This is a genomic window from Roseicyclus persicicus (genome assembly GCF_012395815.1).
GTDB classification, from domain to species: domain Bacteria; phylum Pseudomonadota; class Alphaproteobacteria; order Rhodobacterales; family Rhodobacteraceae; genus Roseicyclus; species Roseicyclus persicicus.
On record NZ_JAAZQQ010000006.1, the window covers coordinates 273,950 to 316,749 of the forward strand.

Genomic DNA, 42,800 nt, shown 5'->3' on the forward strand with positions numbered 1-42,800 from the left:
GCCGCCCCATCGCCGACCTGATCACCTACCTGATGGAGATCCAGCGCTGACAGGAAAACGGGGGCCGCGCGCGGCCCCCGCTCCCGTTGCCCGTGCGGGCCGTCAGTTGAACCAGTAGTTGAAGCCCACGGTCAGGGTCTGCACCGTGGCCTCCTGCTGCGTCCAGATCGCGGCCCCCGGCCCGGTGATGTCGGTGCGGAAATCGCCGAAATCCATGTGGCTCAGGTCGATCCGCCAGGTCATGTTGTCGGCCAGCCGCCCCTCGGCGCCCAAGCCCACCAGCCAGCCGGTCCGCGTCTCGGTCTCGCTGATCCAGGTGCCGTTCTGGTCGTGCCCCGAGGTGAAGCGCCCCACCGCGGCGCCGGTGCGGCCGTACACCAGGGCATTGCCCACCGGCACGCCAAGCCGCCCCGCCACCGTCAGCAGACCGTCGAGATCGCGGCTGAACACCGGCACCGAGCCGATGGTCGACTGGGTCGATTCCTCGTGCACGCCGCCCGCCGACAGGCCCGCCTCGACGCCCAGAACGTAGGACCCCATGTCCCAGGACCGGCCGGCGTGCAGGCCGCCGATCATGCCGTTGCCGTCCATGTCCGACAGCCCGAACCCGGCATAGCCGTTCCGCGGCGTGAAGGCGCCGAAATCGCCCGACAGGGCCACGCCGCCCAGATGGCCGCCGACATAGAACCCGTCCCACTCCTGCGCCGACGCCGCCCCGGCCAGCGTCGTGGCCGCGGCCATGCAACCGGCAATCACCCAACTCCTCATCGGTCTTTCCTTCCTTGTGCGTTCCACGGACCGCGCCCCGCGCGGCCCTGTCCCGTCGCTAGGCGACGCCATCCGAGGTTTGGTTGACAGAGATCAATACATCTCCGCGAAACCAACACCGTGGCAGACCGGCCACAGGTGGGACGCGTGGCTTGATGCGGATCAAGGCCCGCGCCCCCGCGCCGGTCTAGTGTCGATCCCGGGGGCCAAAGCGGGAGTGACCATCATGAAACCCTGGATACCGGCGCTGCTCGTGGCCCTGGCGGCCGCGCCCGTCGCGGCGCAGGACCCCGACGCGGGCGCGCAGCTCTTCGCCGAAAGCTGCGCGGTGTGCCACGGGGCGGGCCTGCGCGGCGACGGCCCGATGGCCGAGCTGCTGGTCACGCCGCCGCCCGATCTCACCCGCATCTCCGCCCGCTACGGCGGCAGCTTCCCGCGCGCCGGCATCGCGTGGAAGATCGACGGCCGCGACCCGATCCTCGGCCACGGCGGCGACATGCCGCTCTACGGCTTCCGCTTCTCGGCGATGTCCGAGGTGCTCACCAGCCCCGGCGGCCAGACCGTGCTGACCAGCCCCGAGGTGGTCGACCTCGTGGCCTTCCTCGAATCGATGCAGGAGTGACGGGCCTCAGCCCGCCGCCTCGGCCTTCTCCTCGAGCACCAGCCACTCCTCCTCGGCGGCGGCCAGCTTGTCCTGCCGTTCCGCCAGCGCCTCGGTCGCCTTGCGGAACTTCACCGGCTCGCGGCTGAACAGCTGCGGGTCGGACAGAAGCTCGTTCAGCTTGCCGATCTCGGCCTCCAGCCGCGCGATCTCGCCCGGCAACGCCTTCAGCCGGTGCGCCTCGGTGAAGCTCAGGCCCGGCTTGGCCGCGGGCGCCCTGGGCTTGTCCTTCGGCGCCTCGGCCTTCGCGGGTTTCGCCTTGGCGGGCTCCACCGCCTCGACCGCGCCCCGCTGCGCCACCATGTCCGACCAGCCGCCGGCATAGACCACCGCCCGGCCGCCGCCTTCCAGCGCCACCGTCACGCTCGCCACCCGGTCGATGAAATCCCGGTCGTGGCTGACCAGCAGCACCGTGCCCGCGTACTCACCCAGCAGGTCCTGCAACAGGTCCAGCGTCTCGATGTCGAGGTCGTTGGTCGGCTCGTCCAGCACCAGGAGGTTGCTCTCCCGCGCCATGATCCGCGCCAGCAGCAGCCGTGCCTTCTCGCCGCCCGAAAGCGAGCGCACCGGCGCGCGCGCCTGCGCCTCGTCGAACAGGAACTCCTTGAGGTAGCCCACCACGTGCCGCGGCTGCCCGCGCACCAGCACCTGGTCCGACCGGCCCCCGACCCGCGTCGCGGGGTCCTCGGTCAGGCTCTCCCACAGGGTCGCCTCGGGGTCCAGCTGCGCGCGCGCCTGGTCGAACACCGCCATCTCGAGGCCCGTGCCAAGGCTCATCGTCCCCTCGTCCGGCGCCAGCTGCCCCGTCAGCATGTTCAACAGCGTCGTCTTGCCCGCCCCGTTCGGCCCCACGAAGGCCACCCGGTCGCCCCGCAGCACCCGCAGGTCGAAGGGCTGCAGGATCACCTGCTCGCCAAAGCGCTTGGCGATCCCCTTCGCCTCGATCACCCGCTTGCCCGACTGCGGCCCGGCCTCCAGCGCCATCTCGGCCGCGCCCTGCCGCCGGATGAGGCCCGCCCGCTCGGCCCGCATCGCCTGCAGCGCGCGCACCCGGCCCTGGTTGCGCTTGCGCCGGGCGCTGATGCCCTCCACCGCCCATTTCGCCTCGGCCTTGATCTTTCGGTCGAGCTTGTGGCGGCTCTGGTCCTCCTCCTCCCAGGTCTTGTCGCGCCAGGCCTCGAAGGCGTCGAAGCCCCGGTCCTGCCGCCGCACCACGCCCCGGTCGAGCCACAGCGTCCCCTTCGCCAGCGCCGTGAGAAAGGCGCGGTCGTGGCTGATCAGCACGAAGCCCGCCCTGGTCGCCGCGAGCTCCCGCTCCAGCCAGCCGATCGCCTCGATGTCGAGGTGGTTCGTCGGCTCGTCGAGCAGCATCAGCTCGGGGGCCTCCGCCAGCAGCCGCGCCAGCGCCGCCCGCCGCCGCTCCCCGCCCGAGGCGCGCCCCGGCTCGGCCCCGAGCTTCAGTTTCAGCCCCTCGGCCACCGCCTCCACCCGCCAGCCCTCGCCCACCGGCAACCCGGAGGCGGCATAGTCGCCCAGCGTGGCAAAGCCCGCGAAATCCGGGTCCTGCTCCATGTAGCCCACGCGCACGCCCTCGGGCGTCACCACGGCCCCGGCGTCGGGCTCCACCAGCCGCGCCATCACCTTCATCAGCGTCGACTTGCCCGACCCGTTGCGGCCGACCAGCGCCAGCCGGTCGCCCTCCTGCACCACCAGCGACAGGTCGCTGAACAGGGGGTTGCCGCCGAAGGTCAGCGAGATGTCGGTCAGTTGCAGGAGAGGAGCGCGCGCCATGGCCGCGAGCTAGAGGGCCGGCCCGCCGCCGTCAAGCGTCCCGCCGTTCCCCTTCATCTTTCCCCAAATACGCAAGCCCGGCCGGTCCCCCCGCGCGCCGTCCCGGACGGAAGACCGCGCGCCGCGGCAGCGGCGCGCGCCCCCCGCGCCGGCGGAGCCGGCGCCACCGCCCGGCAGGGCGGCCGGCGTCAGTTCTTGCTCGCCGTCTCGCCGCAGATCGGCGCGTCGGCCGCGCCCTCGCACAGCCCCGCGGCAGCGGCCGTCGCCGCCGGCGCGGCGTCCTTCTTCTCCGCGATGGCGGCCTGCACCACCGCCGGCGCCGCGGTCGCCGCCTCGGGCTTCACCGTCGCGGACGGCTCGGCCGTCGCGAGGGCCAGTCCGGCACTGGCCAGAACGAACACGCCGGAAAGACACACAGACTTCATGAGCTGCCTCCTTTGCAGACGGTCACGCGCGCGGATTTGGGCAAGCCCGCAGCCCGTTGAAGCCCCGCTCACGCAGCTGTGATCGCCATGCGAAAAGGGCCGCCCACGCGGGCGGCCCTTTCCTGGAAAACAAGGCTCTGACGGATCAGCGCTTGGAGAACTGGAAGCTCCGGCGCGCCTTGCGCTTGCCGTACTTCTTGCGCTCGACCACGCGGCTGTCGCGGGTCAGGAAGCCCGCCGCCTTCAGCGCGCCGCGCAGCGACGGCTCGTAGAACTGCAGCGCCTTCGAGATGCCGTGCTTCACGGCGCCCGCCTGGCCCGACAGGCCGCCGCCCTTGACGGTCGCCATCACGTCGAACTCGCCCTCGACGCCGGCCACCTGGAAGGGCTGGCGCAGGATCATCTGCAGCACCGGGCGCGCGAAGTAGGCGTCCATGGTCTTGCCGTTGACGGTGACCTTGCCGGAGCCCGGCTTGATCCAGACGCGGGCTACCGCGTCCTTCCGCTTGCCGGTGGCGTAGGACCGGCCGAGCGCGTCGCGGACGGGGGCGCGCGGGGTGTCGTCGAAGGCGACGGCGGTGGTGCCGGCGTCCACGGCGCCTTTCAGCGCGTCGAGCGAAGAGAGGGTCTCGGCCATGGTCATGCGCTCCGGGTGTTCTTGGGGTTCATCGACTTGACGTCGAGGACGGTCGGCTTCTGCGCATCGTGCGGATGCTCGGCCCCGGCGTAGACGCGCAGGTTGGTCATCTGCTGGCGCGACAGCTTGCCGCCCGGCAGCATGCGCTTGACGGCCTGCACGACCACGCGCTCGGGGTGGTCGCCCTCGAGGATCTGGCCGGTGGTGCGCGACTTGATCCCGCCCGGGTAGCCGGTGTGCCAGTAGTTCGGCTTCATCCGCTTGTTGCCCGTCACCTGGACCTTCTCGGCGTTGATGACGATGACGTTGTCACCCATGTCCATCGACGGGGTGAAGGTCGGCTTGTGCTTGCCGCGCAGCCGCATGGCGATGATCGAGGCGAGACGGCCCAGAACGACGCCCTCGGCGTCGATCACGACCCACTCCTTCTCGATGTCCGCCGGGGTGGCAGAAAAGGTCTTCATCGGTTCTTCCTTTCGGGGGCGGACCGGTCCGGCGCGCCAGAATGACAGGGCGGAGCCTGCGCCCCGCCCGGATGTCGCCCTTCTAAGCATTTCCCCGCCTGCGTCAAGCCCGCCGACGCCCGCAAAACATAAGCAACTCAATATCTTGCATGTGGGGTATCATTTTACCCCATGTTTCCGGCCCGGCCCGGTCCCGCAGCCCCGCCCGGCGCGCCCCGCGAAACCGCTTGCACCGACTCGCGCGGCCCCCTTACCTCCGCGGCGGGCCCCCCGCCCGCCGGAGGACAGACGCGCCATGCCCCCCGCCCAACCGCAGCCCCTGCCAGCGCCCGGCCCCGCCGGGGTGCAGCTCGTGATCGAGTTGCGCGGGGGCGAGGGCCTCGACGACGCGGCGCGGATCGAGCAGGCGTTCCGCGACTGCGTGGCGGCCTGCGGGGCGCGGCTCTTGCACCTGCACACCCACCGCTTCAGCCCGCAGGGCGTGACCGGCGTGGCGGTCCTGGCCGAAAGCCACATCACCGTCCACACCTGGCCCGAGCACGGCTATGCCGCCTTCGACATCTTCATGTGCGGCGCGGCCGACCCGTGGCGCGCGGTGCCGGTGCTGCGCCGCGCCTTCGCCACCGAGGACGTGGCGGTGACCGAGCTGCGCCGGGGCCCCGCCTGACCCGGCCTCACTCGGGGCGGCAGATCTCGTCGCGCGCGATGGCGAGCCCGGTGCGCCACAGGAGCCCCGCCACCACGGCCAGCAGCGCCGCCAGCACCACGAGGCCGATGCCCACATGCACCGCGCTCGCCGCCGCGCGGCCGTAGGCGAAGCTCGCCACCGACAGCGCCGCCAGCGGAAAGCTGAGCGCCCACCAGCTCAGTGCGAAGGGCAGCTTCGCCAGCTTCGGCACCTGCACCAGCACCAGCGCGGCAAAGACATAGGCGGCATTCAGCAGCACATGGGCAAAGGGGTCGATCCCCCCCGCCAGCCGCGTGTAGGACACGAAGGCCACCGCCGGCGGCGCGATCAGGATCACCAGCGTCGGGAACAGCCGCGCGGGGATCGGCGCGTGAAAGATCAGGCGGTTGAAGACAAGCACCAGCAGGATCAGCCAGAAGATCATGCCGGCCGAGAAGAACAGCCAGCTGGTCTCGACCCAGCCCAGCGGCACGCCGGCCAGCGGCACGATGACGTTGCCGACCGCCGGGATGAACCAGGCCGGCGTCAGGTGCCCGACCTCGAAGGCGCGGTGGCTGATCCAGCCCGAGATCACCGCGACGGTCAGCACCCCCTGCCCCACCATCCCCACCAGCCACACCGGCCCCGCCAGGTCCGGCCGGTAGCCGTGGATCGCCGTCGCCATCAGCAGCAGCGAGATGGTGATGGTCGGGAAGAAGGCGAGCTTGACCGGGTGGTGCCATTCGGCCGCCACCGCGCGGGGGTAGCGGACGGCCTTCGCCAGGTAGACCGCGCCGATGCCGACGAAGCACGCCAGCCCCAGCCACAGCACCGCCCGCGCCGGCCCCTCGGCCAGATCGTAGCTGCCCGCCGCCGCGTGCAGCGCCAGCGCCAGCCCGAACAGCCCCATCAGCACCGCGAAGAAGGTCACCGGCAGGTGCTCCAGCCGGCTGAATTCGTCCGTCTCCCGCGCCTGTGCCTCGGCCATCCCCGCCCCCGTTGAATTGTCACCGTCAATCACGACGCTATCCCGCGCCGCACCGGCCCGCAGCGCCGCCCGATGTCGCAGCCCGTCACCGCCCGGGCGGGATCGAGTAGGTCATCGAGGCGCGCGCGACCGGCGCCTCGACCCCCTCCGAGAACAGCAGGCACTCGCCCACCGCCAGCACGCGCCCCAGTTTCAGGATGCGGCAATCGCAGATCATGTCGGCCCCCGCCGCGGGCTTGCGCATGAAGTCGATGGAGCAGTTCGTGGTCACCGCCAGCGCCCGGGGCCCGATCATGGCGAGAATGGCGAGGTAGACCGACACGTCGGCCAGCGCGAACATCGACGGCCCCGACACGGTGCCGCCGGGCCGCAGGTGCCGCTCGGCGGTCAGGAGGCGGACGCGGATGGCGTTCTCGCGCACCTCCTCGATGGCGAAATCCTCGGCCACCTGCGGAAATGCGTCGTGCAGGAACCGCGTCAGCGCGGTCACATCCATCGCCAGTGCCATGTCGCCTCCCTTTCCTGCCCGGCCGCGGGCCTGTAGAGGGGTTAGGCCAGACGAGGGAGGAAGGAAAGACCATGGCCGAGGACCTTGTGATCCGCGAGGACCGCGGGCCGGTGACGCATCTGACGCTGAACCTGCCCGGCAAGCTCAACGCCCTGTCGGACGCGATGATCGCCGCCGTCACAGCGCAGTTCTCCGACCTGATGGCGTCCGAGACACAGCGCGTGATCGTGCTGAAGGGCGCGGGCAAGGCGTTCTGCGCGGGCCACGACCTCAAGGAGATGCAGGCCAAGCGCGGCGGCAAGGACACCGGCGCCCATGCCTTCCGAGACCTGTTCGACCGCTGCGCGCGGATGATGCAGATGATCCCCCGCCTGCCCCAGCCGGTGATCGCCGAGGTGCATGGCATCGCCACCGCCGCGGGCTGCCAGCTGGTGGCCAGCTGCGACCTCGCCGTCGCGGCCGAGGATTGCCGCTTCGGCGTCAACGGGGTGAACATCGGTCTGTTCTGTTCGACCCCGATGGTGGCCCTGTCGCGCAACGCCCCGCGCAAGCAGGTGTTCGAGATGCTGGTGACGGGCGAGTTCATCACCGCCGCCCGCGCCCGCGAGATCGGGCTGGTGAACCGTGTGGTGGCGCCCGACGCGCTGGCCGCCGAGACCGAGGCGCTGGCCAAGCTGATCGCCGGCAAGCTGGGCACGGCGGTGCGGATCGGCAAGCGCGCCTTCTACGAGCAGCTGCAGCTGCCGCTCGACAAGGCTTACGAGATGACCGGCGCGGTCATGGTCGAGAACATGCTGAACCGCGACACCAACGAGGGGATCGCCGCCTTCCTCGACAAGCGGACCCCCGACTGGTCGCAGGACTGACGGCCTAGAGCGCGGCGTCCTTCACCGCCTCCATCGACACGTGGGTGGAGGTGGACGACACGTGCGGCAGGTTCGACACCACCTCGGCCAGGATGTCGCGGTAGGCGCGCATGTCGCGGCAACGGATCTTGAGCAGGTAGTCGAACTGCCCCGCGATCAGGTGGCAGGTCTCGATCTCGGGCACCTTCATCACCGCCGCGTTGAAGGCGCTCAGCGCCGCCTCGCGGGTGTCGGTCAGCCGCACCTCGACGAAGGCCACGTGGTCGCGGTGGAGCTTTTCCGGGTCCAGCAGCGCCCGGTAGCCGAGGATGTAGCCCTCCGCCTCCAGCCGCCGCACCCGCGCCTGCGTGGGGCTTTTCGACAGGCCGATCCGGCGCGCAAGTTCCGTCACCGGCAGGCGGCCGTCTTTTGCAAGCTCCGCCAGTATCTTGCGGTCGAACCCGTCAAGTGGCCCGTCCTGCGCCCCATTCTCCATCCTTTGGCCTTTCCTGGTGCCTGATTGCGGGAATACCGCCTGTCTCTGCGCGATTTCAAGGAAAACCGCCTGCGGGTGCTTTGCTAGGATAGGCGCACCGCCCGTCCGAGGACCAAAGCCCATGCCGCTCGACCGCCCCGCCCCCGACCTTGCCGCGCTGCGCGCCGCCATCCGCGCCGACCTCCGCGCGCCCGAGGACGCGACCCTGTCGCGGCTGATCGCCGCCCATGCCCCCGACGCGGCCCTGCGCGCCCGCGCCGCCGCCCGGGGCGCCGATTTCGTCGCCCTGATGCGCGCCGACCGCCGGCCGGGGCTGATGGAGGTGTTCCTGGCCGAATACGGCCTGTCCACCAAGGAGGGCATCGCGCTGATGTGTCTGGCCGAGGCGCTGCTGCGGGTGCCCGACGCCGCCACCATGGACGCGCTGATCGAGGACAAGATCGCCCCGTCGGAATGGGGCGCGCATCTGGGCCATTCGGCGTCCCCGCTGGTGAACGCCTCGACCTGGGCGCTGATGCTGACGGGCAAGGTGCTGCGCGAGGACGAGGGCATGGCGGGCGTCCTCAAGGGCGCGGTCAAGCGGCTGGGCGAGCCGGTGATCCGCGCCGCCGTCGCCCGCGCCATGCGCGAGATGGGGCAGCATTTCGTGCTCGGGCAGGACATGGCCGAGGCCATGCGCCGGGCCGCCGCCGAGGAACGGCGCGGCTATGCCTATTCCTACGACATGCTGGGCGAGGCCGCGATGACCGCCCCCGACGCGGCGGCCTATTTCGGCGCCTACATGGGCGCGATCCGGGCGCTGGCCCCGGCCTGCCGGACGGACGACATCCGCGTGAACCCCGGTCTCTCGATCAAGCTGTCGGCGCTGTTCCCGCGCTACGAGACCGCGCAGCGCGACCGCGTGCTGGCCGAGCTGGTGCCGCGCGTGCTGGAACTGGCGCAGGCCGCCCGCGCGCAGGCCATGGGCCTCAGCATCGACGCCGAGGAGGCCGACCGCCTCGACCTGTCGCTCGACGTGATCGCAGCCGTCCTGCCCCACCCCTCGCTCGCGGGCTGGGACGGCTTCGGCGTCGTCGTGCAGGCCTATGGCAAGCGCGCGGCGGGCGTCATCGACTGGCTCCACGCGCTGGCCGAAACCCACGACCGCCGCATCATGCTGCGGCTGGTCAAGGGCGCCTACTGGGACAGCGAGATCAAGCGCGCGCAGGTCGCGGGCCTGTCCGATTTCCCGGTCTGGACCCGCAAGCCCACGACCGACGTGGCCTACCTGTGCTGCGCGCGCAAGCTGCTTGGCCTGACCGACCGCATCTTTCCGCAATTCGCCACCCACAACGCCCACACGCTGGCCGCGATCCTCGAGATGGGCGCCGACCGCGACGCCTACGAGGTGCAGCGCCTGCACGGCATGGGCGAGGTGCTGCACGAGCTGATCCGCGCCGAGAACGGCCCGCGCTGCCGCATCTACGCCCCCGTGGGCAAGCATCGGGACCTTCTGGCCTATCTCGTCCGGCGGCTGCTGGAGAACGGGGCGAATTCCAGCTTCGTGAACCAGGTCCTGAACCCGGATGTGCCCCCCGCCCGCATCGCCCGCGACCCCTTTGCCGCGCTGGCCGAGGCGGGGCCGGCCCGCGTGACGGCGCCCGCGCGCCTGTTCGGCGCGGCGCGCGACAACTCCCGCGGCTTCGACCTGGCGGACCCGGTGACGCTGGCGGCGCTGGACGCGGCCCGCGCGCCCTTCGCCGAGGCCCGCTGGCAGGCCGGCCCGCTGCTGGCCGGCGACGTGGCCGGCGGCCCGGCCTGGACCGTGACCAACCCCGCCCGGCCCGCCGAGACCGTGGGCGCCCTGATCCCGGCCGCTCCCGCCGACATCGAGACCGCGCTGGCCGCCGCCGCCCCGTGGGACGCCCCCGCCGCGACCCGCGCCGCCGCCCTGCGCCGCGCCGCCGACCTCTACGAGGCGCATCACGGCGAGGTCTTCGCGCTCCTGGCCCGCGAGGCCGGCAAGACGCTGCCCGACGCGGTGGGCGAGCTGCGCGAGGCGGTCGATTTCCTGCGCTACTACGCGGCGGAGGCCGAGGGTTTGTCCGCCCCCGCCCGGGGCACCTTCGCCTGCATCTCCCCCTGGAACTTCCCGCTGGCCATCTTCACCGGCCAGATCGCCGCCGCGCTGGCCGCCGGCAACGCCGTGGTCGCCAAGCCCGCCGAGGCCACCGGCCTGATCGCCCACCGCGCGGTCCAGCTCCTGCACGAGGCGGGCGTGCCGCGCGCCGCGCTCCAGCTCCTGCCGGGCGAAGGCGCGACCGTCGGCGCGGCGCTGTCGTCCGACCCGCGCATCGACGGGCTCTGCTTCACCGGCTCCACCGCCACGGCGCAGGCCATCAACCGGGCGCGCGCCGCACACCTCGACCCGTCCGCGCCGCTGATCGCGGAAACCGGCGGCCTCAACGCCATGATCGTCGATTCCACGGCCCTGCCCGAACAGGCGGTGCGCGACATCGTCGCCTCGGCCTTCCAGTCGGCCGGGCAGCGCTGCTCGGCGCTCAGGATGCTCTACCTGCAGGAGGACGTGGCCGAGCCGATCCTCGAGATGCTGCGCGGCGCCATGGCCGAGCTGCGCCTCGGCGACCCCTGGGCGATCTCGACCGACATCGGCCCCGTCATCGACGCCCGCGCCCAGGCCGGGATCATGGCCCACATCGAGGCCGCACGCGCGCAAGGCCGGGTCATCGCCGAGGTCGCGGCCCCGGCCGAGGGCAGCTTCGTCGCGCCCGTGATCCTGTCCCTGCCCGGCGGCATCGCGGCGCTGGAGCGCGAGGTGTTCGGCCCCGTCCTGCACGTGGCGACCTACCGCGCGGCCGACCTCGACCGCGTGATGTCCGACATCAATTCAAGGGGTTACGGGCTGACCTTCGGGTTCCACAGCCGCATCGACGACCGCGTGCAGCAGGTCACCGGGGCGATCCGGGTGGGCAACACCTACGTCAACCGCAACCAGATCGGCGCCGTGGTCGGCAGCCAGCCCTTCGGCGGCGAGGGGCTGTCGGGCACCGGCCCCAAGGCGGGCGGGCCGCACTACCTGCCCCGCTTCACCCGCGCCGAGACCCGGGCCGTCACGGCCAAGCCGGGGGCGGCGCCGGACAAGGCCACGGTCGCCAAGGCCCTCGCCGCCCTGCCCGACCCGCGTGGGCGGACCCTGTCGGTGACCGACCTGCCGGGGCCGACCGGCGAGTCGAACCGCCTGTCCACCCACCCCCGCGGCCGCGTGCTCTGCCTCGGTCCGGGCGCCGAGGCCGCCGCCGCGCAGGTCCGCGCCGCCGAGGCCGTGGGCTGCACCGCGCTGGCCGCGCCGGACCTTCCGGCCGACTGGCTCACCACCCTGGCGCCCGTCGACGCCGTGGTGCTCTGGGCCGATGCCGCGACGGCCCGGCCCCATGCGCAGGCCTTGGCTGCCCGCGATGGCGCGCTGGTGCCGCTGATCACCGAGGCGGACCCGGGGCCGCGGCTGGTCCTCGAACGGCACCTGTGTATCGACACGACGGCGGCGGGGGGCAACGCGGCGCTGTTGGCGGCGTCGGCCTGATCCGGCGCAACAGGGCGAAAAACTGCAGTTTTTCGCCCTGCAAAACTGCAGTTTTGCCCCCGGAAATCTCGAGATTTCCGGCCGGGTCCCGTCAGGGAAATTCTTCGGGGTGCGCCCTCAGGTCCCCGGCGCGCTCGGGTCGCGGTAGACGCCCTGCGCCTCCAGCGCCTCGATCACCTCGGCCGGCATGTAGGTCTCGTCGTGGCGGGCAAGGATCTCGGTCGCCTCGAAGGTGCCGTCGATCAGCCGCCCGGTGCCCACCATCCCCTCGCCCTCGCCGAACAGGTCGGGCAGGATGCCGGTGTAGGTCACCGGGATCGACGCGCCGCCGTCGGTGACGCGGAAGCTGATCGTCTCGCCCTCGCCGCGCACCAGCGTGCCTTCCTCGACCAGCCCGCCGATGCGGAACACCTCGGTCGGCGGCGGCGGGTTCTCCACCACCTCGGACGGCGGGCGGAAGAAGTTGATGCCGTCGCGCATCGCGTAGCCGATCAGCCCCGCCGACAGCGCAAGCGCCGCGGTGGCGGCCATGATGATCTGGATCCGGCGTTGTTTCTTAAGGCCCCGCATCGGTGGCGCTCTCCTCTCGATCCCTCCCGGGCGCACGCGTGCCCTCGGCCCGGCCTGCCGTCCCGCCGGTGCCGCATATTTGGACACAGCGGCCGCCCCTGTCGAGGGGTCCGCGCCAAAACGCAGCAGCCACGCCGCGCATCGCCTTCAACCACCGGATGAAGAACGCCGCACAACCCGTTGACGGATCACATGTCCGCTTTCTGGAACTCGATCCGCCGCCGCAGGAACTGCGTCGCCTTGTTCGACACCGATTTCGGGTCGCCCGTGGTCAGGAACACCGCCCCCGTGCCCGTCCCCAGCTTGTCGGGATGGCGCGCCAGGTAGTCGGCCAGCGCCTCGGCCACGAGGTCGGGCTGGGAATAGACCTTGACCTCGGGCCCCAGCGCGTCGCGGAACACCTCCTCGACCAGCGGGTAATGGGTGCAGCCGAGGATCGCCGCCTGCGGCTTCGGCATCCGGCGCATGAGCGATTCCACATGACTGCGCACCAGCGCGTCGGCCAGGATCATGTCGCCCATCTCGATCGCGTCCACGACCCCCGCACAGGGTTGAGCTTCGACGTCCACCCCTATGGCGCGAAACGCCAATTCCCGCTGGAAGGCACGGCTCGACACGGTGGCGGGCGTGGCGAAAAGCGCCACCGTCTCCACCGCCACCGGGCGCGGGGGCGAGTTGTCGCCCCACTTGCGCTCGGTCAGCGCCTCGATCAGCGGCACGAAGACGCCCAGCACCCGCTTGTCCTTGGGCACCCAGGATTCCTGCATCCGCCGCAGCGCCGCCGCGGACGCCGTGTTGCAGGCCAGGATCACCAGGTCGCAGCCATGGTCGAACAGGCACTGCACCCCTTGCGTGGTCAGCTCGTAGATGTCGTCGGCGTCGCGCACGCCGTAGGGCGCGTGGGCGTTGTCGCCGAAATAGACCAGCGGCACCTCGGGCAGCCGCCGCACCACCGCGTCCAGCACGGTCAGACCGCCCAGGCCGCTGTCGAAAATGCCCACTGCCATCAGTATCTGTCCCTCAATCCGCCCCGGGGCCGCGCCTCGGCGTCCTTGTCGCGGTGCTTGTCCTCGAACTCGAAGCCGCGCGCCCGCACGTCCAGCGGCCGCGGGCTCAAGGCATAGGTGCTTTCGCGCAGGAATTCCATCATCGCCTTGGCGTCGCTGGCCCGCGCCTGCAGCTCCTCGCGCGGGATCGGCTGGCCGACGACGACCTCGACCGGGCTGTTCACCCGCGCCCGGAATTCCTTGATCAACAGGCCCATGCGCAGCGTCGTGTGCAGGTGGCTCATCAGCTGGAACAGCCGCGAGTTGTGGCCGTCGAAGAAGATCGGCACCACCGTCGCGTCGGATTTCGCGATCATCCGCGCGGTGAAGCTGCGCCAGCCCGGGTCCATCGGCCGGCCGAAGGGCCGCGCCGCCGTCGACACCGTGCCGCCCGGAAAGATGCCGATGGCGCCGCCCGCGGCCAGGTAGGCCAGCGCCTGCTTGCGCGTCTCGAGGTTCAGCGCGACCGCCTCCTTGGTCTCGTCGAAGGAGATCGGCAGGATGATCCGGTTGATGTCCTCGGCCTTGCGGAAGATGCGGTGGGCGAGGATGCGGAAATCGCCGCGCACATGGCTCAGGATGTGGCCCATCATCAGCCCGTCGAGGATCCCGTAGGGGTGGTTCGCGATCAGGATCAGCGGCCCCTCGCGCGGGATGTTGTCGAGGCTGCCGCCGATCACCCTGAGCTGCAGCCCGTAGCGCTCGACCATGACCTGCCAGAAGTCGCGGCCCTGCCGGACCTCGTCGTCGTAGCCCTCGGCCCGGCGGATCAGCGTCAGCCGCCCGGTGGCGTTCTCCATCACCCGGATCATCGCCCGCCCGCCCCGCGAGGCGGCCGAGGAGGCATAGGAAATCTCGCGCGCCACGGCGCGGGCGTCGTCCGATCTTGGGCGGCGGGGCATGGCGGCGGGTCGTCCTCGTGGCCTCGGCTTGGTCAGCGATGTAGCGCCAAGGGCCCGAGTCGGTCCAGTGCCGTTACGCCCGCGTCCAGCCCCACAGGCAGATCAGCTCCATCGCCACATGCGCCGCCGCGACGGCCGTGATCGCGGCATGGTCGAAGGGCGGCGAGACCTCGACCACGTCGCCGCCCACCAGGTTGATCCCCGCCAGCCCCCGCATCAGCACCGCCGCCTGAGCGGAGGAAAGCCCGCCCCAGACCGGCGTGCCCGTGCCCGGCGCAAAGGCCGGGTCGAGCCCGTCGATGTCGAAGGACAGGTACACCGGCCGGTCCCCCACCCGCGCCTTCAGGTCGGCCGCCACCGCCTCCGGGCCGCGGGCATGGACCTCGCGCGCGTCGTGGATGGCGATGCCGAGGTTGTCCTCGACCACGGTGCGGATCCCGACATGGGCGGAATGCGCCACGTCGATCAGCCCCTCCTTCACCGCGGTGTAGCAAAACGTGCCGTGGTCGATCCGCGCGGCGTCGTCGTCGGGCCAGGTGTCGGTGTGCGCATCCACCTGGATCAGCGCGATCGGCCCGTGTTTCGCCACATGCGCCCGCAGGATCGGGAGCGTGATGGAATGGTCGCCCCCCAGCGTGATGCAGCCCGCCCCGGCGGCCAGGATGCCCGCCACATGCGCCTCGATCCGCGCCGGCACGTCGGGCGTGTGGGCGTAGTCGAAGGCCATGTCGCCGTAATCGGCGATGGCGAAGCGCTCCAGCGGCGAAAACCCGTCCCAGCCATAGGGCGGGTCGAAGGGCTGCAGGCTCGACGCCTCCCGGATCGCCCGCGGCCCCAGCCGCGTGCCGGGCCGGTTCGTCACCGCCTGGTCGAAGGGGATGCCGGTGATCGCCAGGTCCACGCCTGCCAGGTCCTTGGTGTAGCGCCGCCTCAGGAAACTCGGCGCGCCCGCAAAGGCATTCTCGAAGGCCAGCCCCTTCAGCTCGGCCCGCGTGAACGCGCCGTCCACCTCGCGCTTGGCGTCTTCCAGTGCCATGTTCCGTCCCTCCGGCTGATCGCCCCTCGCCTGCCCGCTTCCGCCGCCGAACGCAAGCCCGCGTGACTTCCCCGCCCTTGCCGCTAGCTCCGGCATGGGGCAAGACCGCCGCGACCAGCGCGCAGGGAGACACAGGCCATGAACGACCGGACCGAAGCCGAGGCGGGGCTGCGCGCGGCCTTCCTCGAAGGCATGAGCCGCGCCGCGGCCAGCGTCTCGGTCGTCACCACCGACGGGCCCGCGGGCCGCGGCGGCGTCACCGTCTCGGCGATGACCTCGATCTCGGCCGACGGGGCGCAGCCGACCATGCTCACCTGCCTCAACGCCGCCTCCTCGGCGCTGCCGCTGGTGCTGGAGAACGGCTGCTTCGCGATCAACGTGCTGCGCACCGGCCAGACCGACATCTCGGATGTGTTCTCCTCCCGCCGCCCCGCGCCCGGCGGCGACAAGTTCAACGCGGTCCTGACCGAGACCATGGCCACCGGCGCGCCATGTCTGACCGAGGCGCTGGTCAGCTTCGACTGCCGGCTGCTTTCGGCCGAGAAGATCGGCACCCACCATATCTGCATCGGCGCGGTCGAGGCCGTGCGCACCGCCCCCGAGGGCAGCCCGCTCCTCTACGGAATGCGGAAATACCTCCGCCCCGAGGACCACTGACCCCATCTTTGCTTGAAAAATACTCCGGGGGGCCCGGAACGGGCGGGGGCAGAGCCCCCTCCGCACCCATCCCCCCGCGCCACCGGACGCCCGGCTCACCCCGCGAATTTTCGCAGCAATTTCGCACCCGGGCGACGGCGCAGCCGGCGCAACCCCTGCCCGTCAGCCGCCGACCGGCAGCGCCCGCTCCGCGATCCGCGCCAGCAGGCTCGCCCCCAGCGGCAGGATCTCGTCGTTGAAATCATAGGCCGGGTGATGCAGCCCCGCCCCCGGCCCCGCGCCCAGGAACAGGTAGGCCCCGGGCCGCGCCTGCAGCATGTAGGCGAAATCCTCGGCCCCCATCTCGCGCCCGGCGGCCGCATCCACCCGCTCCGCCCCCAGCACCTCGGCCGCCACCTCCGCCGCGAACTCCGTCCGCGCCGGGTCGTTCACCGTGGCCGGATACCCCACCGCGTAGTCGAGCGACGCCGCCACCCCGAAACTCGCCGCCTGCCCGGCCACGATCTCCTCCATCCGGCGGATCACCATCGCCTGAACGCCCGGGTCGAAGGTCCGCACCGTGCCGTTGATCATCGCCTCGCCCGGGATCACGTTGTCGGTGGTTCCGGCGTGGATCTGCGTCACCGACACCACCAGCTCCTGCAGGGCATGGTGGTTGCGCGACACGATGGTCTGGATCGCCTGCACCATCGACACCGCCGCCGGGATCGGGTCCAGCGTCTCGTGCGGGGTGGCGCCGTGGCCGCCGCGGCCCTCGATGCGGATGGTGAACTCGTCCACCGCCGCCATGATCGGCCCGGGCGTCGTGCGCACCGCGCCCGCCGGCAGCCCCGGCACGTTGTGCAGCGCGTAAACCTCGGCGATGGCGAAGCGGTCCATGATCCCCTCCTCCACCATCACCCCGGCCCCGCCGCCGTCCTCCTCGGCGGGCTGGAAGATCAGCGCCACCTTGCCGCGGAAGTTCCGCGTCTCGGCGAGGTACTTGGCCGCCCCCAGCAGCATCGCCGTGTGCCCATCATGGCCGCAGGCATGCATCCTGCCCGGCACCGTCGAGGCATGGGGCGCGCCCGTCACCTCGGTCATCGGCAGCGCGTCCATGTCGGCGCGCAGGCCCACCACCGGCCCCGGCCCCTGCCCCTCGATGATCGCCACGATCCCGGTCTGCGCGATCCCCTCGTGGATCTCGTCGACCCCGATCTCGGCCAGCCGCGCGGCGACGAAGGCCGCCGTGTCGCCGCAGTCGAAGGCCAGCTCGGGATGCGCGTGCAGATACCGCCGCCACGCGGTCATCTCCCCGGCGAGGCCGGCGACACGGTTGATGACGGGCATGGCTGGACTCCTGCTCTGGCCTTGGGTCTAAGGTCCCGGACCCTGCCGCAAACCGCCCGGTTCCGCAATGAATGACCTCGCCAATCTCCCGCCCCTCGACCGGCTCCGCGCCATCATGGCGCGCTTGCGCGACCCCGTCACCGGCTGCCCCTGGGACGTGGAGCAGGACTTCGCCACCATCGCCCCCTACACCATCGAGGAGGCCTACGAGGTCGCGGACGCGATCGAGCGCCGGGCCTGGGACGAGCTGAAGGGCGAGCTGGGCGACCTGCTGTTCCAGTCGGTGTTCCACGCCCGCATGGCCGAGGAGGCGGGGCTGTTCGACCTCGACGACGTGGCCGCCGCCATCGCCGACAAGATGATCGCCCGCCACCCCCATGTCTTCGGCGACGAGCGCAACGCGAAATCGGCCGAGCAGCAGGTGCAGGACTGGGAGGCGGTGAAGGCCGCCGAGCGCGCGGCAAAGGCCCGCGGCGGCGTGCTCGACGACGTGGCGCTGGGGCTGCCCGCGCTGATGCGGGCCGAGAAGCTGCAGAAGCGCGCCGCCCGCGTCGGCTTCGACTGGCCCGACATCGCGCAGGTGATCGACAAGATCGCCGAAGAGGCGCAGGAGCTGGCCGAGATCCGCGACGGCGCCGATGCCGACCGCATCGAGGACGAGATGGGCGACCTCCTGTTCGTCATGGCCAACCTCGCCCGCCACCTCAAGGTCGACCCCGAGGCCGCGCTGCGGCGGGCCAACGCGAAATTCACCCGCCGCTTCGCCTTCATCGAGGCCCGGCTGGCCGAGGCCGGCAAGCGCCCCGAGGACAGCGACCTGGCCGAGATGGACGCGCTCTGGAACGCGGCCAAGGCGGCGGGGCTCTGACCCCTCGACCGGGGCCGCACGGGCCCCATATCCCGCCCATGCGCGTGCCGTTTCATTATCTCACCCCCCTCACGCCCGCCCGGCCGCGCCACGCCGGGGCGGTCTTGCCCTTTGCCCTCGAACGCGGCATTCCGACGCCCGAGGGGCGCGGCCCGGTCCGGGGCTGCCGCAGGGAGATCGCCGCATGACCCAGACCGCGACGGCCGTGCCGGTCGAGGCGCCGCACCAGCCGGTGCGCGCCGCGCTGTGGATGCTGGGCGCCATCGTCGCCTTCTCGTCGATGGCGGTGGCGGGGCGCGCGGCGTCGTCCGAGCTCGACACCTTCGAGATGATGACCTACCGCTCGGTGATCGGCCTCGTCGTCGTGCTGGCCGTGGGCGCCGCGGCGGGCACGCTGGACCAGATCACGCGCCGCCACATGGGCGTCCATGTCCTGCGCAACATCTTCCACTTCACCGGGCAGAACCTGTGGTTCTACGCCGTCACCGTGGCGCCGCTGGCGCTGGTGTTCGCGCTGGAATTCACCTCGCCGCTCTGGACCATGGTCTTCGCCGCGCTGTTCCTGGGCGAGCGGCTGACGCGGTGGAAGGTGCTGGCGGGGCTGCTGGGCTTCGTCGGCGTGCTGATCGTGGTGCAGCCGGGCGCCCAGCCCCTGTCGGTCGGCATGATCACTGCGGCCATCGCGGCGGTGTTCTTCGCCGGCACCGCGATCTTCACCAAGCGCCTGACGCGGACGGAGTCGATCACCTGCATCCTGTTCTGGCTGACGGCGATCCAGCTGGTCATCGGGCTGGTCGCCTGCCTGTGGGACGGCGACATGGCGCTGCCGTCGGCGGCGATGCTGCCCTGGCTCCTGGTGATCGGGCTGGGCGGGCTGACCGCGCATTTCTGCCTGACCACGGCGCTGTCGATCGCGCCGGCCTCGGTGGTCATGCCGATGGACTTCGCCCGCCTGCCCGCCATCGCGGTGGTCGGCGTGCTGCTCTATGCCGAACCGCTGGAATGGGCGGTGCTGCTGGGCGCGGTGCTGATCTTCGGGGCGAACTACCTGAACATCCTGACCAGCCGCCGCCCCGGCTGAGCCCGACCTGCCCTCCGGTGTAGCATAAGCGTCACATATCAGGCGCCTCTTTGGCGTGCAGAGGGGCCTGACGTAGCGGAAGAATTGACCGGATCGGACCTTTCCCGGCTTATCGGTCACGAGGACCATCGGGACAGTCTTGGGGAGGACTCCATGAACCGCATCGCAGCCGCAACCGCGGCGCTTCTGACCACCACCGCCCTCGCCCATGCGGGTGGCGTCGAACGCGCCGGGCAAAGCCCGGCCATCCTGTTCGAGGAAGGCACCTACGTCGAACTCAGCTACACCTGGGCAGATCCCGAGGTGTCGGGCGTGCAGGTAGTGCCCGCGTCGCCGGCTTCGCCTGTTGGCTCGCTCAGCGGAGATATCGCGCCAGCCTACAGCTATGCGGGCCTGTCCTTCCGGACAGACATCACCGAGCGACTTTCCTTTGCCTTGATCTACGACGAACCGATCGGCGCAGATGTGAACTACGCTGCTGGCCTGCCGCCCAATTACCTTTATCGCCTCAACACGGGCAGCCAGGCCACGATCGAAAGCCAGCAGGTCACCGCCGCGCTGCGCTACGAGTTCGCGAATGGCTTCTCTGTCTACGGCGGTCTCCGCAACGTGACCGCCAACGGCGAGGTCTCGCTGTTCAACGGCTACACGATGCAGGCCTCCGGCTCGGACGAGTGGGGCTACATGGTCGGTGCCGCTTACGAGATCCCGGACATCGCTCTGCGCGTCGCGCTGACCTACTACAGTGCCACGACCCATAACTTCAGCGCGACCGAGTTTGGCGCGTTCAGCACGACCTTCGACACCACGATCCCGCAGCAGGTGCTGCTCGAGGCGCAGTCGGGCGTTGCCGAGGGCACGCTGGTATTTGGCTCCGTGCGCTGGACGGACTGGAGCGAGTTCGACATCACCCCCGACGTGTTCTCGGACGGTGCGGCGGACGGCGCCTACGGGCCGAACTCGCTGGTGTCTTACGACAACGATACATGGACCTGGACCGTGGGCGGTGCACGTCGCCTCAGCGACACCTGGGCCGTGCTCGGCTCCCTCACCTACGAGGCCCAGCAGGACGGCTTCTCCGGCAACCTCGGTCCGACCGATGGTCGCACCTCGATCGGTCTCGCCGCGCGCTACACCCAAGGGCCCCTTCGGGTAACGGCCGGCGTCAGCTACAGCTGGATCGGTGAAGCCGAGACCGAAACTCCGAGCGCGCTGCCCTATCCTCCGGGCACCCAGTTCTCGAGCTTCACGGACAACCACGCCATCGGCTTCGGCCTGCGGATCGGCTACACCTTCTGATCCGCCACCACGGCGACAACACCAGCCCCCGCGTCCCGGACGCGGGGGTTTTTCTTGCGCAGCTTCCGGGTCGCGTCGCCCGGCCGCCGGGATAAGGTCGGCCGCATGACCCGAACCAACACCGCCGCCTCCGCCCCGCAGTTGACCGCCCGCGCCTGGGCCGAGATGCTGGCCCTTGCGACCATCTGGGGGGCCTCCTTCCTGGCGATCAAGATCGCGCTCGGCGAGCTGCCGGTGCTGACGCTGGTGGCGCACCGCGTGGTCTGGGCGGCGTTGATCCTCTGGGGCTACGTGCTGTGGCGCGGCCTGGCCGTGCCGCGGGATGCGGCGACCTGGGGCGCGCTCCTGACGATGGGTGTCCTGAACAACGTCGTGCCCTTCACCCTGATGGCCTGGGGCCAGCAATTCATCGAGACCGGCCTGACCTCGATCTTCAACGCCGCCACCGCCGTGCTCGGCGTGCTTGTCGCCGCCGCCGTCTTCGCCGACGAGCGGCTGACGGGGCGGCGGCTGGCCGGGGTGCTGATCGCCTTTGCCGGGGTCAGCATCGCCATCGGGCTGGAGGCGCTCGGCGGGCTCGACCTGCGCAGCCTCGCGCAGCTGGCGGTGCTGGGCGGCGCGCTGTCCTATGCCTGCGCGGCGGCCTGGGCGCGGGCGCGGCTCGGCCACCTGCGCCCGCAGGTCGCCGCGATGGGGATGCTCACCGGCGCAAGCCTCGTCATGCTGCCCCTCGCGCTGGCGGTCGACGGGCCCGTGGCCCTGCCCCGCGCGCCCGAGACCTGGGCCGCCATCGCCTGGTTCGCCGTTGCGGGCACGGCGCTGGCCTATCTGCTCTACTACCGGGTCCTCGCCGTCGCGGGGTCGGGCAACGCAATGCTGGTGACGCTGCTGATCCCGCCGGTGGCGATCACGCTCGGCTGGCTGGTGCTGGGGGAACGGCTGGCGCCCTCGGCCCTGGTCGGCTTCGCGGTGCTGGCCGTGGGCCTCCTGGTGATGAACCGGCGCGGCTAGAGCCGGCGGAACGCCTGTTCCTGCCGGTCGGTCCAGTTGACGGTCAGGCGCGTCGCGTCCTCGCCCGCCGCCTCGCCCTCGACCACGCCTTGGGCGTAGAGCCAGGCGCGCCGCCGCCCGTCCTCGTGCGTCAGCGCCACCTCGGACCGGTGCCGGGGCGGGGCCAGCGCGGCGGCGATGGCCGACAGCAGCGCCGGCATCCCCTCGCCGGTCAGGGCCGACACCGCAAAGACCGTGTCGCGCCGGTCCGCCGTGGCCGCCAGCGCGGCGGCGGTGTCGGGCGGCAGCCGGTCGATCTTGTTCCAGACCTCGAGCATGGGCGCCGTCTCGGGCACGCCGAGCCCGCGCAGGATGGTGGCGACCTCGGTCGCCTGTTCCTCGGTCTCGGGGTGGCTGATGTCACGGACATGAACGATCAGGTCGGCGTCCAGCACCTCCTCCAGCGTGGCGCGGAAGGCGGCGACCAGCTGCGTCGGCAGGTCGCTGATGAAGCCCACCGTGTCCGACAGGATGATCTCGGTCCCGTCCGGCAGGCTGACCGCGCGCATGGTGGGGTCGAGCGTGGCGAACAGCATGTCCTTGGCCAGCACCTCGGCGCCGGTCAGCCGGTTGAACAGCGTCGACTTGCCGGCGTTGGTGTAGCCCACCAGCGCGACGATGGGATAGGGCACCTTGGCCCGCGCCTTGCGGTGCAGCTCGCGGGTCTTGACCACGCGGTCGAGCTGCCGGCGGATGCGCGTCACCGCCTCGTCGATGGCGCGGCGGTCGGCCTCGATCTGGGTCTCGCCGGGGCCGCCCACGAAGCCGAGGCCACCGCGCTGCCGTTCGAGGTGGGTCCAGGCCCGCACCAGCCGCGTGCGCTGGTAGGACAGCGCGGCCAGCTCCACCTGCAGCACGCCCTCGCGGGTCGCGGCGCGGTCGGCGAAGATCTCGAGGATCAGCCCGGTCCGGTCGAGCAGCTTGACCCCCCATTCCTTTTCCAGGTTGCGCTGCTGGACCGGCGTCACCGGCCCGTCGACCAGCACGAGGCCGACCTCCAGCGCCTTGATCCGCTCCTTCAGCTCGGCGATCTTGCCCGTCCCGAACAGCAGGCCCGGCTGCGCCCGCGGCAGGCGCACGATCTCGGCGCCCGCCACCTCGAGATCGGGCAACGCGGCGGCGAGCGCCACCGCCTCCTCGAGCGCGGGGCGCGCGTCGCGGCGGTGCCGGTCGGCGGTGATGTCGGGATGCAAGACAAGCGCGCGCATGGGCCCTCCGCCCGTGCGTTCGGTTCCGCCGTCAGGCGCCGCTGTGTGCGTCACTCTTCCCCGTCGTAGAGATTGATCGGCTGTGCCGGCATCACGGTCGAGATCGCGTGCTTGTAGACCAGCTGGCTCTGACCGTCGCGGCGCAGCAGCACGCAGAAATTGTCGAACCAGGTGATGACGCCCTGCAACTTGACCCCGTTGATCAGAAAGATCGTCACCGGAACCTTGGTCTTGCGGACATGGTTGAGGAAGGCGTCCTGAAGGTTTTGCTTGTGTTCGGCCATCTTGTTCTTGTGCCTTCTTGAGTCTGGGCTGCCGTGATCAGGGCAAGTCTGGGGTCGTCCGTTCACGCATCAATACATGTGTGCAGGCATTTCGACCCAAAGATCAACCCTTTGCCTGCGGGAAAGGCGTTTTGGGTCAGCTTCGCCAGAACGCCGGGCTGAAGATCGCCAAGAAAACGAGCGTCTCCATGCGCCCCACGATCATCGCCGCGATCAGCACGATCTTGGCCGGGTCGGTCAGGGTGAGGTAGGGGATCGGCGCCTCGCCGGCCACCTGGGCCAGCGTCCCGGTGGTCGACAGCGCCGCGACGGCAAGGACCATCGACTGCTCGAAATCGAGCCCCGTCGCCGCCAGCGCCACCATCACCGCCGCCAGCGACAGCAGGAACAGCATGAACACGACCCAGGCGATATAGGCCCCCTCGCGCCGGATGCGCCGGCCGAGCTGCCCCGCGCTCGCCACCGAATGGGGATGCACCAGCCGGTCGATCTCGCGCGCGCCGTGCTTGTAGAGCGCGTAGACCCGCAGGAGCTTGAGGCCCCCCGCCGTGGTCGCCACCCCGCCCCCCATCATCACCAGCCCGATCAGGATCAGCCCCGGCGTCGGCAACCCCGACCAGCTGCGCGCCTCGGCCCAGCTTTCCGAGACGAAGCCGGTGGTGGTCAGGAAGGACAGCACCGTGAAGATGCTGCCCCAGAGCGCCCGGACCGCGGCGCCGACATTGGCGAGGTCATCGACCTCCAGCGCCCCGATCCAGTGCCGCAGGAACAGCAACGACGGCAGCACCACGACGGCGAAGATCGCGATGCGCACCTCGCGGTCCCGCGCGATCCGGGCCGCCCAGCCGGCGTCGAACCCCCCGGTGAAGCTGCGCCGCGTCAGCGCGAAGACCAGGAACAGGAAGATCAGCATCTCGCCCAGGATGTCCGCGCCGCTATCCTTGAGCCCGCCGGTGGCGCTGATCCCCGAGGTGGCGAGCGTCGACATGGCGTGGATCACGGCGTGCAGCGGCCGCTCGCCCGCCAGCGCCAGCGCCACCGCCAGCACCGCCGTCAGCGTCACGTAGACCGGCACCAGGAGCGCCGCCTGCTTGCGCAGACGCTCCGACGGCGCGGCCGACCGCGACTGCCCCGAGGTCTGCAGCAGCTGCCCCGACACGCTCGCCTCCGACGTGACCTCGAAGCCGCCGAGGTTCAGGGGCGCCAGCACCGCCAGCGCCGTCACCCAGATCAGCATACCCCCGAACCACCCCACCGTGGCGCGCCACAGGTGCACCGTGTCGGCCAGGCGCGCGGGCTCGAACACCGCCGCGCCGGTGGTGGTCAGGGCCGAGACCATGTCGAAATAGACGTTGATCCAGCGGGTATCCCCAATCGCTTCGGCCATCGGCACCGCCAGCACCCCGGGCAGCCACAGGTAGGACAGCAGCAGCGCCAGCAGGCTGCGCGGCCCGGTCGTCTCGCGCCCCGCCCCCTGCGCGGCAAAGCCCATCAGCATCGCCGCGACGGCGATCAGGATGCCGGAATAGAAGAACACCCGCGCGGTGTCGAAATCCCGGGTCGAGGCGCCGTAGACCGCGGGCACCAGCGTCGCGCCGGCCGCGGTGAACAGGAGCACCACGAAGAACGGAAGGCTGCGGAAATAGCGGGCCATCGCCTCAGAAGAAGTCGATCGAGACCTGGAGGAGCGTCTCGATCGCCGGCACGTCGGCGGCCAGCGCGAAGATCACGATGACGTCGCCCTCCTCGATCCGGAGCGTGCCGTGCGGCCGCACCACCTTGCCGCCCTTCTGCACCGCCCCCACCAGCGCGCCTTCGGGAAAGTCGATCTCGCGGATCTGACGGCCGGCGATGGACGAGGTCGACAGCACCTGCGCCTCGATCACCTCGGCCTCGGCGTCGCCGATGGAATAGACCCCCCGCACCCGGCCGTGCCGGATGTGGCGCAGGATCGAGCTGACGGTGGTGGCGCGCGGGTTCACATAGGCGTCGATGCCGAGCGGGTTCATCAGGGGCACCAGCGTCGGGTCGTTCACCAGCGCGATCGACAGCGCGGCGCCCGCGCTCTTGGCGCGCACCGAGGCCAGCAGGTTGGTCTTGTCGTCGTCGGTGACGCAGAGCACCGCGTCCACCCGGTCCACCCCCGCCTCGCGCAACAGCTCCATGTCGAGCCCGTCGCCGTGCAGCACGATGGTCCGCTCCAGCGCGTCGGCGGCCACCTCGGCCTTGGCGCGCGACTTCTCGATCACCCGCACCCGCACCCGGTCGGGCCCGCTCTCCAGCGCGCGGGCCACCGTCAGGCCCACGTTGCCGCCGCCGATGATCAGCACCCGCTCGGGCCGCTTGGCGGCCTTGCCGAAGATCTCCAGCGTCCGGCCCACGTCCATCACGTGGGTGAAGACATAGATCTGGTCGCCCGCGAACAGCTGGTCGCCCGGCTCGGGCGCGAACAGCGTGCCCTCACGGCGCACGCCCACCACGATGGCGCGCAGCGTCGAGAACAGCTCGGACAGCTGCTTCAGCGGCGTTTCCAGCACCGGGCAATCGGGGTCGAGCTGGATGCCCAGCATCTGCGCGTCGCCCGACAGGAAGCTTTCGGTGTCGAAGGTCGCGGGCGACCGGATCCGCGCCAGCGCCGCCTGCGCCACCTCCTCCTCGGGCGAGATCACCACGTCGATGGGCAGGTGGTCGCGGCGGTAGAGGTCGGAATAGATCGCGTTCAGGTAGCTGCGGGCGCGCAGCCGCGCGATCTTGCGCGGCACGGCAAAGACCGAATGGGCCACCTGGCAGGTGACCATGTTCACCTCGTCCGAGAAGGTGGCGGCGATGATCATGTCGGCGTCCCGCGCGCCCGCGCGCTCCAGCACGTCGGGGTAGGAGGCAAAGCCCGTCAGCCCCTGCACGTCCAGCGTGTCGGTCGCGCGGCGGACGAGATCGGGGTTGCTGTCCACCACCGTCACGTCGTTCTTTTCGCCGGAAAGATGGCGCGCGATCTGCCAGCCGACCTGGCCCGCGCCACAGATGATGACCTTCATGAACCGTCCGTCCCTGCGGGCCCGTCTGGCCCCTGCAAAGCACGCAGGCCCGCAGCCGTCAATCCGTCACGCGACCGCCCCCGGACCCGCCCGCTTCATCTTTCCCCAAATACGCATCGCGACGCCGGCCGCCGGTGACACCCGGTCAGTATGGGGCCGCGCCGTTTTGCGCCCCGCAAAACGGGGGAAAACGCGCGTTTTCCCCACCGGAAACCTCCAGGTTTCCCATGCGAAAAACTGCAGTTTTTCGCCGCCCTCAGACGTCCTCGTCCTCGCCCGCCATCTGCCGCGCCCACATCGACGCGTAGCGCCCGCCGCGCGCGAGCAGCTCGTCATGGGTGCCCCGCTCCACGATCTCGCCCGCCTGCAAAACCAGGATCTGGTCCGCCTCCACCACGGTCGACAGCCGGTGCGCGATGGTGATGACCGACCTCCCCTGCCCCATCATCCGCAGCTCCGACTGGATGTCGCGCTCGGTCTCGGTATCCAGCGCGCTCGTCGCCTCGTCCAAGAGCAGGATCGGCGGGTCCTTCAGCAACGTCCGCGCGATGCCCACCCGCTGCTTCTCGCCGCCCGACAGCTTCAGCCCGCGCTCGCCCACCTGGGTGTCATAGCCCTCGGGCAGGCTCAGGATGAAGTCGTGGATGCGCGCCGCCTTCGCGGCGGCGACGATCTCGGCCTCGGTCGCGTCGGCGCGGCCGTAGCCGATGTTGTAGCGGATGCTGTCGTTGAACAGCACGGTGTCCTGCGGCACCACGCCGATGGCCCGGTGCAGGCTTTCCTGCGTCACCTCGCGCAGGTCCTGCCCGTCGATGCGGATCGCCCCGCCGGTGACGTCGTAGAACCGGAACAACAGCCGCCCGATGGTCGATTTCCCCGACCCCGACGGCCCCACCAGGGCCACCGTCTCGCCGGGCTTCAGGGTAAAGTCGAGGCCCTTCAGGATGGCCCGCGCCGGGTCGTAGGCAAAGCGCACGGCGTCGAACACGACCTCACCGCCCGTGACCTTCAAGGCCGGCGCGCCGGGGCGGTCGGCCACCTCCTGCGGCTGCTCCAACAGGTCGAACATCTCGCCCATGTCGACCAGCGCCTGCCGGATCTCGCGGTAGACCGTCCCGAGGAAGTTGAGGGGGATCGTGATCTGGATCATGAAGGCGTTGACCATGACGAAGTCGCCGGTGGTCAGCGTCCCGTCCTGCACGCCCATCGCCGCCATCACCATCACGATCACGAGGCCCGTGGTGATGATGATCGCCTGGCCCGCGTTCAGGAACGCCAGCGACACCGCCGTCTTGACCGCCGCGGTCTCGTAGCCCGCCATGGCGCGGTCGTAGCGGTCGGCCTCGCGGGTCTCGGCGCCGAAATACTTGACCGTCTCGAAGTTCAGGAGGCTGTCCACCGCCTTCTGGTTGGCGTCGGTGTCCTGCCGGTTCATCTCGCGGCGGATCTTCACCCGCCACTCGGTGACCGCAAAGGTGAACCAGACGTAGATGCCGATGGTCGCCACCAGCACCACCAGGTAGCCGAGGTCGAAATAGGCCCCGAGCACGATGGCGGTCAGCAACAGCTCCAGGATCAGCGGCCCGACCGAGAACAGCAGGAACCGCAGGAGGAAGTCGACGCCCTTCACCCCCCGCTCGATGATGCGGCTGAGGCCGCCGGTCTTGCGGGTGATGTGGTAGCGCAGCGACAGGGCGTGGATATGCCGGAAGGTCTCCAGCGCCAGCTGCCGCAGCGCCGATTGCGCCACCCGGGCGAACACCGCGTCGCGCAGCTGCTGGAACCCGGTGTTGGCCGCCCGTGCCACGCCGTAGGCCACCGTCAGGCCCACCGCGCCGAGGCCCAGCAGGAAGGCCGGCGAGGTGCCCTCGCCCGTCAGCGCGTCGACCGCGTACTTGTAGAGGAACGGTGTGCCGATCGCCACCGCCTTGGCCGCCACCAGGAACAGGAGCGCCGCCACCACGCGCTGCTTCACCCAGGGCTTGTCGGCGGGCCAGAGATAGGGCGCGACCTTGCGGATCGTGCGCAGCCCCGAGCGGCGCTCCTCCTGCGCGAGCGTGGCGGATGTCTGGTCCGGGGCCGCGGGCGCGGGCGCGGGGCCGGCAGCGGCCTGGGTGTCGGCTGGCATGGAAGGGTCCTTGCTGGCGGTGTCGGGCGCTGCGGCCGGTCTGGGGTCCTACCTAGGCACGGCGGCCGGAAATGGCCAGAGCGCGCGATGCCTCAGGGCGCCCGCGGCAGGTCGGGCAGCGCGAAGATCTGGCCCGGGAAGATCAGGTCGGGGTCGCGGATCGCGTCCCGGTTCTCCTCGAAGATCTGCACGTAGAGGATGCCGTCGCCGAAATTCGCCTCGGCGATGCCCCAGAGGGTGAAGCCGCGCTGCACCGTGATGACCGAGGCGCCGGGATCCACCAGCATCGGGTTGTCGCGGATGCGGGCGGGATCCTCGCGCAGAAAGGGCGTCTCGACGGTGCGCGCGACGCTGCCGTCGGCAGCGACCTGCTCCAGCCGCAGGGTGTAGGTGCCCGGATCGACGTCGGGCAGGTCGAGGCTCCACTGCCCGCCCGGCCCGATCTCGCCCATGTTGATCGGGCGGTTGTTCAGCGTCACCCGGACCGAGGCGTCGGCCGGCCCGCGCCCGGCCAGCGTCACCTCGCCGGCCACGTCGTAGGTGATCGCGTCGAGGCGGATCTCGGTCTGCGCCGCGGGCGGCGCGCCGGGGGCCTGCAGCACGCGCACGCCGTCGGCATCGGCCAGCAGCACGGCGGGCGCCTCGGGGCCGGCGGGCGCGGGGGCTTCGGTGCCGGCCACGGGCGCGGGGGCCGGCGTGCCGGCCTCGGGGGCGGCATCGGGCGCGGCGGCGGCCAGATCAGCGCCGGGCGCCGGGGCCGGCGCGGGCGCGATGCCCGGCACGGCGGGCGCGGTGCTGGTGGTCTCGCCGACGCCGGGGGCCTCGGCCGACTGGGCGGGTTCGGGCGCGGGCGGCGGCGCGGCCCCGAGCGCCCCGGCGACCTCGCCCTCGAAGGGCGCGATCAGCACGGTCTCGGACCCCGCCACAGGGTCCTGCCCCGGCAGCGCGGCCTGCAGGCTCAGAAGGCGCGGGTCCTGCGACGGGTCGAGCAGCAGCATGGCGACGAAGTTGCCGGCGGCGTCGGCCTCCACCACCTGCAGCGGCGCGCCGTCGAGGCTGAGGGTCACGGTCGCCCCCGGCCCGGCCTGCCCGGCGATCACGGCGCTGCCGCCGGCCTCCACGCGGACCACGTCGAAGCGCGGGGCGACGGGATCGGCCGGCGCCGCGGTCTGTTCGGTGCCGGCGTCCGGCGCCGTCGTGTCCGCGGTGGCGGTCTCCCCGGCCGGCGCAGGCGTGGTCGTGCCGGGCGCCGCGGCCACCGTGTCGGGCGCCGACGCCTCGGGCGTCTCCTCGGGACCGCCGCGCAGGGTCACGAAGGCCACCGCGGCGGCCACCAGCACGGCGCCGAGCGCCGCGGCCCCCGCGATCGGGGCGGCCTTCGCCCCCGTTCCGCCTGACGTCGGTGTCGCCATGGCTGTCCTGTCTCTCCGTCCCCTTCGGTCCGGGCGCGCTGCACCCGGCACCTCCGGGGGCCCGCGGCGGCCGTCCCCTCGGCCGCTTGAGCCCCCGCCCCATTGCGCCTATCAGGAGGCGAATCCCCGACAAGCGCAAGGGACCGCGATGCAAAGCCTGTCCGTCTGTGTCTATTGTGGCGCGCGCCCCGGCGCCGACCCGGCCTACATGGCCGCGGCCACCGCGCTCGGCACCGCGCTGGCAGGCGCCGGAATGCGGCTGGTCTACGGGGCCGGCGACGTCGGGATCATGGGCGCCGTGGCCCGCGCCGCGCAGGCCGCGGGCGGCGCCACCTTCGGCGTCATCCCCACCCACCTGATGCGGCTGGAGGTCGGCAAGCGCGACCTGTCCACCTTCGTCGTCACCGAGACGATGCACGAGCGCAAGAAGGTGATGTTCATGAACGCCGACGCGGTGGCGGTGCTGCCGGGCGGGGCGGGCTCGCTCGACGAGTTCTTCGAGGTGCTGACCTGGCGCCAGCTGGGGCTGCACGACAAGCCGATCTACCTGCTGGACATCGCGGGCTACTGGCAGCCGCTGGTGGCGCTGATCGACCACGTCATCGCGCAGGGCTTTGCCGAGCCCAGCCTGCGCGGCTTCGTCGAGACGGTGCCCGACGTGCCCGCGCTGATGGCGCGGCTGCAGGACGCGGCCGGGCCGGCCTAGCCGCCCAGCCCCGCCACCGCGCGGCGGTTCATCGCCACGATCTTGTCGCGGTAGTTGCGCGCGAAGGCGGCCTCCAGCTCGCGCGACAGGTCGTCCCGGCGCCGGGTCAGGTCGCGCAGGACCGGGGCCTCGACCTGCCACACCACCGTCTGCGCGGTCGCCACCACGGTGGCCGTCGCGGGCAGGCCGGTCAGCACCGTCATCTCGCCCACGAAATCGCCCGCGCCGCAAGCCGACACCGCCCGCCCGCCGACGCGCACCTCGGCGGCGCCCTCGGCGACGTAGCTCAGCCGCTCCACCGGCTCGCCCTCGACGGCGAGGCAGGCCCCGTCCTCCAGCGCCACCCAGCGGCCGCGGTCGATCAGCGCGCGCGCCTCGCCCCGGGTCAGCCCGGGCAGGTGGCGGGCGATGAAATGCGCCTCGTCGTCGCTGAACCGGGCCCGCAGGCTGCGCCAGTGGGTGATCAGCAGCTGGCCGATGTTGACGACCACGAGGCAGGTTTCCCAGAAGGTCGAGACCGGATCGCCGAGGATGAACACCGCGTAGGAGATGCCCAGCAGCGCCGAGGCGATCACCAGCAGCCGCAGCCACAGCAGCGTCCGCATCAGCATCGACAGGACCAGCAACACATAGGCGGCATGGCCCAGCAGGCCCTCCGCCGACAGCGCCGAAGCGATCGTCAGTTCCATCGGTCACCTCCTGCCACCATCAGGAGGTGGGACACCCCGTCCGTCAAGCGGGGCCGTCCCGCGGCGGGTCAGCCCCGCGTCGCCGCGGCCGCGGCGATGCGGCGCGCGATCTCGTCGACCGGCTGCCCGGTCAGGTCGAGCGCCAGCTCGGCCACCACGCGGGCCGTCACCTCGGCATGGAGCGCCTTGCGCAGCTCGCCCAGCAGCCGGGGTGCGGCCACCAGGACCAGCCGGTCGATGCCGCCCGCATGGGCCTGCCGGTAGAGCAGCGCCGCCAGCTCATGGGCGAAGCGGTCCTCGGCCAGCTGGTGCCAGTCGGTCGGCGCGGCGGTGCCGTGCTGCCCGCCGCCCGGGCCGGCGAACCGGCCGGGCCTGTCGGTGCCCTGCGCCCGCGTGGCGGGGTTGTCCTGCCGGTCGGCGCGGCGCACCTCGAGCACCGGCCGCTCCGCGTCGCCCGTATTCTCGAGCAGGAGCGCCTTCTTGCCATCGGCCACCAGCACCCAGGTCCCGTTAGTCAGCGGCGAACGGGATGCCACGGTCTTCTTGCCGGGGGTCGGGGTCATCGTCGGGTCGGCCATCTGTCGTCTCCTTCGGTCCAGCCGCCGCCACGATTCCAGACCGCGCGCCCCCGCGCCTTGACCCCCGTCAACGGCAGCCCGAAACGACAACGGCCCGCCGGGTGGGGCGGGCCGCGTCAGACGGGTCGGGACCGGGCCTCAGCCGGCGAGGCGGGCCGCGACGTTCTCCCAGTTGACCAGCTTGTTGAGGAAGTTGTCCAGGTAGGCCGGGCGCTTGTTGCGGAAGTCGATGTAGTAGGAGTGTTCCCACACGTCGCAGCCCAGCAGCGCGGTCTGGCCGAAGCACAGCGGGTTCACGCCGTTCTCGGTCTTGGTGACCTTGAGCGACCCGTCCTTGTCCTTGACCAGCCAGCACCAGCCCGAACCGAACTGGCCGGCACCCGCCGCGGCGAAATCGGCCTTGAACTTGTCGACCGAGCCGAAGCTCTCGACGATGGCCTTTTCCAGCTCGCCGGGCATCCCGCCCTCGCCGGGGCCCATCATTTCCCAGAACTGGACGTGGTTCCAGTGCTGCGAGGCGTTGTTGAAGATGCCGTTCTGGGCCACCGCGCCCGGCTGGTAGGTGCCGGTGATGATGTCCTCCAGGCTCTTGCCCTCCCACTCGGTGCCCGCGATCAGCTTGTTGCCGTTGTCGACATAGGCCTTGTGGTGCAGGTCGTGGTGGTACTCCAGCGTCTCCTTCGACATGCCGAGACCGGCCAGCGCGTCATGGGCATAGGGAAGATCGGGAAGTGTGAAAGCCATCGGTGGGCCCCCCTTGATTGGTGGTTTCCTGTTGGGCGACAGATGGAGGCCTCGGGGGGCAAACGTCAACCCCGCCCCCGGAATTGCCCCCGCCCCGGCGGCACGCCCCCCGGCCTCAGCGCGGCCAGAGCCGCCGGATGTCGCGGATCACGTCGTCGCACAGGATCCGAAGGTCGGTGCGGCGCAGGCCCGACAGGATCAGCCCGTGGTAGTCGAGGAACATCTCCTCCTCGCGCTGCAGCTCGATGAACACCTCGGTGCTGCCGTCCGCGCCCTCGATCTCGGTCCAGTCGATGAACCCCATGACCACGTTGGGCGGCCGGTTGGACAGCATCCGGTCGATGTCGGCCATGGCCTGCGCCCCGGCCGCGCCGGCCCCGGCCAGCCCGCTCAGGTCGACGTAGGAATAATGGTGATCGGCGAAGCCGAAGAAGATGTCCTCCTGCGCGGTGCGGCTCAGGCCCGCGCCCGCGCTGTCGATGCGGTAGGCATCCCGGCGCGGGGTGACGTCTGTCACCAGCCGGTAGGCCGCGTTGCGCAGGTCGAGCGTCAGCCAGACCCGCGCGCTGCCCCCGCCCGCCCCCTGCGCCGTGGTGACGATGCCCATCATCTCGAACGGGTCCGACCAGATCTCCCACGAGAACCGCTGCGCATGGCGCCGCGCGACGCGGGTGGGCCGCACCCGGATCGTCTCCGCGACATGCATGCGCGCGCCGGGAAAGGCGGGATGCTCGGCGCTCAGCTCCATCGACAGGACGCCCGCGTAGCAGGCGGGGTCGACCGAGACATAGCCGGGCCGGTTGTAGAAATTGCTGACCGGGCGCTGGCCCGGCCGGGCAAGCCGGAAATCCCCGTCGCGGTAGAGCACGCCGGCCGGGTCGTAGGGCGCGCCGTCCGCGGGCGGCAGGTGGCTGTCGGCCCCTGCCGCCCCCGCGGCGCACAGGGCCAGCCCGACCGCCATCAGCAGTTGCCATGGCCTGCCCATGGTGCGCATCGGCCGCCCTCCGTCCGGCATCCGCGCGCGTCTCCCGTCCTGCATCCCCGCATCCTACGGCAGGCAGGACGGGCGATCAAATGATTTGCGGCGTCAATAGTCCCTGGCCGCCCCACCGGCCCCCGCGGGCACCGCCGGGCGGTTGCGACCCTGTATCCCGCTGATTCCCGGACCGGGGCGGGGTATCCTGCCCGCAGTTCTCGTTGCCGTGAGGCCGCCCGTGACCGTTGCTTGCCTGTGCCCCGTCGCCCTCACCGGCACCCTGCCCGCCCTCGTCGAGATGCACACCCGCGCCACCGGCGTGGCGGTCGAGCTGATCCCGCTCCTCAACCCCGAGGTGCCGCGCCGGATCGCCGCCGGGGCCGACTACGACGTCGCCCTGACCAACCCGGTCTACGTGCGGGCGCTGGTCGCCCTCGGCCGCGCCGACCCGGCCAGCCACCGGCCGTTCGGCCGGGTGCCGCTGGCGATCGCCACCAGCGACGCCGCGGCCGGGACGCTGGCCGGGCTTGCGGGGGATCTCGCCACGCTGCTGCGCGCCGCCGCCGCCATCGCCTACACGGCCGACGGCACCAGCGGCCAGATGTTCCGCGACATGGCGCTGCGCCTCGGGGTGCTGGCCGAGATCGAGGACCGGCTGATGCCGATGGCGGCGGGCGAGCCGATCCGCGCCGCCGCGCGCGGCGACTGCACGCTGGCCGCGGCGCCGCTGACCACGGTCCGGGCGACCGCGGGGGTCACGGCCCTCGCCGTCTGTCCCCCGGATCTCGGGACCGATATCGACATGTCGGTGTTCCTCAGCCCCGAGGCGGCGGCGCGTCCCGCCGCCCGCGCCTTTCTCGACCACCTGACCGACCCGGGGCTTGACGGCGTGCTGGCCGATCGCGGCGTAGGCCGCTTCGCCTTTCCGGGCTGACGCCCCGGGGCTCAGTGGTAGTCCACCGCCCCGCCGGGCCGCGCCGACATCGCCAGCACGTCGAAGACGTAGCGCGCGACCGAGCGGAAGCAGATCACCCGCGCCGCGCCCTCGGCCTCGAACCAGATCGCCGCCGGCACCTGCGCCAGCCGTGTGCGCCGCATCTCGCCGGGCACCAGCGCCCCCATGTCCGCCGGCGTCACCTTGGAGAGCACGTCGCGCAAGCCACCGGGCGCGCCCTCCAGCGCGAACATCGCCCGCGCGTCCGACACGTTGACCGCCACGTGATGCTGCCCGGTCAGCGCCTCGGTCAGGTCGAAGACCATCCGGTCCGCGCCCGCGCGGTCGCACAGGATCAGCAGCTCGTCGGGCGACATCCACGCCACGCTGCACCCCTTGCCCGCCTCGATCCGGCGGACCCCGGGCATCGCGGCCCCGGTCACCCGCTGCACGGCGCGCGCCGCCGCCGACAGGTCGGCGCGCAGCGTCACCATCCCCTGCAACCCCATCTCGCGGACCGTGACGAGGCCCGTCGCCTCGGCCCCCGGCAACGCGCTCACGGCCTGGTCAGACATTCTGCTTCTCCCCCTCGGGGTCGTAGAACACCGGGCTGACGATGCGCGCCTGCACGGTCTTCGGCGCCTCGCCCTTCACGGTCTTCTTTGTGGTGTTGAAGGTGATCACCTCGCCCATCCGGTCGGGGCCGTTCAGGACAAGGCCCATGGCGATCCCGCGGCCCAGCGTCGGCGAGTAGTAGGTCGAGGTCACGCGGCCCTGCGTGTTGCCCTGCCCGTTCTCGTTCACGCCCTCGGCCAGCGCATAGCTGCCATCGGGCAGGACCGAGCCGTCGAGCGTCTCCAGCCCCACCAGCTTCCAGCGCGCGGGGTCGGTCATGTGCGCCCGTTCCTGCGCCCGCTTGCCGAGGTAGTCGTCCTTTTTCTTCGAGATCGCCCAGTCGAGGCCCAGGTCCTGCGGGATCACCGTGCCGTCGGTCTCGTCGCCGATCATGATGAAGCCCTTCTCGGCCCGCATCACGTGCAACGCCTCGGTGCCGTAGGGCGTGGCCCCGAACTCGGCCCCGGCCTCCAGGAGCTTGTCCCAGAAGGCCCGGCCCAGGCTCGCCGGCACCGCCACCTCGAAGCTCAGCTCGCCCGAGAAGGAGATGCGGAAGACCCGCGCGTCGATCCCGCCGATCCGCCCCTCGGCCCAGGCCATGAAGGGCAGCGCGGCGTCCGACAGGTCGATATCCGCCCCAAGCTTGTCCAGAACCGCCCGCGCCTTGGGGCCGACCACGGCGATCTGCGCCCATTGCTCGGTCACGTTCGCGGTGTAGACCTTCCAGTCCCACCACTCGGTCTGCAGCCAGTCCTCCATGTGGGCATGGATGCGGTCGGCGCCGCCGGTCGTGGTGTGGCAGAGGAAGGTGTCCTCGTCGAGCCGCGCCACCACCCCGTCGTCCATCAGGAAGCCATTCTCGCTGCACATCAGCCCGTAGCGGCATTTGCCGGGTTTCAGCGTGCTCATCATGTTGGTGTAGAGCATGTCGAGGAACCGACCCGCGTCGGGGCCCTTCACCACGATCTTGCCCAGCGTCGAGGCGTCGAGGAGGCCCAGCGATGTCCGCGTCGCCGTGATCTCGCGGTTCACGGCGTCCCGGTGGCTCTCGCCCTTGCGCGGGAAGCAGTAGGGCCGCCGCCAGTGGCCCACGGGCTCCCAATGGGCGCCGTTGGCCTCGTGCCAGCCATGGATCGGCGTGCGCCGCAGCGGCTGGAAGATCGCGCCCCGCGCCTCGCCGGCGATGGCGCCCATCGAGATCGGCGTGTAGGGCGGCCGGAAGGTCGTGGTGCCGACGCGCGGGATGTCTTCACCCAGCGCATCAGCAAGCACCGCCAGACCGTTGATGTTGCTCAGTTTCCCCTGGTCCGTCGCCATGCCGAGCGTGGTGTAGCGCTTGGTGTGCTCGACGCTTTCGTAGCCCTCGCGCGCGGCCAGCTGCACGTCCGACACCTTCACGTCGTTCTGGAAGTCGAGCCACATCTTGGCCCGCTTCTTCGGCCCCGCGCCCTGCGGCATGATCCAGACCGGGGCGAGCGGTGCCTCGGCGGCGGCGGTGGCCTTGGACACGGCGGCATCCGGCGCAAGTTTTCCAATCGACGCCAGTGTCTTGCGAGCCGTTGTTGACGCGTTTTCCAGCGTCTCGGAGGCGTGCAGCGCCCCGTCCGCCGCGCCCGCACAGACGACGAAGCCCTCCCCGTGCTGGTTCGTCGGCGGCCGGTCCGGGTCGGGGCGGAAGAAGGCGCCCGCCGCGTCCCAGCTCAGCTTGCCGCCGCAGTGGGACCAGAGGTGCACCACCGGCGACCAGCCGCCCGACATGGCGACCGCGTCGCAGACCACGTCCTCGACCACCGTGCCCTCGCCCGCCTGCCGGCCGAGCTGCACCGCCACGACACCGCGCAAGCCCTTGACGTTGGCGATGCCCATGCCCGTCAGCACCCGGATGCCGCGCGCGCGGGCCTCCTGCACCAGCGGGCCGTCGGCCGTCTCGCGCGCATCGACGATGCAGGGCACGTCCAGCCCCGCCGCCTTGATCGCCAGCGCGGTGCGGTAGGCGTCGTCGTTGTTCGTCACCACCACGGTCCGATCGCCGGGCGATACGCCCCAGTTCACCAGGTAGTCGCGCATGGCCGAGGCCAGCATCACCCGCGGCTTGTCGTTTCCGGGAAAGCTCAGGGGCCGCTCCAGAGCGCCCGTCGCGGCGATGATCCGGCCCGCGCGGATGCGCCAGAGCCGGTGACGCGGCGCGTCCGGGTCCGGGGCGTGGTCGGTCACGCGCTCGTAGGCGATGACGTAGCCGTGGTCGTAGACGCCGGCCACCATGGTCCGTAGCCGGAGATGGACATTCTCCATCCCCTCAAGGGCTTGCACGGTGTCGTTGATCCAGTCCTCCGCCGGTTGCCCGTCGATCTCGACCCCGTCCACCGGCGCCCGCCCGCCCCAGTGTGCGGTCTGTTCGCACAGGATCACCGTCGCGCCCGCGCGCCCCGCCTCGAGCGCCGCCTGCAGCCCGGCGATGCCGCCGCCCGCGATCACCACGTCCGTATGGGCGTAGAAATGCTCGTAGCGGTCGGGGTCCTGGTGTTTCGGGTCCGGCGCCTTGCCCAGCCCCGCCGACTGGCGGATGAAGGGCTCGAACACGTGCTTCCAGAACGGCCGCGGGTGGATGAAGGTCTTGTAGTAGAAGCCCGCGGGCAGGAAGCGCGCCAGCGCCGCGTTCACCTCGCCGATGTCCCATTCGAGGCTCGGCCAGTGGTTCTGGGACGTCGCGGTCAGCCCGTCGAACAGCTCCGTCACCGTGGCGCGCTGGTTCGGCTCGTGCGTCGGCCCCCGCCCGAGGTTGACCAGCGCGTTCGGCTCCTCCGCCCCGCTCGCCACCACGCCGCGGGGGCGGTGATACTTGAAGGACCGGCCGAGGATGGTCTGGCCCGAGGCCAGCAGCGCCGAGGCGAGCGTGTCGCCGGGATGGCCCTGCAACCGCTTGCCGTTGAAGGTGAACGCGATCTTGGCGGTCCGGTCGATCAGCCGGCCGCCGGTGGGCAGGCGGGTGCTCATGTCAGGCTCCAGTCGGGGCGCTTGGCTTGGATGGCGGCGACGATCTCGGGCGGCGGCGCGGAGGTCTGGGCCCTGTAGGTGCCGAACACCTCCAGCGTGGCGGTGTCGCGCGCGGCGAGGAACCACTTGCCGCAGCCCATGGCGTGGCGCCAGCGCTCGAAATGCACGCCCTTCACGTTGGGGCGCAGGAACAGGTAGGCCTCGAAGTCCTCGTCGGACGAGCCGGGGCCAAAGCGCTTCAGATGCGCCTCGCCGCCCGGCGCCAGCTCGGTCTCGCAGGCGGCGACGCCGCAATAGGGGCAGGTCAACACTAGCATCGCGCGTCTCCGTGCGTCGCGGGGGGGTATGCGGGCCTAGACGACAAGATCGCCGAAGCCCCAGATCAGGGTGCCGAAGCACAGGATGGCGATCTCGGCCCGGATCATGCGGCCGACCCGTTCGATCCGGGCGTTGCGATACTCGGACAGGTTCTCGGCCAGCCGGCTGAAGGCGGCGGCCGCGGTGGTCTCGCGGCCCTCCTTGGCGGCGTCGAGATAGGCCGCCTCGAGCTTCTCCACCCGCGCCTCGTGCCGCATGATGGCGCGTTCCATGCCGTAGACCTCGAGCCCCGCAAAGGCCGCGCCGAAGGCCACGATCAGCGCGCCGGCCCGCGGAAAGGCGTCGCCGCCCCAGACCCGGTCGATCCAGTAGCCGGCGGCCGCAATGGTCAGCGCCACGCCGACCAGCACCATGTCGCGCCCTGGCCTCAATGCGCCACCCCTGCCGCCACGCTTTCGTCGATGAAGCGCCCCTCGCGGAACCGCGACAGCGAGAAGGCGTCGGCCAGCGGCGAATGCCCCTTGGCCATCAGCTCGGCCATCGCCCAGCCGGACCCCGGGATCGCCTTGAACCCGCCCGTGCCCCAGCCGCAGTTCACGAAGACGCCCTCGACCGGCGTCTTGGAGATGATCGGCGAGCGGTCGCCCGTCATGTCCACGATCCCGCCCCACCAGCGCAGCATCTTGAGGCGGCTGATGATCGGGAAGGTCTCGATCAGCGCGCGCACGGTTTCCTCGACGTGGTGGAACGACCCGCGCTGGGTGTAGTTGTTGAACCCGTCCGCGCCGCCGCCGATCACCATCTCGCCCTTGTCGGACTGGCTCATGTAGCCGTGCACGGTGTTGGCCATCACGACCACGTCCATCACCGGCTTGATGGGTTCGGAGACCAGCGCCTGCAGCGCGACCGACTCGATCGGCAGGCGGAAGCCCGCGCGCTCGGCCATCACGCCCGAATGGCCCGCGACCACGATGCCGAGCTTGTCGCAGGCGATATGGCCCTTGGTCGTGTCCACGCCCACCACGCGCCCGCCCTCGCGTCGGACGCCCGTCACCTCGGTCTGCTGGATGATGTCCATGCCCATGTCGGAACAGGCGCGCGCATAGCCCCAGGCCACCGCGTCGTGCCGCGCGGTGCCGCCGCGGGGCTGCCAGAGCGCGCCGAGGACGGGGTAGCGCGGGCCGTCGATGTTGATGATCGGGCACAGCTCCTTGACGCGACGCGGGCTGATGAACTCGGTCGCGACGCCTTGCAGGGCATTGGCGTGCGCGGTGCGCTGGTAGCCGCGGATCTCGTGCTCGGTCTGGGCCAGCATCATCACGCCGCGGGGGGAGAACATGACGTTGTAGTTCAGGTCCTGGCTCAGCGTCTCGTAGAGGCTGCGGGCCTTCTCGTAGATCGCGGCCGAGGGGTCCTGCAGGTAGTTCGACCGGATGATCGTCGTGTTCCGCCCGGTGTTGCCGCCGCCGAGCCAGCCCTTCTCGATCACGGCCACGTTGCGGATGCCGTGGTTCTTGCCGAGGTAGTAGGCGGTCGCAAGGCCATGCCCGCCCGCGCCCACGATCACCGCGTCGTAGCGGGGCTTGGGCGTCGGGCTGCGCCAGGCGCGCTCCCAGCCGAGGTGGTGGCGGGCAGCCTCGCGGGCGATGGCGAAGGCGGAATAGCGGCGCATGTGGCGGCTCCTCTCACTGCCCGCCCGATGTGGGACAGGACGCGCGCGCGCAGGATACCGCGGGCGACGGTCTTTGCGCAAAATGCGACGAGAGGGGCAGAATGTCTCGCCCCGCCCCGACGGCCACGGGTTTTCCGGGCCGCGCGAAGCCCTTATGTGGAAGGGAACGGAGCGAGGGAAGGCACGCGCACGATGGGATTCTGGATCGCGACGGGGGCATTCTCGGGGCTGGTGGTGCTGGTGCTGGTGCTGGCGATCCTGCGCCCGCGCAAGGCGGCGGTGCCGGCGGCGGCCTATGACCTGCAGGTCTACCGCGACCAGCTGAAGGAAGTCGACCGCGACGTCGCCCGCGGCGTGCTGACCGGGGACGAGGCCGCCCGCGCCCGCACCGAGGTGTCGCGCCGGCTGCTCGAGGCCGACCGCGCGCTGCAGCAGGCCGTGGCCGCCGAGGCGCGCACGAGCGGCTTCGACAAGGCGATCCTCGGCGCGGGCCTAGGCGCGATGGTGGCCGGCGCCTTCGCGCTTTACGCCCAGATCGGCGCGCCGGGCTACCCCGACCTGCCGCTGGCCGGCCGCATCGAGATGGTCGAGACCGCCCGGGAAAACCGCCCCTCGCAAGACGTGGCCGAGACCGACCTGCCCTTCCGCGAGGGCCTCCCGGCCGACCCGCGCCGAGAGGAGCTGGTGGCGCAGCTGCGCACCGTGATGGAACAGCGCCCCGACGATCCGCAGGGCCTGGCGCTTCTGGCGCAGAACGAGGCCGCGCTGGGGAATTTCCGCGCCGGCTACCTGGCGCAGCAGCGGCTGATCGAGGTGCTGGGCGAGGCGGCGACCGGCTACCACTACATCGACATGGCCGAGATGATGATCCTCGCCGCCGGCGGCTACGTCAGCCCCGAGGCCGAGGCCGCGCTCCTGCGCGGGCTGGAGCTGGAGCCGCGCAACGGCACCGCGCGCTACTACGCGGGGCTGATGTACGCCCAGCAGGGCCGGCCCGACCTCGCCTTCCCGATCTGGCGCAACCTGCTTGGCGAATCGACCGCCGAGGCGCCCTGGGTCGAGCCGATCCGGCTCCAGATCGAGGAGGTGGCCTTCCTCGCCGGCGTCGAGGTGTCGCTGGCCGAGCTGCCCCAGCCCGCCCCCCCGCGCGGGCCCACCGCCGAGCAGATGCAGGCGGCGCAGGGCATGTCTGCCGCCGACCAGCAGGCGATGATCGAGGGCATGGTGGCGGGGCTGGCCGAGCGGCTGGCGACCGAGGGCGGCCCGCCCGAGGATTGGGCCCGGCTGATCGGGGCGCAGATCGTGCTGGGCCGGACCGAGGACGCGGCCCTGATCGCCGAGGAGGCGCGCACCGTGTTCGCCGACGTGCCCGAGGCGCTGGCGCTGATCGAGGAGGCGGCCGCCCCCCTCGCGGCCGCGCCGCAGTGATCTGCGACGACATCGAGGGCTTTGCCGCCGCCCTGCCCGCGGGCCGGGGCCTTCTGGGCCTCGACCTCGGGACCAAGACCATCGGCGTCGCGGTGTCCGACCGGCTCCTGTCGGTGGCGACCCCGCTGGAGACGCTGCGCCGGGTCAAGTTCACCGACGACGCTGCGGCGATCGCCCGGATAGCGGCGGCGCGCGAGATCGGCGGCATCGTCCTCGGCCTGCCCGCCAACATGGACGGCACCGAGGGGCCGCGCGCGCAATCGACCCGCGCCTTCGCCCGCAACCTCGCCCGGCTGCCCGGATTCGCGGGCCTGCCGATCGCCTTCTGGGACGAGCGGCTGAGCACGGTTGCGGCAGAAAGGGCACTGCTGGAGGCGGATACGACCCGAAAGCGTCGCGCGGAGGTGATCGACGCGGTGGCGGCGGGTTATATCCTGCAGGGGGCCCTCGACCGGCTCAGGTTCATGCGGGGGTCCGGCCGTGACTGACGACATCTGGAGACGGGACGAGATCGAGAGCCCCTGCATCAAGATCTGCGTGGTGCACCCCGAGACGCGCACCTGCACCGGCTGCCTGCGCACCATCGACGAGATCACCGCCTGGTCGCGGATGAGCGTGGACGCGCGCCGCGCCGTGATGGCCGAGCTGCCCGCCCGCCGCGCGCAGATGGGCCAGCGCCGGGGCGGCCGCGCCGCGCGCCTCAAGCGGCAGGGCGAGGCCGGCGGCGCGTGAGGCCCCACCGGACGCCGTCCAGCTTCCACAAGATCCCCGTCACCGGGCTGGGGGCACAGCGGCGGTTCGCGCTGTTCTACGGCTGGGTGCTGGGCGGGGTCGCCATCACGCTCCTGTTCCTGCCGCTGGCGATGGCGGCGGGCGAGGCCGACTTCGGCGCGGCGCTGTCCGAGTGGTATGCGCGGGAGGCCCTGATCGTGGTGCTGCCGGGGCTGTTCCTCTGGGCGGTGATGCTCGGGCCGGTCTGGTTCGCCCTGCGGCTGTGGATCGTGCGGCAGGGCGACCGCCCCCTCGGCCCCCGGCCCGCGACGCTGCCGGTCTGGATGGCGATCTGGGTCGGCTTCCTGCTGGTGCAGCTCTGGCAGGTCGGCGAGGACGGCCGCGCCGCGCCGCCGGGGGTCCTGGCGCTGATCCCGGCGCCCTTCGACCTCTTGTTCAACCCGATCCTGCTGGCGCAGATGGGGGGCGTGACGGTGATGTTCCTCGTCTACCGCCGCCAGCGCCCGCAGGACGAGTGGGACAACCCGCGCGGGCCCATCGTCAGCACCCGCTAGGGTCCGGACTCAATTGATCCACCAGATGAAGGCTGCGGCGATCTGGGCGGCTGCGAGGAAGTTGCGTGCGAGCTTGTCATAGCGGGTTGCGATCCTGCGCCAGTCCTTGAGACGGCACCACATGC

The 42,800-nt window shown here is 71.4% G+C and carries 44 protein-coding genes and 1 pseudogene (1 of these 45 cut by a window edge); 16 read left to right on the plus strand and 29 right to left on the minus strand.

Features of this window, described 5'->3' with window-relative positions:
• On the plus strand, positions 1-50 hold the 3' end of the coding sequence (locus HCU73_RS16695; RefSeq protein WP_168624615.1) for a c-type cytochrome. Its footprint begins 349 nt before the window's first position; only the last 50 of its 399 coding nucleotides appear in the window; its start codon lies off the left edge, out of view; the stop codon is at positions 48-50.
• Between the two features lie 52 nt (positions 51-102).
• Here HCU73_RS16695 and HCU73_RS16700 read toward each other — a convergent pair whose 3' ends face one another.
• Positions 103-768 (minus strand): outer membrane protein, encoded by a 666-nt coding sequence (locus HCU73_RS16700; protein WP_168624616.1) that lies wholly within the window; start codon positions 766-768, stop codon positions 103-105.
• Positions 769-994: 226 nt separating this feature from the next.
• Here HCU73_RS16700 and HCU73_RS16705 point away from each other — a divergent pair, with 226 nt between their 5' ends.
• Positions 995-1,390 carry a c-type cytochrome gene (locus HCU73_RS16705; protein ID WP_168624617.1) on the plus strand — a complete coding sequence of 132 codons (396 nt, stop codon included), beginning with the start codon at positions 995-997 and terminating at the stop codon, positions 1,388-1,390.
• A 6-nt stretch (positions 1,391-1,396) separates the two neighbouring features.
• On the opposite strand, the gene HCU73_RS16710 is transcribed toward HCU73_RS16705, so the two are convergent.
• The 4 genes from HCU73_RS16710 to rplM form a co-directional block, all read right to left on the minus strand.
• Complete coding sequence (locus tag HCU73_RS16710; RefSeq protein WP_168624618.1) at positions 1,397-3,220, minus strand: ABC-F family ATP-binding cassette domain-containing protein; 1,824 nt, start codon at positions 3,218-3,220, stop codon at positions 1,397-1,399.
• A 188-nt stretch (positions 3,221-3,408) separates the two neighbouring features.
• Positions 3,409-3,645: a hypothetical protein gene (locus HCU73_RS16715; RefSeq protein WP_168624619.1), complete on the minus strand. Its 237-nt coding sequence runs from the start codon at positions 3,643-3,645 to the stop codon at positions 3,409-3,411.
• 145 nt (positions 3,646-3,790) lie between these two features.
• Positions 3,791-4,282: a 30S ribosomal protein S9 gene (gene rpsI, locus HCU73_RS16720; RefSeq protein WP_168624620.1), complete on the minus strand. Its 492-nt coding sequence runs from the start codon at positions 4,280-4,282 to the stop codon at positions 3,791-3,793.
• Between the two features lie 2 nt (positions 4,283-4,284).
• Positions 4,285-4,746 (minus strand): 50S ribosomal protein L13, encoded by a 462-nt coding sequence (rplM, locus tag HCU73_RS16725; RefSeq protein WP_168624621.1) that lies wholly within the window; start codon positions 4,744-4,746, stop codon positions 4,285-4,287.
• A gap of 295 nt (positions 4,747-5,041) precedes the next feature.
• Here rplM and speD point away from each other — a divergent pair, with 295 nt between their 5' ends.
• Positions 5,042-5,413, plus strand: a complete 372-nt coding sequence (gene speD, locus HCU73_RS18790; RefSeq protein WP_168624622.1) for an adenosylmethionine decarboxylase — start codon at positions 5,042-5,044, stop codon at positions 5,411-5,413.
• Between the two features lie 7 nt (positions 5,414-5,420).
• On the opposite strand, the gene HCU73_RS16735 is transcribed toward speD, so the two are convergent.
• Positions 5,421-6,401 (minus strand): SLAC1 anion channel family protein, encoded by a 981-nt coding sequence (locus HCU73_RS16735; RefSeq protein ID WP_168624623.1) that lies wholly within the window; start codon positions 6,399-6,401, stop codon positions 5,421-5,423.
• Positions 6,402-6,486: 85 nt separating this feature from the next.
• Positions 6,487-6,909, minus strand: coding sequence for a PaaI family thioesterase (locus HCU73_RS16740; RefSeq protein WP_168624624.1), 423 nt, complete (start codon positions 6,907-6,909; stop codon positions 6,487-6,489).
• A 71-nt stretch (positions 6,910-6,980) separates the two neighbouring features.
• On the opposite strand from HCU73_RS16740, the gene HCU73_RS16745 reads away from it, so the two are divergent.
• Positions 6,981-7,775 carry an enoyl-CoA hydratase gene (locus HCU73_RS16745; protein WP_168624625.1) on the plus strand — a complete coding sequence of 265 codons (795 nt, stop codon included), beginning with the start codon at positions 6,981-6,983 and terminating at the stop codon, positions 7,773-7,775.
• A 4-nt stretch (positions 7,776-7,779) separates the two neighbouring features.
• Here HCU73_RS16745 and HCU73_RS16750 read toward each other — a convergent pair whose 3' ends face one another.
• Positions 7,780-8,250 carry an Lrp/AsnC family transcriptional regulator gene (locus HCU73_RS16750; RefSeq protein WP_168624626.1) on the minus strand — a complete coding sequence of 157 codons (471 nt, stop codon included), beginning with the start codon at positions 8,248-8,250 and terminating at the stop codon, positions 7,780-7,782.
• Between the two features lie 121 nt (positions 8,251-8,371).
• Here HCU73_RS16750 and putA point away from each other — a divergent pair, with 121 nt between their 5' ends.
• Positions 8,372-11,830 (plus strand): bifunctional proline dehydrogenase/L-glutamate gamma-semialdehyde dehydrogenase PutA, encoded by a 3,459-nt coding sequence (gene putA / locus HCU73_RS16755; protein WP_168624627.1) that lies wholly within the window; start codon positions 8,372-8,374, stop codon positions 11,828-11,830.
• A 117-nt stretch (positions 11,831-11,947) separates the two neighbouring features.
• Here putA and ccmE read toward each other — a convergent pair whose 3' ends face one another.
• The 4 genes from ccmE to speB form a co-directional block, all read right to left on the minus strand.
• Positions 11,948-12,400: a cytochrome c maturation protein CcmE gene (gene ccmE, locus HCU73_RS16760; protein ID WP_168624628.1), complete on the minus strand. Its 453-nt coding sequence runs from the start codon at positions 12,398-12,400 to the stop codon at positions 11,948-11,950.
• 188 nt (positions 12,401-12,588) lie between these two features.
• Positions 12,589-13,407, minus strand: a complete 819-nt coding sequence (locus tag HCU73_RS16765; protein WP_168624629.1) for a glutamate racemase — start codon at positions 13,405-13,407, stop codon at positions 12,589-12,591.
• Entirely contained in the window at positions 13,407-14,348 is a 942-nt protein-coding gene (locus tag HCU73_RS16770) for a lysophospholipid acyltransferase family protein (protein ID WP_168624630.1), read from the minus strand. Before HCU73_RS16770 ends, HCU73_RS16765 begins: the two co-directional genes overlap by 1 nt.
• Positions 14,349-14,421: 73 nt before the next feature.
• Complete coding sequence (gene speB, locus HCU73_RS16775) at positions 14,422-15,384, minus strand: agmatinase (RefSeq protein WP_168624631.1); 963 nt, start codon at positions 15,382-15,384, stop codon at positions 14,422-14,424.
• A gap of 138 nt (positions 15,385-15,522) precedes the next feature.
• Here speB and HCU73_RS16780 point away from each other — a divergent pair, with 138 nt between their 5' ends.
• Entirely contained in the window at positions 15,523-16,041 is a 519-nt protein-coding gene (locus HCU73_RS16780) for a flavin reductase family protein (protein WP_168624632.1), read from the plus strand.
• Positions 16,042-16,203: 162 nt separating this feature from the next.
• Here the strand turns inward: HCU73_RS16780 and HCU73_RS16785 are convergent, their stop codons facing one another.
• Positions 16,204-17,370 (minus strand): M20 aminoacylase family protein, encoded by a 1,167-nt coding sequence (locus HCU73_RS16785; RefSeq protein ID WP_168624633.1) that lies wholly within the window; start codon positions 17,368-17,370, stop codon positions 16,204-16,206.
• Between the two features lie 67 nt (positions 17,371-17,437).
• Between HCU73_RS16785 and mazG the strand changes: the two genes are divergently transcribed.
• From mazG to HCU73_RS16805, 4 genes are all read left to right on the plus strand, one after another.
• The gene (mazG, locus tag HCU73_RS16790) at positions 17,438-18,238 is read left to right on the plus strand and encodes a nucleoside triphosphate pyrophosphohydrolase (protein WP_168624634.1); all 801 of its coding nucleotides are present in this window, start codon (positions 17,438-17,440) and stop codon (positions 18,236-18,238) included.
• A 184-nt stretch (positions 18,239-18,422) separates the two neighbouring features.
• Complete coding sequence (locus HCU73_RS16795; RefSeq protein ID WP_168624635.1) at positions 18,423-19,319, plus strand: DMT family transporter; 897 nt, start codon at positions 18,423-18,425, stop codon at positions 19,317-19,319.
• Between the two features lie 153 nt (positions 19,320-19,472).
• On the plus strand, positions 19,473-20,618 hold the full coding sequence (locus HCU73_RS16800) for an outer membrane protein transport protein (protein ID WP_168624636.1): 1,146 nt from the start codon (positions 19,473-19,475) through the stop codon (positions 20,616-20,618).
• 105 nt (positions 20,619-20,723) lie between these two features.
• Complete coding sequence (locus HCU73_RS16805; protein WP_239025609.1) at positions 20,724-21,629, plus strand: DMT family transporter; 906 nt, start codon at positions 20,724-20,726, stop codon at positions 21,627-21,629.
• Here the strand turns inward: HCU73_RS16805 and hflX are convergent.
• The 6 genes from hflX to HCU73_RS16835 form a co-directional block, all read right to left on the minus strand.
• Positions 21,626-22,876 carry a GTPase HflX gene (gene hflX / locus HCU73_RS16810; protein ID WP_168624637.1) on the minus strand — a complete coding sequence of 417 codons (1,251 nt, stop codon included), beginning with the start codon at positions 22,874-22,876 and terminating at the stop codon, positions 21,626-21,628. The genes HCU73_RS16805 and hflX overlap by 4 nt on opposite strands.
• 50 nt (positions 22,877-22,926) lie before the next feature.
• Positions 22,927-23,160: an RNA chaperone Hfq gene (gene hfq, locus HCU73_RS16815; RefSeq protein WP_168624638.1), complete on the minus strand. Its 234-nt coding sequence runs from the start codon at positions 23,158-23,160 to the stop codon at positions 22,927-22,929.
• 136 nt (positions 23,161-23,296) lie between these two features.
• Entirely contained in the window at positions 23,297-24,814 is a 1,518-nt protein-coding gene (locus HCU73_RS16820; protein WP_168624639.1) for a TrkH family potassium uptake protein, read from the minus strand.
• Positions 24,815-24,818: 4 nt separating this feature from the next.
• On the minus strand, positions 24,819-26,195 hold the full coding sequence (trkA, locus tag HCU73_RS16825; protein ID WP_168624640.1) for a Trk system potassium transporter TrkA: 1,377 nt from the start codon (positions 26,193-26,195) through the stop codon (positions 24,819-24,821).
• Positions 26,196-26,451: 256 nt separating this feature from the next.
• Positions 26,452-28,323, minus strand: coding sequence for an ABCB family ABC transporter ATP-binding protein/permease (locus tag HCU73_RS16830; protein WP_168624641.1), 1,872 nt, complete (start codon positions 28,321-28,323; stop codon positions 26,452-26,454).
• A gap of 92 nt (positions 28,324-28,415) precedes the next feature.
• Entirely contained in the window at positions 28,416-29,735 is a 1,320-nt protein-coding gene (locus HCU73_RS16835; RefSeq protein ID WP_168624642.1) for a LysM peptidoglycan-binding domain-containing protein, read from the minus strand.
• Between the two features lie 148 nt (positions 29,736-29,883).
• On the opposite strand from HCU73_RS16835, the gene HCU73_RS16840 reads away from it, so the two are divergent.
• On the plus strand, positions 29,884-30,441 hold the full coding sequence (locus HCU73_RS16840; RefSeq protein ID WP_168624643.1) for an LOG family protein: 558 nt from the start codon (positions 29,884-29,886) through the stop codon (positions 30,439-30,441).
• Here the strand turns inward: HCU73_RS16840 and HCU73_RS16845 are convergent.
• From HCU73_RS16845 to HCU73_RS16860, 4 genes are all read right to left on the minus strand, one after another.
• Complete coding sequence (locus HCU73_RS16845) at positions 30,438-31,130, minus strand: cyclic nucleotide-binding domain-containing protein (RefSeq protein ID WP_168624644.1); 693 nt, start codon at positions 31,128-31,130, stop codon at positions 30,438-30,440. The two genes, HCU73_RS16840 and HCU73_RS16845, sit on opposite strands and share 4 nt — an antisense overlap.
• Positions 31,131-31,198: 68 nt before the next feature.
• Complete coding sequence (locus HCU73_RS16850; RefSeq protein ID WP_239025610.1) at positions 31,199-31,708, minus strand: host attachment family protein; 510 nt, start codon at positions 31,706-31,708, stop codon at positions 31,199-31,201.
• A gap of 138 nt (positions 31,709-31,846) precedes the next feature.
• Entirely contained in the window at positions 31,847-32,452 is a 606-nt protein-coding gene (locus HCU73_RS16855) for a superoxide dismutase (protein ID WP_168624645.1), read from the minus strand.
• A gap of 115 nt (positions 32,453-32,567) precedes the next feature.
• A complete protein-coding gene (locus HCU73_RS16860) occupies positions 32,568-33,491 on the minus strand; it encodes a hypothetical protein (protein WP_168624646.1) in 924 nt (307 codons plus the stop codon).
• A gap of 175 nt (positions 33,492-33,666) precedes the next feature.
• Between HCU73_RS16860 and HCU73_RS16865 the strand changes: the two genes are divergently transcribed.
• The gene (locus tag HCU73_RS16865) at positions 33,667-34,362 is read left to right on the plus strand and encodes a substrate-binding domain-containing protein (RefSeq protein ID WP_168624647.1); all 696 of its coding nucleotides are present in this window, start codon (positions 33,667-33,669) and stop codon (positions 34,360-34,362) included.
• An 11-nt stretch (positions 34,363-34,373) separates the two neighbouring features.
• Here HCU73_RS16865 and HCU73_RS16870 read toward each other — a convergent pair whose 3' ends face one another.
• From HCU73_RS16870 to HCU73_RS16890, 5 genes are read right to left on the minus strand one after another with little or no spacing between them, the layout of a single operon-like run.
• Positions 34,374-34,937 (minus strand): sarcosine oxidase subunit gamma, encoded by a 564-nt coding sequence (locus HCU73_RS16870; protein WP_168624648.1) that lies wholly within the window; start codon positions 34,935-34,937, stop codon positions 34,374-34,376.
• On the minus strand, positions 34,930-37,971 hold the full coding sequence (locus HCU73_RS16875; protein ID WP_168624649.1) for a sarcosine oxidase subunit alpha family protein: 3,042 nt from the start codon (positions 37,969-37,971) through the stop codon (positions 34,930-34,932). The genes HCU73_RS16870 and HCU73_RS16875 overlap by 8 nt, the downstream gene beginning before the upstream one ends.
• On the minus strand, positions 37,968-38,288 hold the full coding sequence (locus HCU73_RS16880; protein WP_168624650.1) for a sarcosine oxidase subunit delta: 321 nt from the start codon (positions 38,286-38,288) through the stop codon (positions 37,968-37,970). Before HCU73_RS16880 ends, HCU73_RS16875 begins: the two co-directional genes overlap by 4 nt.
• 36 nt (positions 38,289-38,324) lie before the next feature.
• A complete protein-coding gene (locus HCU73_RS16885; RefSeq protein ID WP_168624651.1) occupies positions 38,325-38,702 on the minus strand; it encodes a hypothetical protein in 378 nt (125 codons plus the stop codon).
• Positions 38,703-38,716: 14 nt separating this feature from the next.
• Positions 38,717-39,961: a sarcosine oxidase subunit beta family protein gene (locus HCU73_RS16890; protein ID WP_168624652.1), complete on the minus strand. Its 1,245-nt coding sequence runs from the start codon at positions 39,959-39,961 to the stop codon at positions 38,717-38,719.
• 192 nt (positions 39,962-40,153) lie between these two features.
• On the opposite strand from HCU73_RS16890, the gene ccmI reads away from it, so the two are divergent.
• The 4 genes from ccmI to HCU73_RS16910 are packed head-to-tail and all read left to right on the plus strand — an operon-like array spanning position 40,154 to position 42,675.
• The gene (ccmI, locus tag HCU73_RS16895) at positions 40,154-41,389 is read left to right on the plus strand and encodes a c-type cytochrome biogenesis protein CcmI (protein WP_168624653.1); all 1,236 of its coding nucleotides are present in this window, start codon (positions 40,154-40,156) and stop codon (positions 41,387-41,389) included.
• Positions 41,386-41,877 carry a Holliday junction resolvase RuvX gene (ruvX, locus tag HCU73_RS16900; RefSeq protein ID WP_168624654.1) on the plus strand — a complete coding sequence of 164 codons (492 nt, stop codon included), beginning with the start codon at positions 41,386-41,388 and terminating at the stop codon, positions 41,875-41,877. The genes ccmI and ruvX overlap by 4 nt, the downstream gene beginning before the upstream one ends.
• A complete protein-coding gene (locus HCU73_RS16905; RefSeq protein WP_168624655.1) occupies positions 41,870-42,121 on the plus strand; it encodes a DUF1289 domain-containing protein in 252 nt (83 codons plus the stop codon). Before ruvX ends, HCU73_RS16905 begins: the two co-directional genes overlap by 8 nt.
• Positions 42,118-42,675, plus strand: a complete 558-nt coding sequence (locus HCU73_RS16910; RefSeq protein WP_168624656.1) for a hypothetical protein — start codon at positions 42,118-42,120, stop codon at positions 42,673-42,675. Before HCU73_RS16905 ends, HCU73_RS16910 begins: the two co-directional genes overlap by 4 nt.
• 9 nt (positions 42,676-42,684) lie before the next feature.
• On the opposite strand, the pseudogene HCU73_RS16915 reads toward HCU73_RS16910, so the two are convergent.
• Positions 42,685-42,800, minus strand: a pseudogene (locus HCU73_RS16915) (IS5/IS1182 family transposase); the annotation flags it as partial.

Coding starts and splice junctions, on each gene's coding strand:
- HCU73_RS16700 (WP_168624616.1), bottom strand. CDS start 768: ATGAGGAGTTGGGTGATTGCCGGTTGCATGGCCGCGGCCACGACGCTG.
- HCU73_RS16705 (WP_168624617.1), top strand. CDS start 995: ATGAAACCCTGGATACCGGCGCTGCTCGTGGCCCTGGCGGCCGCGCCC.
- HCU73_RS16710 (WP_168624618.1), bottom strand. CDS start 3,220: ATGGCGCGCGCTCCTCTCCTGCAACTGACCGACATCTCGCTGACCTTC.
- HCU73_RS16715 (WP_168624619.1), bottom strand. CDS start 3,645: ATGAAGTCTGTGTGTCTTTCCGGCGTGTTCGTTCTGGCCAGTGCCGGA.
- rpsI (WP_168624620.1), bottom strand. CDS start 4,282: ATGGCCGAGACCCTCTCTTCGCTCGACGCGCTGAAAGGCGCCGTGGAC.
- rplM (WP_168624621.1), bottom strand. CDS start 4,746: ATGAAGACCTTTTCTGCCACCCCGGCGGACATCGAGAAGGAGTGGGTC.
- speD (WP_168624622.1), top strand. CDS start 5,042: ATGCCCCCCGCCCAACCGCAGCCCCTGCCAGCGCCCGGCCCCGCCGGG.
- HCU73_RS16735 (WP_168624623.1), bottom strand. CDS start 6,401: ATGGCCGAGGCACAGGCGCGGGAGACGGACGAATTCAGCCGGCTGGAG.
- HCU73_RS16740 (WP_168624624.1), bottom strand. CDS start 6,909: ATGGCACTGGCGATGGATGTGACCGCGCTGACGCGGTTCCTGCACGAC.
- HCU73_RS16745 (WP_168624625.1), top strand. CDS start 6,981: ATGGCCGAGGACCTTGTGATCCGCGAGGACCGCGGGCCGGTGACGCAT.
- HCU73_RS16750 (WP_168624626.1), bottom strand. CDS start 8,250: ATGGAGAATGGGGCGCAGGACGGGCCACTTGACGGGTTCGACCGCAAG.
- putA (WP_168624627.1), top strand. CDS start 8,372: ATGCCGCTCGACCGCCCCGCCCCCGACCTTGCCGCGCTGCGCGCCGCC.
- ccmE (WP_168624628.1), bottom strand. CDS start 12,400: ATGCGGGGCCTTAAGAAACAACGCCGGATCCAGATCATCATGGCCGCC.
- HCU73_RS16765 (WP_168624629.1), bottom strand. CDS start 13,407: ATGGCAGTGGGCATTTTCGACAGCGGCCTGGGCGGTCTGACCGTGCTG.
- HCU73_RS16770 (WP_168624630.1), bottom strand. CDS start 14,348: ATGCCCCGCCGCCCAAGATCGGACGACGCCCGCGCCGTGGCGCGCGAG.
- speB (WP_168624631.1), bottom strand. CDS start 15,384: ATGGCACTGGAAGACGCCAAGCGCGAGGTGGACGGCGCGTTCACGCGG.
- HCU73_RS16780 (WP_168624632.1), top strand. CDS start 15,523: ATGAACGACCGGACCGAAGCCGAGGCGGGGCTGCGCGCGGCCTTCCTC.
- HCU73_RS16785 (WP_168624633.1), bottom strand. CDS start 17,370: ATGCCCGTCATCAACCGTGTCGCCGGCCTCGCCGGGGAGATGACCGCG.
- mazG (WP_168624634.1), top strand. CDS start 17,438: ATGAATGACCTCGCCAATCTCCCGCCCCTCGACCGGCTCCGCGCCATC.
- HCU73_RS16795 (WP_168624635.1), top strand. CDS start 18,423: ATGACCCAGACCGCGACGGCCGTGCCGGTCGAGGCGCCGCACCAGCCG.
- HCU73_RS16800 (WP_168624636.1), top strand. CDS start 19,473: ATGAACCGCATCGCAGCCGCAACCGCGGCGCTTCTGACCACCACCGCC.
- HCU73_RS16805 (WP_239025609.1), top strand. CDS start 20,724: ATGACCCGAACCAACACCGCCGCCTCCGCCCCGCAGTTGACCGCCCGC.
- hflX (WP_168624637.1), bottom strand. CDS start 22,876: ATGCGCGCGCTTGTCTTGCATCCCGACATCACCGCCGACCGGCACCGC.
- hfq (WP_168624638.1), bottom strand. CDS start 23,160: ATGGCCGAACACAAGCAAAACCTTCAGGACGCCTTCCTCAACCATGTC.
- HCU73_RS16820 (WP_168624639.1), bottom strand. CDS start 24,814: ATGGCCCGCTATTTCCGCAGCCTTCCGTTCTTCGTGGTGCTCCTGTTC.
- trkA (WP_168624640.1), bottom strand. CDS start 26,195: ATGAAGGTCATCATCTGTGGCGCGGGCCAGGTCGGCTGGCAGATCGCG.
- HCU73_RS16830 (WP_168624641.1), bottom strand. CDS start 28,323: ATGCCAGCCGACACCCAGGCCGCTGCCGGCCCCGCGCCCGCGCCCGCG.
- HCU73_RS16835 (WP_168624642.1), bottom strand. CDS start 29,735: ATGGCGACACCGACGTCAGGCGGAACGGGGGCGAAGGCCGCCCCGATC.
- HCU73_RS16840 (WP_168624643.1), top strand. CDS start 29,884: ATGCAAAGCCTGTCCGTCTGTGTCTATTGTGGCGCGCGCCCCGGCGCC.
- HCU73_RS16845 (WP_168624644.1), bottom strand. CDS start 31,130: ATGGAACTGACGATCGCTTCGGCGCTGTCGGCGGAGGGCCTGCTGGGC.
- HCU73_RS16850 (WP_239025610.1), bottom strand. CDS start 31,708: ATGGCCGACCCGACGATGACCCCGACCCCCGGCAAGAAGACCGTGGCA.
- HCU73_RS16855 (WP_168624645.1), bottom strand. CDS start 32,452: ATGGCTTTCACACTTCCCGATCTTCCCTATGCCCATGACGCGCTGGCC.
- HCU73_RS16860 (WP_168624646.1), bottom strand. CDS start 33,491: ATGCAGGACGGGAGACGCGCGCGGATGCCGGACGGAGGGCGGCCGATG.
- HCU73_RS16870 (WP_168624648.1), bottom strand. CDS start 34,937: ATGTCTGACCAGGCCGTGAGCGCGTTGCCGGGGGCCGAGGCGACGGGC.
- HCU73_RS16875 (WP_168624649.1), bottom strand. CDS start 37,971: ATGAGCACCCGCCTGCCCACCGGCGGCCGGCTGATCGACCGGACCGCC.
- HCU73_RS16880 (WP_168624650.1), bottom strand. CDS start 38,288: ATGCTAGTGTTGACCTGCCCCTATTGCGGCGTCGCCGCCTGCGAGACC.
- HCU73_RS16885 (WP_168624651.1), bottom strand. CDS start 38,702: ATGGTGCTGGTCGGCGTGGCGCTGACCATTGCGGCCGCCGGCTACTGG.
- HCU73_RS16890 (WP_168624652.1), bottom strand. CDS start 39,961: ATGCGCCGCTATTCCGCCTTCGCCATCGCCCGCGAGGCTGCCCGCCAC.
- ccmI (WP_168624653.1), top strand. CDS start 40,154: ATGGGATTCTGGATCGCGACGGGGGCATTCTCGGGGCTGGTGGTGCTG.